Source organism: Neorhizobium sp. BT27B (assembly GCF_050455485.1).
In the GTDB taxonomy this organism is placed as follows: Bacteria; Pseudomonadota; Alphaproteobacteria; order Rhizobiales; family Rhizobiaceae; genus Neorhizobium.
Window position 1 is genome coordinate 226,448 of sequence record NZ_JBCIYT010000008.1, and the last position, 57,390, is coordinate 283,837.

Genomic DNA, 57,390 nt, shown 5'->3' on the forward strand with positions numbered 1-57,390 from the left:
GCCTCATTGAGGCCTGCCTGTGTTTCCGTCTCGTCGGACTGAAAGGTTTCGATTTCAGGCGTGTAGCGGATAGGGGAGGCGGCAGATGACATGTAACAAGCTCCAATGGGCGGGACTATTCAAACTCCATGCCGTCGGGATCGTTCCTGCCTTCGGTTCTCCGTACGGTAAGCGTCGGCATCAATGTAACTTTTTGACTTTTCGAACGTTTGGCAACGCAGCCATAGTCGAGGTCGAGAATGGAAAACCTGGTGCATATGATGATGGAGAAACTCGGCCCCGTGGGGATCGCGCTTCTCATGTTTCTCGAGAATGTCTTCCCGCCCATTCCATCAGAACTGATCATGCCGCTTGCCGGATATCTGGCGACGCGCGGTGACATGAATATTTTTGTCGTCATCGCGGCCGGAACCATAGGGTCGATGCTCGGTATTCTTCCCTGGTATTTTCTGGGGCGCAGGCTCGGTCACGAAGGGGTGCGGAAATTTGCGTCGCGCCACGGCCGCTGGCTGACCATGACGGCGTCCGATGTGGATGCTGCGGCCGATCGCTTCAAGCGCCATGGCGCGGTCTCGGTGCTTGTTGGTAGGCTGATCCCGACAGTCAGGACACTGATATCTGTGCCGGCCGGTGTCGCGAACATGCCCATTGCCCAGTTTCTGGCGCTATCCTTTGTCGGTACGCTTGTATGGACCGCAGCGCTGGCAGTCGCCGGTTATGTGTTGGGGCAGGCCTACAGCACTGTCGCCGATTATGTCGATCCGGTTTCCACTGGTGTGCTCGTCGTTCTGGTTGCCATCTACATCTACCGCGTCGTTACCTACAAGGAGGAACGCGCATGAGTGAGTGGCTGAACGCGCTAGGATTGCAGCTCAATATTATCCCACATCTGGCTGCCCTCTTGTTCGCCTATGTGCTCGCTTTGCCGATCGGCTGGGACAGAGAGAAAAATGAACGCAGCGCCGGTTTGCGGACGTTTCCCCTCGTTGCCATCGCGGCCTGTGGTTTTATCCAGGCTGCGGAGACTGTTACTGCGGGTAATGCTGAAGCGACGGCGCGGGTGGTCGAGGGACTGATCAACGGGGTCGGCTTCATCGGAGGTGGTGCCATTTTGGTCGGCAAGGCCAGCACGCGTGGGACGGCGACGGCTGCGAGCCTGTGGGCGACTGGCGCAGTCGGTGCTGCCGTTGGCCTTGGGGCCTATGACACGGCAATCGTGCTGTCGATCGTGACGTTTGCAACGTTGCGCGTGATGGCAAATTTCAAGTCTTCGCCGATTGAAAGTGATCGTGATCCCTAAGTCATGGTTTGGTCCGGAGGACAATTGGACTCCAAAACAGAAATGGCCCGGAGCGGGATCGCGACCGGGCCATTCTGCTGACTGCTTGATGACTGATCAGTGTTTGTGCTCAGGCATCTGCTTCAACTGATCTTTCGTCCAGCTCGTCACGGCATGGACGTCACCGTCTTCATCGCGCATGAATTCAAGATCGGTCAGCGGCACTGCCACCGGCTTTGCACCGATGCCGAGAAAGCCGCCGACATCAATGATCGCGGCGCTGCCTGCGCCGGCGCCGTGGATATGGTCGACCTTGCCGACCTTGTGGTCATCCGCACCATAGATGGTCGCGCCTTCCAGCGTGCCGGGAATGAGTTCAGCAGTGCTGAGGCGAACGTGATTGGTATGATCCATTGGGGCATCCTCCTTTTCGATTTGTTCTGCAAAACCAACCGGCGGCCTCCGGTTTTGTTCCGAATGTTTTTCACGATCATCTGCGATTTCGATGAGGTTGATTGTACCGACCGGCCGGAACTCAGGGGCATCCGGCGAGTTTTCGAAAAATGGACCGAAAGGATTTTCGATGACCGATCGTTTGAATATGCAGGACCCCAGAACGCAATACCCCGCTCCGCCATTCAAAACTCAGGAACAGGCCATGCCCGGTCTTGCCCGGCACATGTTGCCAAGGCCTGATCATGGCGAACAATCCTACAAGGGATCAGGACGGCTTGTCGGCCGCAAGGCTCTGATAACAGGTGGAGATTCCGGCATCGGTCGTGCCGCGGCGATTGCATTCGCGCGCGAAGGCGCCGACGTCGCCATCTCCTATCTCGCCGAAGAGGGCGAAGATGCGCGCGAAGTGATGGCCCTGATCGCGGCGGAAGGCCGCAAAGGTGTTGCCCTGCCGGGCGACATCAAGCAGGAGGCCTGGTGCCGCGAAATGGTTTCGAGGGCTGTCGATGAACTGGGTGGCCTCGATATTCTGGTCATCAATGCTGCCCGTCAGCAGTATCGCGATGATGTGTCGCAACTGTCGACGGACGATTTCGACGCCACAATGAAAACCAATCTCTATGCTTTGCACTGGATTGCGCAGGCTGCGGTGCCGCACCTGCCGGCTGGTGCCGCCGTGATCACCACGGCCTCGATCCAGGCTTATCAGCCATCTCCCATCCTGCTCGATTATGCCACGACGAAGGCAGGCATCGTTGCCTACACGAAAGCGCTGGCCAAGCAGCTTATCGAGAAGGGCGTGCGCGCCAATGTGGTCGCACCGGGCCCATTCTGGACCGTGCTGCAGCCGAGCGGCGGCCAACCGGACGAGAAGGTCAAAAACTTCGGCAAGGACAGCGATTTCGGCAGGCCGGGTCAACCGGTCGAACTGGCGCCCATCTACGTTCTGCTCGCATCCCAGGAAGGCAGCTACCTGAACGGCGAAGTCTTTGGTGCGACCGGCGGCAAGGGCGTCGATTGACGGTGAGGTGAGCGTATTCCTATGGCCGACGACAAGCTTCGAACCTACAAGCAAAAGCGTGATTTCAAGCGCACCACTGAGCCGGGCGGGGTCGTACAGGTAAAACCGTCGAACCGCCTGCGTTTCGTCATTCAGAAGCACGATGCGACACGCCTGCATTACGATCTGCGGCTTGAACTGGATGGTGTGTTCAAATCATGGGCCGTGACGCGCGGCCCGTCGCTCGATCCCGACGACAAGCGCCTGGCGGTCGAGGTGGAGGATCATCCGCTTGATTACGGCGATTTCGAAGGCACAATCCCTAAAGGCGAATACGGTGGTGGTACCGTCATGCTGTGGGACCGCGGCACCTGGGAACCAGACGGTGATCTCTCCCCGGAGCAGGCTATCGACAAGGGCGATCTGAAATTCGTGCTTCATGGCGCTCGGCTGCACGGCAGCTTTGTTCTGGTGCGCATGAAGAACGACCGTGACGGAGGCAAGCGCACCAACTGGCTTCTGATCAAACATCGCGATGATCACGCGGTCAGTCGCAATGGCGGCGCAATCCTCACCCGCGAGAAGAACTCGGTCGCGTCCGGTCGGGATATGGCGACGATTGCGGACGGCAGGGGAAGGAAGCCGCGACCGTTCATGTTAAGTGAGCCGGTGATTGAAGCGGATGCTGTCTGGGACAGCAGCGAGGGGCTTGCAGCAGAAAACCGCAGGACCCGCGATGAACGAAGCTCTTCGAAAAACAATCGGACCTCCGAAGTGACGATGTCGGAATTCATTGCGCCGCAACTCTGCAAGACACAGGACAGACCACCGCCGGGGTCAGCATGGCTGCATGAAATCAAGTTCGATGGCTACCGCATCCAGATGCGCGTGGAAGCGGGCCAAGTCATCTTGAAAACCCGCAAGGGTCTGGACTGGACGGATCGTTTCCGCCAGATCGCCACTGATGCTGCCGATTTGCCGGACGCAATCATCGATGGTGAGATCTGTGCCCTAGACGATCATGGTGCGCCCGATTTTGCGGCCCTGCAGGTCGCGCTGTCCGAAGGCAACACAAAAAATCTGGTCTATTTCGCCTTTGACCTTTTGTTCGATGCCGATCAAGATTTGCGCGAACAGCCGTTGAACAAGCGCAAGAAGCGCCTTGAAAGCGTTTTGGCCGATGGCAAGGCGGGGCCTCGCATCCGTTATGTCGATCATTTCGAAACCAGTGGCGATGCGGTTCTGCGGTCGGCCTGCAAACTGTCCCTCGAAGGCATCGTCTCGAAAAAGCTGGATGCACCTTATCAATCCGGCCGGAGCGATAGCTGGATTAAATCCAAATGCCGGGCAGGGCATGAAGTGGTCGTCGGTGGTTACGCCACCAATGGCAGCCAGTTCCGGTCGCTGCTGGTGGGTGTCTATCGAGACAAGCATTTTGTCTATGTCGGTCGTGTCGGCACGGGGTTTGGCGCCGGTCGTTCCAGGCTGCTGTTGGATACCCTGAAGCCTCTGGTCGTCTCCCGTTCTCCCTTCACAGGCGTCGGCGCACCGAAAAAGGAAGCCGGCGTCCATTGGGTCAAGCCGGAAAAAGTTGCCGAAATCGAATTCGCCGGATGGGGTGCCAACGGACTTGTGCGTCAGGCGGCATTCAAGGGCCTGAGGGAAGACAAGCTGGCTGACGAGGTCACCACCGAAGAACCGGCTTCGCCAACGCAGGCTGAAATCACGAAGCCGCCTGAACGCAATGCGGCACTTTCGAAAGCCTCATCACGTTCGGCTCGGGCAGAGGTGATGGGCGTTCTGATCTCTCATCCCGCCAAGGCGCTTTGGCCGGACAACCAGAATCCAGTCACCAAACAGGACCTGGCTGAGTATTATGAGGCCGTCGGCGGCTGGCTGATCGACCATGTTCGCGGTCGCCCCTGTTCCGTGATCCGCGCGCCGGATGGAATTGGTGGAGAACAGTTTTTCCAACGTCATGCCATGTCGGGAACATCGAACCTTCTGGAGCTGGTGAAGGTCTCGGGCGACAGGAAACCCTATTTGCAGGTCGATCGTGTCGAAGGGCTGGCGGCCCTGGCGCAGGTGGCGGCTCTCGAGCTGCATCCCTGGAACTGCCAGCCGAATGAGCCGGAAATTCCCGGCCGGCTGGTGTTCGATCTCGATCCCGGCCCGGATGTCGCTTTTTCGACCGTGGTCGAAACGGCCCGGGCCTTGCGTGACCGCCTCGACGCGCTTGGACTTCTCAGCTTCTGCAAGACGACAGGCGGAAAGGGACTGCATGTCGTGACGCCGCTGCAAGCGACAAAAGGAACGTCGCCGAACTGGGATGATGCAAAGAATTTTGCCCGCCGTGTGTGCGAACAGATGGCGCAAGAGCAACCGGAACTTTACCTGACGAAGATGGCGAAGAAGCTGCGGAACGGCCGCATCTTTCTCGACTATCTGCGCAATGACCGGATGGCGACGGCGGTGGCGCCCTTGTCACCGCGGGCCAGGCCCGGCGCCACGGTATCCATGCCTCTGACCTGGGCTCAGGTGAAAACCGATCTCGATCCGACGCGTTTCACGATCCGCACGGTGCCCGCCCTGATCGAAAAGAGCGATGCGTGGAGGGATTATTGCCAATCCGAACGCTCGCTCGCCGAGGCGATCAAGCGGCTCGACAGGATGATCTGAACGATCGCACCCTTCCGTCGCTATTTATTCTTCGAGCTGCGGTTGTCAGCCTCGACCGATTTGCGCAGGGCATCCATGATGTTGATGACATTGCTCGGCTTGTCGGTCTCGGATGTGCTCGCCTTTTTCGGCGCAGGCGCGCGGCGATGTTTCTTTTTCGAATTGATGATGTCGAGGAGATTTTCTTGTACGGGGTCGGAGACCATTTTGGCGTCCCATGGCCGGGTCTGCTTCTCGATGAGCTTGCGGATCAGCGGCAGCATTGCCTTTTCCGGCTTTTCCTTGCCTAACCCTTTGAAATAATCGGCCTCGTCTCTGACCTCGTCGCCATATCTGAGGGTCCAGAGCACGATACCCTTGCCGCGTGGTTCCAGCATCACCGCCCGTTCTCGGCGGCCCAGCACCAGTCGGGAGATGCCGACCATTTTCTGCTTGTCCATTGCGGCGCGAATGACCGCGAAGGCCTCGTCGCTCACCTTGTCGTTCGGTGTCAGGTAATAGGGCTTGTCCAGCCAGATCCAGTCGATCTCGTCGCGTGGCGCAAATGTCGAGATGTCGATGGTCTTTGTGCTCTCCAGCGCCACATTGTCGAGGTCGTCGTCTTCCAGCATGACGTAATCGTCCTCGCTGCGCTGATATCCTTTCACCTCGTCCTTGTCGCGAACCGGCTTGCCCGTGCCCGAATCCACGTACTGGCTGAGCACCCGGTTGCCGGTATCGCGATTGAGGGTGTGGAACTTGACCTTGTCGCTATCAGACGTCGCAGGCGTCATTTCGACCGAACAGGTGACCAGCGAAAGCTTCAGATAGCCTTTCCAATAGGGGCGCAGTGCCATGTAACGATCTCCTGCCTATCCTGCTTTCTGACGTGACGTGTTTTCGGATGATTTGGGCGCCTTTTTGCGTGCGCTGTTGGCGTTCGCAGACTTTGGCTTGCTGGTGGATTTCTTGGAAGCGCCAGCGCTGTCCCTCAAGGCCTGCAGCAGGTCGCTCGGTTTCGACGCCTTGACGGCCTTCGGCTTCTTGAACGGCTTGCCCTCGATCTTGGCCTTGACCATTTCGGCCAAGGCTTCCTCGTATCGATCATCGAATTTGGATGGATCGTAGCCGCCCTTTTTCGTGGCGATAATATGCGACGCAAGATCGAGCAATTCCTTGTCGATTTTTATCTCCGGCATATCATCGAACGCCTCGTCGGCTGAGCGGACCTCGTAATCAAAGTTCAGCGTCGTGCCGATCAATCCATCACCATGGGGGCGAATCAGAACCGTTCGCAGACGACGAAACAGCACGGTACTCGCAATCGCCGCAACCTTGGCTTCCTTCATGCCGTCACGCAACAGGGCAAACGCCTCCTCGCCGGATGTCTGAGGTGCGAGATAATAGGGTTTGTCGAAGTAGACATCATCGATCTCGTCGCATGCGATGAACGCTTCAATGGCAAGTGTCTTGTCGCTGTCGGGAATGGCGGCTGCGATTTCCTCGGGCTCAAGGACGACATATCGGCCATTGCCGGTCTCATATCCCTTTACCTGGTCGTCATGTTCGACTGCATCGCCAGTCTCGCTGTCGACAAATTCCCGGCGCACGCGATTGCCCGTCCTGCGGTTGAGGATGTTGAAGCTGATCCGTTCCGAAGAGGAGGCCGCTGTGTAAAGTGCCACAGGGCAGGAAACCTCACCGAAGGTAATATGTCCTTTCCAGTTCGCACGCGGTGCACTCATCTCGGCCTACTCCTTACACTGTCGTTTCATAGAACCGAATGGCCCACGGAATCGTTCCGCAAGATTGGCTTTGCGGAGTTGATCGATGGCGAGGCCGTTCACATCGGGTGCGTCGGTGGCCGTTGGGTCATTCGCACGCGAACACCCGCATGCCCAACGCGGCGTGTTTCCGATACCTGTGCAGACTGATGTTCGCAGGCGGCTATCTTTAAGGATCTGATTTCCGCGGCAGCCTGCAGAAGCGCTGATGCAATCTCTACGTCGGTGAAGGCCGGGACCGCCCGTGCCATTGTCATCATGTCGATTGCGACATCCTGACCCTGGCCATAGGAGGCAAGACCGACGCATTCGCGCATATCTCGGATCGTTTCATAGGAAATATCGAGGAGGCAGGCCCGTGTAGCCTCTGGCAACCGATCAATACGGTTGGCAGCCTTCACGAGCGCGGCAACAAAGTCTGATGCATTCTGCATCTCATCACCATGACCTTTATATTCTGGTCTGACCTAACACGATCTGGCGTGAATCAGTTCCCTTAGGGCATTGCTTGCAAACCGCCGGAGACCTTGCGACGCGCTAAAATGTTTGACGATTGCCGCAACCTTTTCATTGATCCTGCATTATCGGCGCGCATTGCAGGAGACGAGAAGAATGAAGGTGATCGAGGACTGGCTCGAGGATAAGCTGGCAGCGCGAAAAATGGTGCTGGGATATGTCGAGGATGCCAGCGAGTTCAGCATGCTGGCGGGAGCTTTGCGAGCCGAGGCGCAAGCGGCGGGCTATAGTCCCAACATGTTGGTCAAGGCATGCGGTGGAGACATCTGCTCATACCTGATGCAGGTAACGCAACGTACGGACATGCAGATAGCGGCTGAGTAACGTGTGGCCTTTGGAAGCGCGTTATAGCTCCAGACTGTTTACAGACTTTAAGATAGTAAGATGATGCCAGTTCTTTTTGGGACAAGCCTGTGACAGCAGGCATAATTCATTTTCGGCTCGCTCGAGGCCAGTCAGTTCATCATAAAAAACTGGTCACGTCATTGCATTATGTGCCTTCAGCGCGAATTATCCCGGGCCCGGCTTGCATGCTGGGATCTTTCTGAAGGAGCTTTACGTGACCCGGAATTGTCGCGGCGCCGGTCTCGGTAAGGCATTGATGCGAGAGCTTGCGATCATCGCCCGACAAAGAAATCTAAAGCGCATCGACTGGACTGCCGATGCGGACGATAAGCGTCTCCTGCAATTCTACGATGAGCTGGGCGGCACACGCCGGCCCGAAAAGCTGTTTTACCGTCTGGATGGCAACGCTCTTCTCCGGCTGGGCGAAGGTTAGCCGAAAATGGCTTCCTTCAATGCATCACCGAAAGACCGGTGGCAGACTCTATTGCCGTTGCGTGTTGTGCAGATTTTTGCAGAACGGCAGCCCTGCCGGCGGTTTGATCATTGACGGGTAATGGTGGGTCCGCCGAGCAGTTGCGCCCTGGGTCGGAGAAACGTCTTTATCCCGTTTTTCCAACCTGCAAGTGCAAGCACCGACGACCTGATGGCCCCGTACAAGTCGGTTGTGTCTAGGATCACAATGTCCGCCGGTCCGCCGATTGCCAGCTTATGCTTTACCCCCATGATTGCTGCAGCCTTCGCCCCAACCATGTCAAACACCAGCTCGATGTCTGCATCACGGGAAAGCTGCATGACATTGGCATAGAGATTGGCCATCCTCGACAGCGACGCGTCACCGAACGGGGTGAACGGGTTCAATACGTTGTTGGTGGCAATGGCCGTTCTGACGCCAAGGGCTGCGAGACGGTGCGCCGGCGTGATGCCGCGCGGGATGTTTGACGTATATTGCCGCCCCGTCAGAAAAAGGTCCGTCGCCGGCAGGACGGTCAAAGCGATGCCAGCATCGGCAAGTTTATGGCCGATTTCCGCAAGTGCCGACGGTTCCAGCGCAGAAAGATTGGTAACATGGCCGATCGTGACGCGACCGCCATAATCATTTTGCCGCGTCGCCTCGATCACCGCCGGAAGGTCCGTTTTTGTCGGATCGAGACTGAAGTCGAGATGGAAATCGATATCCACGTCGTATTTTCGCGCGAGCGAAAAAATCCTGCGGACATGTTTGGCCGGATCGATGTCGGTATAGGGGCAGCCGCCGATCAGGTCAGCACCCGAACGGAGCGCCTCGTCGAGCATGGCTTCCGTCTCCGGTTCCTGCGTCAGGCCTTCCTGCACAAAAGCACAGATCTGGATGTCGATCGCAAATGCATAGTCACCCCGCACCCGCTTGATCGCCTCGAACGAGCGCATGCCGGCCCGCGGGTCGATTTCGACAAAGGTCCGCATGCGGTTGGTGCCGTGCTGGATCGCCTTGGCGACGAGCGCCGACGCCCGATCGTAGACATCCTCTTCGGTAAAGCCGGCTTTTGCCTGTGCCGTTTGCCGCACCGCTTCATCGAGCGTGCCGGCGCAGATCGTGCAGCGATCGAGGATGCAGGCCTTGTCGAGATGGATGTGGCTGTCGACGAAACCCGGAAAGGCGAAGGCGCCGTCGAGATCCTCTTCCTCCACCGCTTCGCAACGAAGCCCCGGCGCAATGTTGGCGATAATGCCGTCCTGGATGGCGATATCGACCAGATCGGGATTTTGCGCTGTGCGAACGTTACGCAGCAGAAGGTCGACTTTCATCTTCACTCCTATAGGGCAATCGCACAGCCATCGCTGCGCGGATCATGGGCGCCTTCCATCCAACCGTTTTCGCCGATGCGAATGACGCCGGCCTGTCCGGAAAGCGCGCTCAAGGCCGGGATGGTGATGACCTCGTGGCCGCGGGCGGTGAGCGTGGCAAGAACATCATCGCCGACCGATTGCTCGATCTTCAGGTTGTCGCGACTGTCGGAAAAGGTGCGGCCGAGAAGAAAACGCGGTGCCGAGAGCGCAGCCAGCGGGTCGAAACCGTGGTCGATCAGACGGCTGAGCAGCACGGTCAAGGTCTGGGGCTGACCGTCGGCCCCTTGTGTTCCGTAAAGGAGATGCGGACGCCCGTTCTTCAAGCCTATGCCCGGATTGAGCGTGTAGAAGGGGCGTTTGCCGGGCGCAAGCACATTGGGGCTTTCGGGATCGGTGCTGAACGCGGCCCCGCGGTTCTGCCAGATGATGCCGGTATCGGGTAAAAGGACGCCGCTGCCCCAGTCGTAATAGGTGCTCTGCAAAACGCTCGCGGACCGGCCCTCGCCATCGACGGCGGCAAGATAGACCGTATCGCCGGTCTGGAAACGGTGCGGCCATGGCAGGGCGGCTTTGGGATCGATGGCAGCCGCCTTGTGTGAGAGGGTTTTGGCCGCGATCCATTCGCCACATTGCTGCGCGACAAAATCCGGATCGGCGATCTGGCCCCGGTCGATAAAGGCCTGTTTCACCGCCTCGACGCAGAAATGGTAGAAATCCGGGGATGTCGGATCCACGTCCTGCATCGGAAAACGGGAGAGGATGCCCATGATGGCAAGCGTCGAAATACCCTGGGAAGGGGGTGGCGGTGCCAGAAGTGTTATGCCGCGATAATCGATGGATACCGGATCGGCGAGCGTGGCTGCCGTTTTTATCAGGTCGCCCGCACGGATCGGGCTGCCGGCTTTCTCAAGGGCGACTGCAATCCGGTGCCCGGTGTCACCCTCATAAAATTCGCGGTGCCCGTGCAGCGCGATCGCTTCCAGAACAGTGGCAAGCTGTGGCTGACGCTGCTCTCCTTCTGTCACGAAAGCGCTGGCGACACCCGGCCAGTTTTCGATTTCTCCGTTGCGGAAGGCATGCCAGTGCCGTTGCGACTGGCTGACCGGAAAACCGCCGGCCGCCAGTTCGATCGCATCGGCAAGCAGCGCTCCGAGGGTTTCCTTGCCCTGCCAGTTGTCTGCGGAAAACCGCAGTGCCTCGCCCCAGCTGTCGATCACGGCCGCGGTCGTCAGCGCCGAAAGCGGCCCGCGTGCCGGGATCGTTTCCAGCACCGGCAGTTCGGCTGCGGCCTGGCCGATGCCCATGATCGCCTTCTGCCGTCCCTGCCGGTCGGCGACGATCCAGATCGCATCGCCGCCGAGCCCGCAAAAATGCGGGTAAACGACGGTCAGCGCGGCGCCAGCCGCAATCACCGCCTCGATTGCCGTGCCGCCGCGGCGCAATACCTTGGCGCCGGCCTCGCTGGCGCGCTTGTGCGGGCTCGTCACCATGCCCTGCCGCGACCGTGCCGCTGAATTTGCCGTCTGGTCCATGTTATTCGGACGCCGTCATGTAGCGGTTGAGAATTTCGGCGATATCGGGACCGTCGTCCTTGTCATCGGTCTTGGCGCGGTCTTCGACGGCATGCAGGTGATGGTCCATGATCCGGCTTGCGGTTTCCGGCGCCTGTTCCTTCAATGCCTCGATCAGTTGCACGTGTTCGTCGATGCCGCATTCGGCGGAATGCGGGCGGCCGAAACGGGCAAGGATCAGCGAGGAGCGCGAGACGACCTGGCTGATGAAGTCGATGAGCAGTTTCGATCCGGTGAGTTCGGCAAGCAGAATGTGGAATTCGCCGGCAAGCCTGATCGAGCGGGGCGAGGAAGCCTGAAGCGCTCTTTCTTCCTCCCTGACATGGCTGATCAGTGCGTCGATGCCATCGCGCGGCATGCGTTTGCATAGCCGTTCGATCACTTCGCGTTCGAGGCAGCGCCGCAAGGCGAACACTTCCTCGGCCTCTTCCAGCGTCGGCATGGTGACGGCGGCGCCACGGTTCGGCTTGATCTCGACAAGCCCGTCGGAGGCAAGCCGTAAGAGCGCATTGCGCGCACTCGTACGGCTGACGCCAAACGTATCGCCGATGGAATCCTCCGGCAGTTTCGTGCCCGGCTTCAACGCCTGTTCAAGTATGGCTCGGCGAAGCGACGCATAGATCGCATCGCTTCTGCTGAGATTCGTGGACATCGCTGTCGACCTTTCTCCTGCATGCATTTTCTACGCATATTGCACAAAAAGTGTACGACATCCAGTCGAATAAATTGCATGCAATTTTGTATTGATCTTGTATCCGGTCTGATCTAGCCTCTTCTTAACCCGACAGAGAAAGGGCGAAAAGCCGCCTGCGGGAGCCGGTAACAACGTCATGTGATCCAGCTTCAGGCGCCGCCTTGTGGATATTGCATGCAATCCGAGGGGAATTTATCAATGCAATTATCGAAAATCCTGGTCGCGGGTATTGCCCTGTTCGCCGTGGCGATGCCGGCAAACGCCGCAACCCTGAAATGGGGCGCATCACGCGATATCAGCTCGCTCGATCCCTATTCCTACGGCGACAGTTTTGCGCTCGGTGTTCTCAACCATGCCTATGAGGGGCTGGTCCGTTACGACCGCAATCTCAAGATCGAGCCGGCGCTGGCCACATCCTGGGAAATCGTCTCGCCGACGACCTGGCGCTTCAAGCTGCGCGAAGGTGTGAAATTCCACAATGGCGCGGATTTCACCGCCGATGACGTGCAGGCCTCGCTGCTGCGCGCATCCAATCCGAAATCGCCGCTGCGCGGCAATATCCCGGCCTACAAGGGTTCGCGGATCATAGATGCGCACACGATCGAGATCGATGTCTCCGCCAACTATCCCCTGTTGGCAAACGATCTGACGACGATCTACATTTTCGACGCCGGCTGGCTGAAGGACAACAATGCCGAAGCCCCGACCGATGTCGGTTCTGGCACGGAAGGGTATGCCACCTACAATGAAAACGGCACCGGCCCGTTCAAGGTGGAAAGCCGCCAGCCGGATGCGAAGACCGTTTTTGTCAAGTTTGATGGATGGTGGGACAAGCCCCAGCACAATATCGACCGGATCGAGCTTACGCCGATCGCCTCGCCGGCAACTCGCGTTGCAGCACTTCTGGCCGGAGATATCGACTTTACCGATCAGGCGCCGGTGCAGGATCTGCCGCGGCTTGCGGCTTCGCCCGAGGTCAAGGTGCTGGAAGGCACAGACCTGCGCACCGTGATGATCGGCTTTTCCCAGCGAGACCAGCTTCTGTCGGGTGCGGCAAATCCGATGAAGGATCTGCGCGTGCGCCAGGCGATGCAGCTTGCCATCGATCTCGACCTCATCAACAAGAAGGTCATGCGCGGCAAGTCGCGCAATGCCGGTGCGCTCGTCGCGCCGCAGATCCCCGGTTACGATGCGGCCCTCGATACCCCGGTCAAGGCCGACCCCGACAAGGCCAAGGCGCTTCTGAAGGAAGCCGGCGCAGAAGGGTTCGAATTCGAGTTCAACTGTGCCGACAGCCTCGTCAACGAGGAGCAGATCTGCCAGGCGGTCGCCTCCATGTGGTCGCGTGTCGGGCTGAAGCCCAAGCTCGATCAGGGCACACGCGCGGTGCAGACGCCAAAACGCTCGTCGGGCAAGGTCGATGTCTATACGCTCGGCTGGGCAACGCTGCCGATGCTCGATACCTACAGCCTCACCTCGCAGGTGTTGCATACCAAGGAGGGCTCGTTTGGTATCTTCAACTGGGGCGGCTGGTCCGACAAGGAGTTCGACACGGTGACGGAAGCCTCGGCCGTCGAGCTTGATCAGACAAAACGTCTGGCGATGGAAGCGCAGTCGCTGAAGATCGCCAAGGATCACGCCCTGATGATCCCGTTGCACCAGCAGCCGCTTGCCTGGGCGACAAGTGCGAAGGTTCAGGACTTTCCGCTGTTTTCCGACAACCTTCCCCGCCTGTGGCTGGTGAAGATGTGACCCCGCGCCCCTTGCTGCGGTCCAAACGCGGTGGGGGGATTGCTTCCTGTTGAACGGATCGACCCGGATATCCTGGCCAAGGAGCGCCCATGCTCGCCTTTCTCGTCAAACGTATCGGCAACGCCATCCTCGTGATGCTGACCGTCGCCTTTTTCGCCTTCCTGATCTTTCGTTTCCTTGGCGATCCCGTCGAGATGATGGTGAATGAAAGCGCCACCCAGGTGGAGCGCGATGAACTGCGCGGCCGCCTCGGCCTGAACGACGGTTTTCTCGTTCAATATATGCGTTTTGTCGGCAATGCCGCACAGGGCGAATTCGGCCTGTCCTGGCGCAACCAGCAGAATGTCATCACCCTGATCGGCGAACGCTTTCCGGCGACATTCGAGCTGGTCATCATCGCCACCATCCTGTCGCTGGCGATCGGCATTCCGCTTGGCGTCTTCACCGCCATCGGTCGTGGACGCTGGTGGGCGGAGGGTCTGCAGTTTTCCTCCATCGTCGGCGTGTCGCTGCCGAGTTTTTTTGTCGGCATCATCCTGATCCTTGCCTTTTCCGTCAGCCTCGGCTGGCTGCCGGGTTATGGCCGCGGTGAAGTGGTGCGGCTCGGCTGGTGGTCGACAGGCCTTTTGACATCGTCGGGACGTGCCGCGATCGTGTTGCCGGCCCTGTCGCTGTCGCTGTTCCAGATCACGCTGGTAATGCGGCTGGTGCGCGCCGAAATGCTGGAAATCCTGCGGGCCGATTTCATCAAGTTCGCTCGCGCCCGCGGCATCGGCAGACGGGCGCTGTGGTTCCGCCATGCGCTGAAAAACTGTCTCATGCCGGTCGTCACCCTGACGGCCATGCAGGTCGGTAACCTGATCGCCTTCGCGCTGGTCACCGAAACGGTCTTCCAATGGCCGGGCATGGGCATGCTGTTCATGCAGGCGGTCACTTTCGTCGATATCCCGGTGATGGCAGCCTATCTCTGCATCGTATCCTTCATCTTCGTAACGCTGAACACGTTCGTCGACATCGCCTATGCGGTGATTGACCCGCGCCTGCGCGCCGCGTGACGGGAGGCCATCATGACGATTGTCGAACAGACCACCAACCGGACCGTCCGCACCACACCCTCGAGGCTTTCCCGCATGCGCAGTTCCGACCTGTGGTGGAGTTTCAAACATCATCCCTCCGCCGTAATCGCTGCGATCCTGCTGCTGCTTCTCATCGCCTCGGCATTCTTTGCGCCTTTCATCACCGTCCAGAACCCCTACGATCTTGCCTCGCTCGACCTTCTGAATGCCGAGATCCCGCCGATCTGGATGGAGGATGGCCAATGGCCGTTTCTGCTCGGAACCGATACGCAAGGGCGCGACCTGCTCTCGGCCATCCTTTACGGTTCGCGCGCATCGCTGGTGATCGGCGCGGCGTCGGTGGCCGTGTCGCTCGTCGTCGGCTCGGCGCTCGGACTGGTGGCGGGTTATTACGGCAAATGGGCCGATGGCCTGCTGATGCGGGCCGGCGACGTGCTTTTGTCGATGCCGACCATGCTGATCGCCATTCTGGTCTCCGCATTGGCGCGGCAGGCGCTGCCGCCCTCGCTTCGGGAAGTCGGGGCCTCCGGTGTCATCGTGCTGGCCATCTCGCTGTCGGCCTGGGTGCAATATGCCCGCACCGTCCGGGCACTGACCATGGTCGAGCGCAACAAGGAATATGTGCAGGCCGCGAAACTCATCCGGGTGCCGACATGGCGCATTCTCGTCAAGCATATCCTGCCCAACACCACCACGCCGCTTCTGGTGACGGCGACGCTGAATTTCGGCCTCGGCATCCTGATCGAGGCGACACTTTCCTTCCTTGGTGTCGGCATGCCGCCGGAACAGCCTTCGCTCGGCACGCTGATCCGCATCGGCAACCAGTTTCTATTTTCCGGCCAGTGGTGGATCGTGCTGTTCCCCGGCCTGCAGCTCTGTCTGCTGGTCGTCTCCATCAACGTTCTGGGCGACTGGCTGCGCGACGCCCTCAATCCCAAACTGCAATGAGGTTTTCCATGAGCGACCTTCTGATCAGAAACACCCGACCCATGAGCGGCGATCTGGCCGACATCCTTATCCGTGACGGCCGCGTGGCGGCGATCGGGCCGGACCTTGTTGCCGAAGGTGTTTTGAGCGAAGACGCCGGTGGCCGTATTGCCATTCCGGGCCTGGTCGATGCCCATACCCATCTCGACAAGTCGCTGCTCGGTTACCCGTGGTATGTCAACGAGGTCGGTCCGCGCCTGATCGACAAGATCGACAACGAGCGCAGGGTGAAGAAGGATTTCGGGCTCGACGCCCATGTCCAGTCGATGCGCCAGTCGCTGCAATCGGTCGGTTACGGCACGACCCTGATCCGCACCCATGTGGATATCGACACCGATCAGGGTCTCGTGGCGCTGGAAGGCGTGATGGAAACCCGCCGGCAGCTGGCCGGCGTGGTCGAGATCGAGATCGTCGCCTTTCCGCAATCCGGTCTGATGCGCCGGCTGGGAACGGCGGACCTGCTCGATCAGGCAATGGCCATGGGCGCCGATCTTGTCGGCGGGCTCGACCCCTGCGGCATGGACCGCGATCCCAAGGCGCATCTAGACACGATTTTCGCGCTCGCCGACAAATACGGCAAGGGCATCGATATCCATCTCCATGAACTCGGCGAGCTCGGCGCGTTTTCGATGGAGATGATTTTTGAGCGTATCCGCGCCACGGGCATGCAGGGCAAGGTCGCGGTCAGCCACGCCTTCTGCCTGGCACTGCCCGACTGGAATATCTCGCAAGGGCTGATCGACAGCTGCGCCGAACTCGACGTGCCGATCCTCACCACCGCGCCGCCGTCCCGCGACGTGCCGTCCCTGAAGCGGCTGCATTCGGCCGGTGTACGTTTCGGCGCCGGCGTCGATGGTTTCCGCGATACCTGGGGACCTTACGGAAATGGCGACATGCTGGAGCGCGCCATGTTGCTCGGCATGAAAAACAACCTGCGCCGCGACGACGAATTGCTGATGGCGCTCGACGTCTGCACGACGGGTGGCGCGATGGCGATCGACCGCAAGGACCACAGCCTCACCATCGGCGGACGTGGTGACGTTGTGATCGTCGAGGGCGAGACGGTGGGCGAGGCGCTGGTCACCCATCAGCCGCGAAAGCTGGTGGTGACCGCCGGCAATGTCGTTGCCCGTGAAGGCAAAAGCCTGCGGAAACGGCCATGAGGATGGACGAGAACTGGTCCGCCCTGCCGCTCGGCAAACGGCCACCCGGTCGCTGGGCGCTCGCGTCACGTTTCATCGTGGCCGATCTGCCGGAGGGACGGCGGCTGATCGAACATGGCGAGGTGGTGATCGAAGACGACCGCGTCATCTGGATCGGTCACCGGTTCGAGGGTGAACTTGCGGCGCGGTACCAGATGGGCGAGGCGCTGGTCGGCCCCGGTTTTGTCGATCTCGACGCCCTGTCCGATCTGGATACGACCGTGCTTGGCATGGACAATCAGCCGGGCTGGAAAAAGGGGCGGGTCTGGCCGGCCGACTACGCGGCGCAAGCCCGCGAAATGTACACGCCGGAAGAACTGGCTTTCCAGAAACGCTATGCTTTCGCGCAACTGCTGCTGAATGGCATTACCTCGGCGCTTCCGATCGCTTCGCTGTTTTATCGCGCCTGGGGCGAAACGGTCGCCGAATTCGAAGCCGCGGCCGTGGCAGCCGAAGACCTCGGCCTGCGCGCCTGGCTCGGCCCTGCCTATCGCTCGGGTGGCGTGATCCTCGATGCAGGCGGCACCATGCAGCCGGTTTTCGACGAGGCGCGCGGGCTGGCGGAACTCGAGGCAGCAGCGGCTTTCACCGGACGTATTCACGGCACTGCCGGCGGCCTGATTTCTGGCATGCTCGCGCCGGATCGTGTGGAGACCTGCACCGAAACCTTGCTGCGCCGGACATTTGCCCATGCGGATGCAATGGATCTGCCGGTGCGCCTGCACATGGCACAAGGCGAGATGGAATTGCAGACGGTGCGCCGCCTGCATGGTATGACCGCGCCGGAATGGCTGGCTGGATCGTCTCGGCCTGCTTTCCTCGCGGCTGATTGCGCCGCATGCAACGGTCGCCACCGACGATGATCTTGCCCGTTATGCCGCAAACGGCGTGACCGTTGCGCATTGTCCGCTGGTTTCGACGCGGCATGGATCCGCACTCAGATCCTTTTCTCGACTGAAGGCGATGGGTATCCGCATCGGCATGGGGACCGATACCGCGCCGCCGGACATGGTGCTCAACATGGCCATCGGCCTGATGGCCAACCGTATTGCCGAAGGTCGCGGTGATGCGGCATCGGCGGCCGAATTTTACGATGCCGCGACGATCGCCGGCGCCGATGCCCTGAAACGGCCGGATCTCGGACGACTTGCCATCGGTTCGAAGGCGGATATCGCCGTGTTCGACATGGCCGACCGGATGATCGCGCCGCGCATCGATCCCGTCCAGACGCTGGTCTACGGCGCAACCGGCCGTGTCACGCGCGCCACCATCGTCGATGGCCGTCTTTCGATGCGCGACGGCGAGGTGGCGGGCATCGATCTCAAGGCAGCGCGCGCACGCGCGCAATCGCAGTTCGACGGCCTGGTGGCCCGGTATCCCGAACGCACGCATGACCATCCACCGGTCGAGACGATCTTTCCTTCCAGTTATCCGGCCCATCCTACCAAAAACGAGGTTTTGCCATGAGCATTGCCAGCATGCCTCCCGCCTCCGATCAGCTTGCGCTTGAGGTCAAGGGACTGTCGGTGGAGTTTCCCACGCGAAAGGGTGTTCTCACCGCGCTTTCGGATGTGTCGCTGACGATCCGTCGTGGCGAAATTCTCGGCGTGGTCGGTGAATCGGGTGCCGGCAAATCGATGACGGGCATGGCGGTTCTCGGCCTGTTGGAACCGCCCGGCCGGGTGGCTGGCGGCGAAATCCGCATCGGCGGCAAACGCACCGACAATCTGGGTGAAACCGAGATGGCCTCGATCCGAGGTCGTATGGTTGGGGCCATTTTCCAGGATCCGCTGACCTCGCTCAATCCGCTGTTTTCCATCGGCCAACAGCTCACCGAAACGATCCGGCTGCATGCGGGTGGAAGCAAGGTCGAGGCACGGGCGCAGGCCGTCGCATTGCTGAAACAGGTTGGAATTCCAGGTGCCGACGAGCGGATAGACCATTATCCGCATCAGTTTTCCGGTGGCATGCGTCAGCGTGTCGTTATCGCGCTCGCCCTTGCCGGCAATCCGCAACTGATCATCGCCGACGAACCGACGACGGCGCTGGACGTCTCGATCCAGGCGCAGATCACCTCACTGTTGCGCCGCCTTTGCCGCGAAAACGGCACGGGCGTCATGCTGGTCACGCATGACATGGTGTGATTGCCGAAACCGCAGACCGCGTCGCCGTCATGTATGCCGGCCGCGTCATCGAGATCGGCCCCGTTGAAGACGTGCTGAGCCGGCCAAAACATCCCTATACGCGCGGCCTGATGGGATCGATACCGGCGCTTGGCGCGCGTGTCGAACGGCTTGCCCAGATCGATGGCGCGATGCCGCGCCTTAACGCCATCCCGACCGGCTGCGCCTTCAATCCGCGCTGTATCGAGGCAGGCAGCCGATGCCGTGAGGTTCGCCCGATCATGGTTGCGCAAGGAAAGGGCAGCGTCGCGTGCCTGGTTCATGATGGAGGTGTGCAATGAGAAGCGCCAGAAACGTCCTGGAAATCGATCAGCTCTCCCGCGTCTTCGATGTCTCGGCACCCTGGCTGAGCCGGGTGATCGACCGCAAGCCGAAACGTTATCTGCATGCCGTACAAGACATCACCTTCGTGGTCGAAAAGGGCAAATGCCTGGCGCTGGTCGGTGAATCCGGTTGCGGCAAGTCCACCGTGGCGCGGCTTGTCACCGGGCTTTACGCACCGAGCGAAGGCGCCATCCTGTTTGCGCCGGCCGACAAGGGCAGGGGCCGCGGCAAGCCGATGGAAGCGCAGATGATCTTTCAGGATCCATATGCCAGTCTCAATCCGCGCTGGCGGGTCGGCGACATTATCGCTGAACCGATCCGTGAATTCGGCCTGCGCAGCGGAACCGAAGCGATCGAGGCGCGTGTTGCCGAACTGCTGCGCACCGTCGGCCTGTCGCCGGATGATGCCAGCCGTTATCCGCATGCATTTTCCGGCGGCCAGCGACAGCGCATCTCGATTGCCCGGGCACTGGCCAGCGAGCCGGAATTTCTCGTCTGCGACGAACCCACCTCGGCGCTCGACGTTTCGGTGCAGGCGCAGATCCTCAACCTCATGCGCAGGCTGCAGGATGAGCTTGGGCTGACCTACCTTTTCATCAGCCATAACCTTGCCGTCGTACGGCACATGGCCGATCGCATCGCGGTCATGTATCTCGGCCGGATCGTCGAGGAGGCCGATACAGAAGCGCTGTTTGCCGATCCGCAACATCCCTATACGCGGCTGCTGCTTCAGACGATCCCGGATGTCGCAGCCCCCAATCGCGACCGCGAACTGATGGGCGGGGAACCGCCCAGCCCGCTCGATCCGCCGGCGGGCTGCGCCTTTCATCCGCGCTGTCCTGTAGCCACCGGACTGTGCCGGCAAACCGCTCCGCAGGTTCTGGCTCGCAAGGGCGGCGGCACCGTTGCCTGCCATCACCCGGCCGCCATCTGAACCCGACTGACAGAAAAGACTTTGAGGACATTTCCGATCATGACGTCGACTATTTTCACGAATGCCAAACTTGCTGACGGGCTTTTGCGCGACATCCATGTCGAGAACGGCCGGATAACTGCCATCGTGCCCGTTTCGTCGGTGCCGGCATCCGGCTCCGTCATCGATATCGCCGGCGACCTTGTCGTTCCCGGTTTCGTTGAAGGACATATCCATCTGGATACGAGTTTCTACGGCGGAAAATGGGTGCCGCATCGTCCCTGCACCGATGGTTTCGACGTGCATGAGCGGGTCGCCTTTCAGGCCGGCAACATGGCCAAAGCCGAGCCGATGATGGAGCGCGCCGTCAAACAGCTCGAACTATGCGTCTCGCACGGTACCCTGCAGATGCGCAGCCACGTTATGGTGGATGGTTCGGTCGGCCTGAAATCTCTGGAAACGATCCTCGCCGTGAGGGAGAAATACAAGGATATCATCGATATCCAGCTTGTCGCGTTTCCCCAGAGCGGCATCCTGAAAAGCCCCGGCACAGCCGAACTGCTGGACGAAGCGATCGGTCTCGGCGCCGACCTGATCGGCGGGCTGGATCCGGCCAGTTTCGACCGTGACGTCAGCGCCCATCTCGACGTCGTCTTCGATATCGCCGAAAGATGCGGCGTCGACGTCGATATCCATCTTCACGAAGGCGGCAGCATGGGGGCATTCACCATCGAGGAAATCTGCGCGCGCACGCACGCGCTTGGCATGCAGGGGCATGTGTCTATCAGCCATGCCTATGGTCTCGGCGATCTGGCCCCGGATGCGGCCCGCAGAATTGCAGCAAAAATCGCCGGCAACGGCATCTCGATCATGACCAATGCGCCAGGTCATCATAGTTTTCCGCCTGTCGCGCTGCTGCGCGACGAAGGCGTCAATGTCTTCAGCGGCAGCGATAACATTCGCGATTCCTGGTGGCCCTATGGCGATGGCGATATGCTGCGCCGGGCTGAAATCATCGGTTATCGCTCGGGATTCTTCACCGATACAGAACTTCAAATGGCATTCGACATCGTCACGGCCGCGGGGGCAAAGGCACTCAGACTTGAGGGCTATGGCATCGAGGTCGGTGCGAAAGCGGATTTCGTGGCGATTGCCGCCGAGCATATTGCCGAGGCCGTGGTCGGGTTTCCCGGGAATCGCAAGGTTTTCAAGGGAGGCAGGCTGGTTGCCGAGAACGGCAAAACAAAAACGCCTCGCGCCTGAAAAGGATCGCAACGCCTCGGGAACGTCGGCCATCTTGCTAAGCTCTGAGATAGATGAAATTTGCGAAAACACGGGTGTGATGCGCGCCCGGAAAGCCATAGATCGTTGACGCAATTCAGATTGAAAATAATAGGTTTCGTTGACCGTTCTCAACGGGGCGAAGGTTCAGATGTCATCAAGACCATAAAAGGAGGTCCCCGTTCCTCCCCGCAGCACGACTTGAAGAGTGATGTCATTTTGCTTATATTGATATCGCGGCGAGACGATAGATAGGATAACGTCCATGGCAGCGGTCACCATTCGAAACATCTCTGATGAAACGCATCGAGCGTTACGCGCAAGAGCAGCTCACCACGGCCGTAGCACCGAAGCCGAAATTCGTCACATCCTTGAAGCTGCGGTTCGTCCATCTGGACGCGTGAAACTCGGATCACTGCTCGCGGCCATCGGACGTGATGCCGAATTATCAAACAGTGACGTTGAAGCTCTACACCGCCAGCGCGACAGGACCCCGGTAGAACCGATGACTTTCGAATGATCTTGCTCGACACTAATGTAATATCTGAGCCTTGGAAGCCGGCTCCTGACACTGCCGTGCTGACTTGGCTGGATGCACAGGCAATCGAGACGCTGTTCATTTCCGCGATTTCTATTGCAGAACTTCGTTTCGGGATTGCCTCAATGCCTGTGGGGAAGCGCCAGACCATTCTTCATGATCGCCTTGAAAGTGAAGTTCTCCCGCTCTTTGATGGGCGTATTCTGCCCTTTAATGTCGTTACCTCGCAGTTTTACGCAGCGTTGATGGCCGACGGCCGAAAAGCCGGAAAGGCGATCGCGCAGGCTGATGGATACATCGCTGCTACGGCAGCAGAAAACCATCTCGCGGTCGCAACGCGAGATGCAAACCCGTTCAAGGCCGCCGGATTGAGAGTTATTAATCCTTGGGTCGCCTGAAGCGGCTTGAATTGTGGGGCTCCGGTTCGAATCCCTTCAAGAGCTTAAAAACAGGGCTATCGCTGGCCGTCCTGCGAAACATATTCGGACATGACCTGACCAAGCCGTTCCAGATCCTGTTTGACGACAGTGAAATTTTTAGTTTTGTCCCGCGTTGCTTCATCCATGTAGAGTTTTCTGTTGAGCTCAATCTGGATGGAGTGACGCGCTTTGCCCGGCAAGGAATACGCGGACACGAGTTCCGCCCCTCGAAATGGAATGTTGAGCGAAACCGTGTAACCGAACCCGCGTAAAGTCTCGATAACTAGGTTTACGAAGTCCGGCTCGCATGCCTGCCCGTCATAGTCTCCTATAACGATATCCTTGCGGACTGTACCAGCCGGGTCCGGTGAAAGGGCATGGCCAACCGCCGGCATCGAGTGGCAGTTGATGTGATATACCTTACCGTGGGCTGCATGAGTCTGGTCAAGCAAACTGACGAGCGTGTCATGATAGGGGCGCCAATAGGTGTCGATCCGGTCTGCCATCTCGGAAACGGTCAATTTGCGCGCATACATCGGAGTGTCACCCCAGGCGTAACGCCACACAAGACCCATGCCGCGGCGTGCCGATGCGCTGTCGCGGACGGGATGCGGCCAATGACCTTCGATCATCTCCAGGTCGATATCCATCACCGAACGGTTGAGATCGAGGAAGCTGCGGGGAAAATAGGCGATGAGAAAGGGAGCGCCGATCGAAGGCGCAAAGTCGAACAGTTCGTCCACATGGGTATCCGATGCCACGCGCACGAGTTCATCGGAAACGGCCCGTTCGAAGGGTGGAATGACAAGCCCGCTATGCGGACTATCGAATACCATAGGAATGGACGGCACTGTCGGCGGCATGGCGCGTAAAATACCGTCCATGTCGATGGGCAGGAATACCGGATCAGGCACGTCGATCTCCTTCACGCCGTCGCGGCATAGGCTGCGGGATAGGTGATGTCGGGCATGCCGACAAAAGCCTGCCCTCGGCGTGCGACCATGCCGGGCGCAGCAAAGGGGCGAGGATAGACCACGCCTGCGGCCGGCCGTATTTCGGCGATTGCAGCAAGAGCCTCGATCTGATCCGGCTGCATATCGACATTCACGACGATATGCGGGTGCGGACCGGTAGTCATGCGGGGGGTGTTCATTGCCTCTTCTATATCGAGGCCGGCATGCAGGATCATACCGGTCAATTGGGCAAGAGACGGAACGATCTGGTTGCCGCCGGCTGCGCCATAGGCAGCGAATGGACCATTTCCATCCGTTACGACGACTGGGCACATATTGCTCGGGGCATAGGCATTCGGCGTCAGCGAATTGGCGCGACCGGGTGTCGGATCGAACCAAGACATGCCGTTGTTGAGCAATATCCCCGTTGCAGGTGACAGAGCGCAGGCACCGAAACGATTGAGGAGCGTGAAGGTGATCGCCACCATCCGCCCTTCGGAATCGACGGCGTTGACCTGTGTCGTGCTGGATTTCGCATTGGTTTCGGAAGGATTGAGCCGCCTCCTGTGCGCGCTGAAACTTTCCCAGAGCGCTTGCGCCATGGCGGTGAAGAAGCCGGCATCCACCGGGCCGCTGCCACGCGCTTGGTCGAAATGCTGCAGGGCGTCGAGCAACCGTTGCCCGCCGCTTGTGCCTCCGGCAACGTGCACGGTTTTTCCCTGCAATGCCAGCGTTCGCGAAGGGTAGGAGAGCGGGCGGTAATTCGCCAAATCATCGAGGGTGATCGGGCTGCCGCCGGCCTGAAGGTCGGCAACCAGATTTTCGCCGATCGCTCCACCATAAAGGCTGTCAGGTCCTTCGGCTGCCAGTTGTGAAAGCGTTTTTGCCAGACGATCGAGCGGTAGTGTTGCGCCCGGTTCGGGGGCGCGCCCGCCGGGCAGAAAAACGGATGTGCATCCCGGATCGCGGGCAAGCTCACCTTCGGCAATAGCGATTGCCAGCGTGGTATGCCAGTCGACGGCGATGCCCTTGCGGGCCTGATCGATTGCTGGCTGGAGGGCTCGATCGAAGCCGATCGTTCCGAAGCGCTGCAGGGCTTCTGCAAAACCGCGCACGCAACCGGGCACGACGGCTGCCGTAAAACCGCGGACATTGCGATTGTTGACCGAAGCCGGGTGGCCAATGAAGGTTTTTATGGATGGATCAGGTCGATAGAAATCCGCATCGAAGGATGACGGCACACGGCCGGTGAATTCGATGACTTCAACGGCGCCATCCGGTTGCGCAACAAGCATGTAGCCCGATGCGGCTAGGCTGGTCATCCACGGCTCGACAGTTTGCAATGTGAACGCTGCCGTTACCGCCGCATCAACAGCGTTGCCGCCGGCGGACAGGATCGCGGCGCCGGCCTCCGCTGCGACATAATGCTGTGAGGTGACCACACCGCGACCGCTTACCCCGGCGGCTTTGCGGGAAGATCCGCGCTCCACGCGAAGATGGTCATATTGCGGGTTTACCATCTCACGCCTCCAGAGCCGCATTGACAAGGCGGCTTGCGCCGGAAAGATCACCAAGCTTTTCTCCGGCCGCGATCTTGCCCTTGTTGCGGCCGGCACGCGCCTGGCGGGCTGTCGCTTCTTCCAGAACCTCGGCAGCCTCATCGATGGGTATAACGAGAATGCCGCTGGCATCGGCGATCACGATGTCACCTGGCATGACCGGAACGTTGCCGCAGGAAATCGGCAGGTTCATCGCACCGCCAAGATTGTTGAGCCGGGTGGTTATGCCGGAAACGCCGCGGCTCCAGAGCGGCATGTCGAGTTCGGCAATTTCCTCCACATCGGTGCAAGGACCATCGATCACGACACCGATCGCGCCTGCCGTCTTGATTGCAAAGGCGACCCCGCCGCCGATGCAGGCATGCCGGTCATCGCCGAGCCTGTCGACGAACAGGAAATCACCTGGCCGCAAGGAGCCGACAGCGTGGTGCAGCAGTGTCGAGTCCGTGCCGGGAATGGCGACGGTCGCAGCGGTGCCGACGATTGTTTCGGTCGGTTCGACCACCGGTGCGATCGAATGATGCACAAAGCCACGGTGGCGGAAATGGCCGATGGTCGCAACTTCGACCTTGGTGAAACCTTCGATCAGGGCGATGTCGACCTGCTTGGGCACAGGGCCGATATGGTATTTTTTCATGGTGCGTCCTCGCGAATATCGTCCAGGGCCGTTGCGGCCTCGGCATGGTGCCGCCAGCTTTTGCCCGGCACCGCTGCCAGCAGTTCCTTGGTGTAGTTTTCCTTCGGCGCACCGAAGAGAGTGGCCGGGTCGCCGCGCTCCACGATCCTGCCGCCTTTCATGACGGCGATGTTGTCGCAGATCTGGCTGGCGACACGCAGGTCGTGGGTGATGAAGAGAATGCCGAAACCGAGTCTGGCCTGCATGTCGGCCAGCAGTTTCAGCACCTGCGCCTGAACGGAAACATCGAGCGCGGACACGCTCTCGTCGGCGATCAGCAATTCAGGCTCAACGGCAAGCGCTCTTGCGATGCAGATGCGCTGTCGCTGGCCGCCCGAGAATTCGTGGGGGAAGCGGTCGCCGGCCGAACGGTCAAGGCCGCAAGCCTCCAGAAGGTCGAGTGCGCGCGCCATGGAGGCCTTCTTGCCGAGGCCGTGGATCATCGGGCCCTCGGCAATCGCATCGCCGATCTTCTGGCGCGGGTCGAGCGCGGTATATGGGTCCTGGAAGACGATCTGCACCTTGCGTCGGGCTTCACGCAATGCCTTGCCCGACAGACTGGAAAAGTCGCCGCCTGAAATGGTGATGTCGCCGCTTTCGGGCTGAACCAGACGGATGACGCATTGCGCCAGTGTCGATTTGCCGGAGCCGGATTCTCCAACAAGCCCGAGTGTTTCGCCGCGTCGGATCGTGAGGTCGATATTGTCGACTGCCTTCACCGTGCGTGTGCCACCGAGGCCGCCGGCACGCGTGAAGGTCTTGACGATATTGCGCGCCAGAAGAACCGGATTGCCGAGACCCTGACGTTCCTGTCTTCTCGCAAGGGTGGGAACGGCCGCCAGCAGACTGCGTGTATAATCCTCCCTGGGGTGATTGAGGATCTCGTCACGCGGGCCGATTTCGATAAGCTTGCCCATTTTCATGACAGCGACGCGGTCGGCGATCTCCGCCACCACGCCGAAATCGTGGGTGATGAAGATGATGCCGGTGTCGTGCTTTGCCCGCAGGTCCAGCATCAGCTTGAGGATCTGCGCCTGTGTGGTGACATCAAGCGCCGTCGTCGGCTCGTCCGCGATCAGCACCGACGGGTCAAGCGCCAACGCTGTTGCGATCATCACACGCTGGCACTGGCCGCCCGAAAGCTGATGCGGATAGGAGTGATAGATCTGTTCGGGGTCCGGGAGGTTGACCTCACCAAACAGTTCGATGACCTTGCGGCGAATGTCTGATCGAGGCAGGTCGGTATGAATGCGAAACGTCTCGGCAACCTGCTCGCCTACCCGAAAAATCGGGTTGAGCGCTGCCATGGGTTCCTGGAAGATCATGGCTATCCGCCGCCCGGTAATGCTTCGTCGGGTCGCGTGATCAATCGTCAGTAGGTCTTGTCCCTCGAACATCACCCGCCCTTGGGGCTTGCCGAGATTGCTCGGCAAAAGCCCCATCGTAGCGAGTGCCGTCAGTGATTTGCCCGAGCCGGACTCCCCGACAATGCAGAGGATCTCACCCTTGGCGACACTGAGTGACAGTCCCTCGACAGCAAATGTCCTGTCGGCGCCAGTGGGCAGTTGCACATCGAGATTTTCGATCGATAATCGTTCGTTGCTCATCATGTGTCCTTGTCCGCCGGAAAAAGGGTGGGCGCCCGCATGTCGCACCTGCGCATATGCTCGACGAAGCGGCTGCAGAACCCGACGAGATGATCGACCATGCGCTTTCCGTTCTCGGCACTGGCGAGAAGCGGATCTCCGCCCAGCATGCCATCGGCGTTCACCTCGTGGCAGTTCAAAGGAACGTTGACCCCCATTCCTTCGAAGCGGATGTTGTTGACGCCGCCGGTCGGCAGGCCGAACGCTTCCGAACGGGCCGAGGGACGCGCCAGGTCCATCCGCATCAAGTCGGGGAAGAGATGCAGGTAGATCGAGGTCAGCGGTTCGCCCCCATGGCCGCGTGCGGTCGCCACCAGATCGCCGTGCAGTTCCTTCCACAAAGGGTCTGGGATGGATTGCCAGAGGTTTATCAGCGGAACGGTGACACCACGCTCGGCCCGGATACGTCGCAGTGTCTGGTCGAAAAGGGGCGTATTGCTGGTATGCCCGTTGAGCACGAGGATGTGCTCGATGCCGTGTTCCAGAAAGGCGACGACCACATCTTCCACAACCGCGGCAAATGTCGACGGTCGCAACTGGATGCCGCCGGGAATGGTGCGAAAGAAATCGCCCCAGCCAAATGGGATGGTGGGTGCGACAATGGCGCCGGAAGCTTCGGCCACTTTCGCAGCGACGGCTTCCGTCAGCATGTAGTCGCCCATCGGGGCGTGTGGACCCTGTTCTTCCTGGCTGCCGAAAGGCAGAAGAATGACGGGTTTTTCAGGCAGACGTTCGCGGAACTCCGCGAACGTCATGTCCTTCAATGCGTGTTTTTGATGTGTTGGCATCAGACGAACTTGAAGTAATCGCCGTAGAAGCGCATCTCGCCATTCGGCTTGTATTTGAAATCGATGCCGGCGCGATGGGCGCAGTTGTAGACGCTCTTCCAGAGATAGAAGCCAGGTGTGATCCGCTGCCATTCCTCCGAGAGGGCGAGATAGGCCTTCTTGCGTTCCTCGAAATCAAGCGTCGCATCGAACTTCTTGCCAAGTTCGACGAATTCCGGCGATGGATCCCACGTCTTCCAGGTGGCTGTCGAGCGCGAGGCGGTTGGGCCCCAGTCCAGCCACAGCGGCTGATAGGGATCGCCGGGAATGAAGTCGGAGCTCATGGACATGTTCATGAGGTGGTACGGACGCCGGTAGACGAGTTCGAAATTGTCGAGCACGACGGCATCGACATTGATCCCGACTTCGCGCCACTGCTCGACCATGATCTCGGCGGCTGCTTCGTAATTGGGGTAGAACTGCCGGGTAATGTGCCAGCGCAGCCGTTCACCCTTGTATTTGGTTTTCGCAACCAGCGCCTTGGCCGCTTCCGGATCATAGGGCAGCTTGACCGGCAGGTTCGGATCGTAGAACTGCCCATATTCCTTAAAGTTGAACGGAACTGCGGGATGTTCCGTCGCGCCGTTGAACAAGGCCTGGACAATGGTGTTCATATCCAGAGCCTGCACCATGGCGTAACGCAGGTTGGGGTCGACCAGCGGATTGTCCTCGGGGTCAGGCCGTGTGTTGAAGGCCAGGGCCGGGTAGTTGTCGGCGAGAACCCGCTTCAGGGTAACATCCTGATAGCCTTCGAGACTGGCTTCCTGATCTGTCGGTATGTTGACGATGAAGTCGAATTCCTTGGAAACGAGGCCGGCCATCCGGGCTGCGAATTCTGGCACGATCTTCCACGAGATCTGCTTGACCGGCGGCGGGCCACCCCAGTAGTCGTCAAACGCTTCCAGCACCATGATCTCACCGGAGCGGAAGGTCGTGACCTTGTAGGGGCCGGTGCCGATCGGCTTTTGCCCGAAAGCGTCAACGCCGACTTCCATGTAGTATTTTTTGGGCACGACGAAGCCGATATAGCCGGTAAGCTTTCGCGGCAGGCTCGGATCGGGCCGCTCGGTCTCGACTTCGAACGTATATTTTCCGGTCGCTTCAACGCGCTTGAAGCCGGCAGTGAAAGTCTTGCCGCGCGGTTCGAATGGTTTCGGTCCCCATAAGCGCTCTGGCGACAGGGTGAAGACGGCATCTTCGGATGTCATTTCCGTGCCGTCATGGAATTTCACGCCTTCGCGCAGAGTGAATGTCCAGACATTGCCGTTCTGCTCCCATTTGGTGGCGAGCTTGGGCGCGAAGATGAGGCCGTTTTCATCGTTGATGTAATCGCGGTCGACGAGATTGTCATAGAAGTTCGGGAAGATGCGGCGCGATGTGGTCGAGATGCCGTTGATCGTGGCCATGTTGGCCCAGAGATTGTCGACGGCGATCGTCAAGGAAGGGCGATCTTGCGCCGAGGCTGTTATCGGCAGGCTTCCAACCATGGAAAGGGCGCCGGCCCCCAATATCAGATTTCCAACTTCACGCCTTGTAAACATCGTCCCAAACCTTCCCTACGTTGATTTTCAAGCGAAATTTAAGTTGTCCGTATTCAAGTGGTCCTTTCACGCAGCATCGGGTCGAGACGATCGCGCAGCCAGTCGCCGACAATGCTCATCGACAGCGTGACGAGAAAGATGACGGCGCCCGGCCAGACGGAGATCCACCATGCGGTCGACAGATAATCGCGGCCGTCGCCGAGGATCTGGCCAAGGCTGGTCTGCGGCGCCTGAATGCCAAGCCCGAGGAAGCTGAGCGATGTTTCCAGCAAAATAATTTGCGGAAAGGTCAGAGTGACCTGAACGATCAGGGCGCTGGCGATGTTGGGCAGAATGTGCCGGATATAGAGACGTCCATTGCCGGCGCCGAGCGCGACAATGGCTTTCGCATAAGGCTGGTTGACCGCCGACAGGACAACACCGCGTGACAGACGCGCATATTTCTCCCAGCCGAATAGGCCCATCAGCAAAACGAAAAGCGTCATGCTGTTGCCGAAGAAGGCGAGCAGGGTGAGGGTGATGAGGATAAACGGCAGCGATGCCTGAAAATCCACCAGCATCATCAGCGCTTCATCCACCCAGCCACGGAAATGTGCAGCCATGAAGCCGACAAGCGACCCAAGTACGGCCCCGATGATCGTTCCGGCAATGGCCACAGACAGTGACATCTGCAGCCCGGCAATGAGGCGGGCAACCATATCGCGGCCGATACGGTCCGTACCCAGCGGAAAATTCGGATTGCTGCCGGTCATGAATGCCGGCGGCTTCAGACGTGCGAGCAGGTTCTGTTGCGAGGCGCCATGAGGAGTGAATATGTTGCCGACGATCGCGACGAAGAAGGCAAAAAACAGAACGGCCAATGCAAAGACGAGAATTGGGGAGGTACGTTTCATCGTTCTTCCTCAGTTCTTCACACGGATACGCGGATCAAGCAGACCGTACATCAGGTCGACAAGCAGGTTCGCCAGAACCATCGTGATTGCCATCACCAGAACAAGGCCCTGAACAACCGCCAGATCGCGTGACGATACTGCAGTCACCAGAAGCCGGCCTATGCCCGGCCAGGCAAACACGGTTTCGACAACGATGGCGCCGCCGATCAACTCACCCAGATTAAGGCCGATAATCGTCACCAGCGGAATGCTGGCATTGGGGAGGGCGTGCAGGATGATACGCTTCCAATATCCGACCCCTTTTGCTGCCGCAGCACGGATATAGAGCTTGTCGAGCACCTCAAGCATGGCCGATCGCGTGAACCGGGCAAGCGTGCCTGCCGTGAACGTGGCAAGGGTGAGTGCCGGCATGACCAGATGCCAGATCGTGCCCGTTCCAGAACTCGGCAACCATTGTAGCGACAGCGAAAACAGCAGGATCAACAGAATGCCGAGAAAGAAGTTCGGCAAGGCAAAACCGAAGACGGCCGTCGCCATGATCAGGTTGTCGAATGTGGATCCGCGCTTGATCGCCGCGATGATACCGGCTGGAATGCCGATCAGAATTGCGCCAATATAGGCAAACACCCCCAGCATCAGCGTCCAGGGTATGCGTTCGGCGATAATATCGAACACCTCCCGGCCGTCGCGATAGGAAATGCCGAACTGGCCGGTTGCCATCTGCATGATGTAACGGAAATACTGGATCCATAGGGGATCGTCGAGGCGCCAGAGGGCGCGGAACTGTTCGACTTCTTCGGTCGTCGCGTCAGCGCCGACAAGGGCGATAACGGGATCGCCGGATGTCCTGAGCACAACGAATGTGAATGTTACGACGAACCAGAGGGTAAGCACGGTTCGAAGAATCCTGAGCAACCAGAAACGCGTCATGCACGCTCCGTTCTTGGGGCATTAACGCCCTGCTGTTCCACCATTAATGTCGTTTTTTTTTAAAACTAATCACGAGAATAAGTTATTATCTATTACAAAATGACGTTGGCATTGATATGTTTTCGATATGAAATATGGCATTGAGCTGCGTCACCTTCATTACTTCGTCTGCGTGGCGGAGGAGCTTCACTTCAGCCGTGCGGCTGACAGGCTCGGCATGGCCCAGGCGCCTCTCAGTCAGCAGATTCGCCTGCTGGAAGAACGGCTTGGCACCAAGCTCTTCCGCAGGACAACCCGCCGTGTCGAGCTCACCCCGGCCGGAGAAATTTTCCTTCGTCATTCGCAGGAGATGTTAGGCGGGCTGGACCGTGCCGTAACGCACACACGTTCTATTTCCGGAGAGAAAAGCGGAACAATTTCCGTCAGCGGGGTGCATCTGGCGCTATCACATGTGCTGCCGCCGATCATTCGAGATTTCAAGAAGAGTTATCCGGCCGTTACGGTGGATGTGCAGGTTCTCGGGACTGCCCAGCAATTGCAGCTGCTGCAAGCCAACAAGATCCAAATAGCCTTCATCCGCTCGACCAACCCGGCCGGTTTTTTCAAGACGGAGCGTGTTCTACAGGAAGGCTTTGTTGCCGTCGTCCCGATAGATCATCCGCTGGCGAAAAAAGAGAGCCTTCTGATAAAGGACTTCGCCGGTGAACCGATCATAACCTACGCGCCGACAGTCGGGGCGAGCTATTATCATGCGATCATGGATGCGCTTCGTCGTGGTGGCATTCATCCCGTCATCGTGCAGGAAGTCTCGCACACACTGGCAATCAGCACCTTGGTCGCTGCTGGCGTCGGCATCGCTATCGCCCCCTCTTGGCTCGCCTATAATCCAAGCCCGTATCTGGTTTACAAGCCGCTTCCCGAAATACCGCAGGAGGTCGAGCTTCTTGTGGCGTGGCACGCGGAAGAACAATCGCAGGCTGTACTGGATTTTCTGGATTTGGCGCGTGGTTCGAGGCAATGACAAATCCGGTCCGTGCGACACGAAGTAAGGTCACGGTTTTTTGTGAGGCGTAGGTCTGGCCCCGCTCGGATGCGCCGGCTCGGCTACCTTACCCATTGCATGCCGTCGATTTGAATGTCCTGGCCGGTCATGAAGTTCGGTTCGGATGTTGCGAGGAACGTCACGACGCTTGCGACGTCCTGTGGCGTGCCTACTCTCTTCAGCGAAATGCCGGCGGCAAGCTGTTCCTCGCGGGCATTGATCATCGCGTTTGACAGCTCGGTCTTGATGACGCCCGGGCAAACCGCATTGACGACGATCTCCGGCGCCAGTTCCTTGGCCAGAGCCTTGGTCATGCCCAGGATGCCGGCCTTGGCTGCGGTGTAGGAGAATCGGCTGACGGCGCTGGTGACGCCGCCGGTGTGGGCGTTCATCGACGACATGTTGATGATCCGGCCGCCGCCATTGCGGCGCATTACCGGCACGACCGGCTGGATATAGTTGAAGGCGCTCTTGAGGTTGATGTCGATGGTCGTGTCGAATTCCTCCTCCGAGATTTCCTCTATCCCCTTGGGCATCGGGCGGCCGGCATTGTTGAATAGCACGTCTATCCGCCCCCATTGCGCATCGATGTCGGCAACGATCTCGGCCGCACGTCCGTGCTCACGCACATCGGCAATGAACGTCAGCGCGGCACGGCCCAGCGCACGCAGTTCGCCGGCCGTGCGGCCAAGATCGTCCTCGATCAGATCGACAAGGGCGATATCGAAACCGTTTTTTGCCAGATCCAGCGCACAGGCGCGGCCGATGCCACGCCCGCCGCCGGTCACAAGTGCCACTTTGCGCGTCACGTCAGACATCGGCATTGTCCTTGGCGAAACGGGCGATATCGGCATGGGTGCCGAACCAGACATCGTCATGGCTCTTGATGTGCTGGATCAGTTCCTCGAGGATGAAGATGCGCGAGCGGTAACCGGACACATGCGGGTGCATGGTCAGCAGAAACAGGCCGCCTTCCTTGTAGGCGCGGTCGAATTCGCGCTTGAAAATGTCGAGCACGGCAGGCGGCGCCGTATACGGGCGCAGATCGGTAAACCGGTTCATGTTGAAATAAACCGCATCGTCACGGATCCATTCGACGGGTAGCTCGACCATTCCTGTCGGCTTGCCGTCCTCGACAAGCTCGTAAGGGTCGTCATCGGCCATCAGCGATGAATCGTAGAGCAGGCCGAGCTCGCGTTCTATCTCCAGTGTCACGGCCGAAAAATCCCAGGACGGGGTGCGCATGCCGACGGCGCGTACACCGGTGATCTTTTCGAGCGTATCGGCGGCGCGCAGATGCAGTTCGCGCTCCTTCTCCGGCGGAACCCTGGTGTTCACCTCATGGATCCAGCCATGCAGGCCGATCTCGTGGCCTTCAGCGATGACACGTTTCTGTTCGTCCGGATGGAGAAGGGCGGCCACCGCCGGCACGAAGAAGGTGGCCGGAACGTCGGCGGCCTTCAGGGTTTCAAGGATACGCGGCACACCCACGCGGGTGCCGTATTGGCCCCACGACAGGCGCCCGATGGATTCACCGCCGTCGCGCAACTCATTGGTCTCATGGTCGGCATCGAAGGAGAGTGCGACGGCGCAACGGGCACCGTTCTTCCAGGTCTTCGGTTTCAGCGAACGCCCCGCCCGCACCTTTTCGACCTTGCCGCGCCAGGTGGCCTCGTCCCATTCCCACGGTTCCATGTCTCGTTCTCCGTTATGTTATTCAGCGGCCTGCGGCAGCACCGGCACGGCCGCCAGCAGCCGTTTCGTGTAGGCATGTTGCGGATCGGCGTAGATGGCGCCGGCCTCGCCTTCCTCGACAAGCCGGCCCTGATACATGATGGCGACGCGGTCGCAGAGGTGACGGACCACGGACAGATCGTGGCTGATGAAGATCAGCGACAGGTCGAGTTCCGCCCTCAAGCGGATCAGGAGATTGATGATCTGTGCCTGGATCGACACGTCGAGCGAGGCAACCGGCTCGTCGCAGACGATCACGTCCGGCTGCATGGCGAGCGCCCGGGCAATTGCGATACGCTGTCGCTGACCACCGGAAAACTGGTGTGGAAACCGGTTGGCGAATGTCGGGTCCAGCCCCACCGCCGCCAGCCACTGTTTTACGTATTCCGGGGCTTCGGCACGGCTGACCAGCCGGTGGGCCAGCGGTCCTTCGGCGATGATATCGCCGATCCGCATGCGGCCGTTGAGCGAGGCGAACGGGTCCTGAAAGATCGTCTGGATGCGTGTGGTGATCTTTTTCGGGCTGCGGCCAGCACTCATAACCGGCTGGCCGTTGAGGCGGATCGTGCCCGCTGTCGGCACGGTGATGCCGGCCGCGATGCGTCCCAGAGTCGATTTTCCGGAGCCGGATTCGCCGACAAGGCCCAGCACTTCACCGCGCTTGAGGCTGATGCTGACGCCGTCGACGGCCTGCACCACCGTCACCGGCTGCGACAGGCCGGACTTGATTGCCAGCCCATGCAGGAGGCCCACCGGCTTCTCGAACCGTTTCACGGCATGGTCGATCACGAGATAGGGGCCGCCGAGCGGCGGCAGATTGGCGGTCGCCGATTTTCGTGGTGGCGGTGCGGCATCCGTGATGCCGCTGCCGCGCAAAAGCAGTTCGCCGGGCTTGGCGCGCGACGGCAGGGCGTCCAGCAAGGCCTTTGTGTAGTCGTGCTGCGGTTTCGTCAGTACACCGAGCGCCGGGCCGATCTCGACGATATTGCCGGATTTCATCACCGCGACGCGGTCAGCGATCGAGGAGACGATGGCAAGGTCGTGGCTGATCCAGATGAGCGCCGTGCCGAGTTCGGAGACCAGTTCCTTCATCTCGGCCAGAATTTCCGCCTGGATCGACACGTCGAGCGCCGTCGTCGGTTCGTCGCAGATAATCAGCTTTGGCCGGTGAAGAAGCGCGATGGCGATTGCCACACGCTGCCGCATGCCGCCGGAAAACTGGTGCGGAAAAAAATCCACCTTGGTTTCCGGATCGCTGATCCGCACCTGCGCCAAAGCCTTGACCGCCCGCTGGCGGGCTTCTGTCGCGCTGATGTTTTCATGGGCTTCCAGCGCCAGCTTGATCTGCGTGCCGATGCTGAGCACCGGGTTGAGCGTCATCATCGGATCCTGAAAAACCATGGAAATGGTTTTGCCGCGGATGGCGCGTAGCCCATGAGAAGGCAGGCCGACCAGTTCGCGCCCCTCGAGCCTGATCGAACCCTCGACGATGCGGCCCGGTTCATCGATCAGGCCGATGATCGAAAAACCGGTGATCGACTTGCCCGAACCGGATTCGCCGACAAGGCCCAGCACTTCGCCGGTGGCGATCGAAAACGACACGCCATCGACGGCCTTCAGTTCGCCGCGTCCGCTCGCGAACCACGTTTTCAGGTTGGTGACTTCGAGAAGCGGTGTCGCGACCATGTTGCTTGTCGTTTCTGTCATCGGCGGAGCCTCGGATTGAGCTGGTCGCGTATCTGGTCACCGACAAGATTGAGCGAGACGATGAAGAGGATCAGCGCCAGGCCTGGATAGATCGAGATCCAGTAACGGCCCGACAGCAGGTACTGAAAACCGTTAGCGATCAGCATGCCGAGCGACGGTTCGGTCGGCGGCAGTCCGACGCCGAGGAAGGAAAGCGTCGCCTCCAGCGAAATCGCGCTCGCTACCTGCACCGTCGCCACGACGATCAGCGGCGGCATCGAATTGGGCAGGATGTGCCGCAATACCACCCGCCAGGAGGAGAGCGGAATGGAGAGCGCCGCCTCGACATAATCCTTCTGCCGTTCGGCGGCGGCAGCGCCGTGGGCGGTGCGGGCAAAATAGGCGTATTGCGCAAAGATCAGCGCGAGGATCAGCTGGTAACGGCCCTGGCCGAGAATGGCGGCGATCACGAAGGCAAGCAGGATAGCCGGAAACGACAGCTGCAGGTCGACGATGCGCATGGTCAGGCTTTCGAACCGACCACCGATATAGGCAGCTGCACAGCCGACCACAGCGCCGATCACGAAAGCGATGCCGCTGGCGATGATGCCCATCTGAAGGGAGATACGCAGGCCGTAGATGATCGCCGAGAGCAGGTCACGCCCCTGCGAATCCGTGCCGAGCCAGTGGGTATAACCGCCGGTGCCGACATAACCCGGCGGACGGCGTGCATCGCGCAGCACCAGATGCGCCAGGTCATACGGATCCTGCGGTGTCACCAGCGGTGCGATCAGGGCAATCAGCACGATGACGAAGACGAACAATGCAGCGCCGACGGCGACCTTGTTGCGGCGGAATTCCTCGAGGAAACGGGAGAGTGGAGTATCGCGCATCAGGCGCGCCCCTTTCTCAAACGCGGGTCGAGCAACGCATAGGCGAGATCCACCACGAGATTGATGACGATGAACAACAGGGCGACGAACATCAGGTAGGCGACCATGACGGGCCTATCCAGCGAGGTGATGCTGTCGATGATCAGCTTGCCGAGGCCCGGCCAGGAAAAGATCGTCTCGGTGACGACGGCAAAGGCGAGCGTCGAGCCGAGTTCCAGTCCGAAGACGGTGACCAGCGGAATGGAGATCAGCCGCAGCACGTGCCGGCTCAGCACCGTGAACTCCGACAGGCCCGCAGCGCGGGCAAATTTCACCGTATCGCTCAGCATCAGTTCACGGGTGCCGGCGCGCGCCAGCCGGATCATCAGCGAGAACTTGAACAGCGCAAGATTGAGCGCCGGCAGGATCATATGGGACAGTCCGTCGCCGGTCAGAAAGCTGAAATCGACGCCGAACAGGCTGACGGTCTCGCCGCGTCCGCCGGCCGGCATGCAACCACATTGCACGGCAAACACCATGATCAGCATCAGCCCGAACCAGAAGGTCGGCACCGAAAAACCGAGGATCGACAGCGCCATGATGGCGCGCGAGACCGGGCTGTGCGGCTTGTAGCCGGCATACATGCCGATCGGGATGCCGACGAGGCTGGCAAACAGCACGGCCGCCAGCGTCAGTTCCAGTGTCGCGGGCAGGCGCGACAGGATGAGTTCGCTGACCGGCATGTTGTAAACGAAGGAGCGTCCGAAATCGCCGTGCAGGATACGGCCGACAAAGGTGAAATATTGTTGCCAGAGCGGCTGGTCGAGCCCGTATTGGGCAATCACCGCGGCGCGGATATCCTGTGTCGCGTCGGGTGAGATCAGTACGTCGATCGGGTTGCCGACGGCATAGACGCCACAAAACACCAGCGCCGACATCGCGATCACCACGACCAGCGCCTGCCATAGTCGTTGCAGGATGAAACCCAGCATGCGTTCCCTTCACCCTGCTTTGCGCAGGTTGTTCTGGTGCCTTTGTTCCGTTCACCGCCGGCCGATGGGGCGTGTGCGGTGATCGGTGCGGTTCAGTGCCAGTCGTCTTCCAGAAGCGCCCGTGTTTCGGCCACCGCCACGTCCCAGATCGCCAGCATGTCCTCGTCCGGTCGCTGGTAGAGGCCGTGATAATTGCCGTCGCCCAGCAGCTCGCGTTTCTGTGCCGCGCCGACACGTGCCAGCGCCGCGAAATCGATCCTTGGCTTGGAGGCCGCCGGCTGACGCGGATCGGTGGTGCGCGTCCAAGGAAAGTTTTCCATCCACGAAGCGTGGGAGGCGGCCGGATCGATCTCCATCACCTTGGCCAGCGTTTTGGGCGCCCGCCACCAATCGTGGAATTTGACCGATGCGTCCGGGTGGTCGTTCAGCCATTCCGAAATCACCACCGTCGCCGGCATGTTGCCGCCATGCCCGTTGACCACGAGGATACGGCGGAAGCCGGAGCGGTAGATGCTGTCGAGCAGATCGCGGATGACACCGATATAGGTGGAAAGCGATAGTGTCAGCGTGCCGGGATAGGCAGCGAAGGACGAGGCGAGGCCGTAAGACACGACGGGGAAAACCGGAATGCCGAGCGGTTGCGCGGCATCGGCAGACACCTTTTCGGCAAGGATCATGTCGGTCGCGAGGCTCAGATAGGCATGTTGTTCGACGCTGCCGATGGGCAAAATGCAGCGATCATCCTGCGCCACCCGCTCTTCCACCTGCATCCAGTTCATGTCGGCGATCTTCAATTCGCTCTCCTCATTCTCAGTCTTCGTCGCATTGCGCAAAGATTGTTCCGTTTCCCGTCTCAGCGCACAATATTTGTGCTTTTTGACCGTTTGCGTTGCATGTGGCAAAGTTCCATACGGGACTAAAAAAAGAAATTGACAGCCAATTCATGGCGCGTCAAGTTCCATACGGGACTAAATATCGAGGCGATATAGGGCGAATTTGAAGTGCGGCAGACACGTGGACCGATATTGGAGACACTCTTGCGGGAGGGCGGAAAAGCCGCCGCCGGCAAACATGGCGTCGAGGATCTGGTTGCCGTCAAGCTGTGGCAAAACCCGTGCTGGCTTTCTTTCCGCTTCAATTTTCTGGCGCTGCAGTTCAACGAGCCGATCTATCGGCTGATCGAGAAAGAGCACGGAATTCCGCGTCCGGAATTTGTGGTGCTTTATTCGCTCGGACTGTCGGACGGGCTGACGGCGAGTGCCATCTGCAGTTCCTCGGGTTTTCCGAAAAACACGATCAGCCGGGCGATCCAGAAGCTGGTCGACAAGAACATCATCCGCCGCGAGGTCGACCAGGCGGACCTGAGAAGTTTTGTCCTCTACATCACCGATGAGGGCAGACGCATCGTCGATCAGGCCATGCAGCCGATGGTAGAACGCGAGAAGGCCATGGCCTCGTCGCTGACGCCGGCCGAACAGCTGATGCTGTCGGAACTGCTGGCCAAGGTCGTCGTGGATTCCCCCAACTGGCCCCCAATGATAAACATCGAGGAGAACGAAGAATGACGACTTCCAGGACATTCCGCATCGCCGTGCTTGCGACCCTGCTGCTCGGTGGCGTATCGACGGCGGCACTTGCCGCCGACCTCACCATCGGGGTGCGTGCCGGTCCGCTGTCGATCGATCCCGATTTCACCGCTGCCGGCACCCATGCCGAGGCGATGAAACATATCTACGATTCGCTGGTGAAGTCCGGCAACAATCTCGAACTCGAGCCCGGTCTCGCCACCAGCTGGACGGCGGTCGATGATACGACGTGGGAATTCAAGCTGCGCCCCGGCGTCAAATTCCATGACGGCTCCGATTTCACCGCCGAGGACGTGAAATTCTCTATCGAGCGCATTCCGAAAGTCGCCGGCCCCAACCCCACCACCATCTATGTCCGCCGCGTCAAGGGTATCGAGATCGTCGATCCGCTGACCATCCGCATCCAGACCGACGGCCCGGCGCCGAACCTGCCGAATGATTTTATCCGCCTGTTCGTCGTCTCGCACACCGCCGCCAAGGATTATTCCGACAGTGCGGAGAAAGCGTCTGAAGGTTTTAACTCCGGCAAGGCGGCGATCGGCACCGGCCCCTATAAATTCGTCTCGTGGACGCCGAAGGAACAGCTCGTTCTTGAGCGCTTCGACGGCTACTGGGGCGGCAAGGAGCCGTGGGACAAGGTGATCCGCAAGGAAATCCCCAACGATGCTGCCCGCGTCGCCCAGCTGAAAGCCGGCCAGGTCGATCTGATCGCCCGCATCCCCGCGTCAGACGTGCCGACGCTGGAGACGGATGCGAAGCTCACCATCGTGCGCCAGGACAGCGTCTACCTGTTCAACATGGCTTTCGATTTCCGCGAGAAGTCGCCGCAGGTCAGCGCCAAGGACGGCTCGCCACTGCCCAAAAACCCCTTCATCGATCCGCGGGTGCGCGAAGCCTTCGATCTCGCCATCGATCGCGAAACGATCACCGAGATCGCCATGGAAGGCATGGGCACTGTCCAGTCGCAGCTCGTGACGCCGAACATCTTTGGGTACAATCCGGATGTGAAATCGACGATATCGGATGTCGAGAAGGCCAAAAAACTCTTGGCAGAAGCCGGTTATCCCAACGGTTTCAAGGTCACGTTCTCCTTTACCAACGACCGACTGCCGGGCGACAAGGATACCGGCACGACGATCGCCCAGATGCTGACCGCAATCGGCATTCAGGTGGAAGCCAATGCCCAGCCCGGCGCCGTCTATTTCCCGGCCAATACACGCGGCGATTATTCGCTGACCATGTCCGGCTGGGGCACGCTGACGGGTGAATCCAACTACACCCTCTCGTCACTGGTGCACAGCAACGATCCGGCCAAGAAGCTCGGCGCCTTCAACATCCGTGGTTATTCCAACCCGGAAATGGACAAGCTGATCGAGGCCGCCGGTGTCGAGATGGATGCGGGCAAACGCGAACAGTATCTGAAAGATGCCAATGCGCTGGTCGCATCCGATCGTCCCAACCTGTCGATCGCCTCGATCGTTTCGGCATGGGGCATGAAGAAGGCGATCACAATCGTGCCGCGCTCGGATGAAGACACGCTCGCCATGAACATCCGGCCTTCGAAATAAGCCTCCACGCCAACCGGAGGTAACCTGGCCGGGCATTTTTGCGCCCGGCCTTTTTTATTCAGGACAATGGAGAGGCGCTTGCGGACCGACGGCCGCTCTTTGCGCTAGCGGCGGTTAATCGCTAGCGCCTTTGACGTCCAACCTGCCAAAATGCGACCTATTGAACGAGGCTGCGCTGAGCCTGCGTCGGCACCATGTCCGGGGTTGCGATTTCGTGGGAAGCCGATCCCTGCTCTGCCGTCGGCAATGAGATGGTGTTGGAGGCGTCATGGGAAGCATTGAGGCGACGGGCCACGACGTCATGGTTTAGCCACTGCACAGGTCCAACCGGCGATGATGACGCGCCGAAGATCAACTCCCCCGTCGCTTCGACGACAAATGTGCTGAGCAGATCGCTGATGAGCAGCTTGCCGCTGCGGTGCATCGCCGTGATTTCGATGGAGGTTCCGATGGTCAGATCGGCCTGCGGCTGACTGTTGGGCATGGGCCATGCGGAGAAGTCATAAAATGGCACCATGGCTTCGTTCGCCTGCAGATCGCCGATTTTGCGGATAACGTCTTCCAGCGTAAAGCCGTCCTGCAGCAGGGCCTTGCAGGCGCGCCACTGCTCGTCTGCCCATTGGCCGCCGTTTTCTTTTTTCAAGGCGAGCAGGAGAGGGATAAGCGGCAGCTCGATGCCGGTGAACACATCCGAGGAATTGGTCCGGATCTCGGGACAGTTATAGACGGTCGCCTTTATGCCCTTTGCCCAGGCATTTTCCGCAATGCCTTCCAGACGCATCTTGGCATAGCCCTGCGTGTAGTTCGTATAGGTCTGCCAGCGATATTCGCCACCGATCAAGATGCCCGTTCCGTGGTAGCCGTATGCCGTATAGCGAACCTGGCCACCCGAGGCTTCGGTACGCTGGCGGATGGCAGCGCTGGCGTCGATGAGATGCTGGAAGGTGATCGCGGACACTTCGTCGAAATTGCGCAGAATGAGCTTGCCCATATCGCTGTCGAGCAGTGCCTGCGACGACATGTGCCGCGCGCCGGTTCCCTTGTAGATACGGTTGGCGACGACGAGAAAAACCTTCGCTTTGGGTATGCCTCCGGCCATGGTATGGGCGAAAAATACATTGCGGCCTTCAGGGATCATGCCGTCAAGCACACTCATCACCTGCGCCAGCGCATCCTTGAACCGCGTCGTTGCGACAGCCTGGCACTGTTCGATATATGCCCAGTCCAGTTTCTCCCGTTCCCAGCTTTCCAGCGTCATGCCAGCCAGAAGGTCTGTCGGGGTTGGGCCACCCTCGGGGGCATCGAGATCGAAACCGGCCATCAGCGGGATATTGATGATCTCGCCGCCCAGCCGCTGCTCGGCTTCGGAAAGCTCTTCGGCCGTCAGCGGGCGCAGGCAATTGTTCTCGTCGCGCCGTCCAACGGTAATTCCCACGATCCGCAAACCGGCTTTGCGTGCCTGCTCGACAAGCCCGGTCGCATAACCACGGCCAAACAGCTCTCCGAAAAGAACGAAGACGTCGCCTTTGCGAAACACGGTATTTTCGGTGATGGTCTTGAGCGGGATCGGATTTTTCATAGCTTCAGTTCTCAAACATCTCGGTCGTCGCGCGGTCGGCACGACAATCGCTGCAGCCTAATTGGAGATAGAAGGGCGCGATGGAAAGTCATTTAAAGTGACCGAACATATCGAAACGTGAACTGACGCACCGGTTTATCCGCCTGCCGACCACAGCGCGCTCATCGCAATCCATACCCCCGAGCCAGTCTTCGCAGCACTTCGCGACGCCTGAAACCGGATTTTCTCAAATGAAATCGGCATGATTTCGGATTGTTGGCGCCGTCTTGGCGAAGGAAAAGCGTTTCCTTTCATCGCCCAATGAAAAGAAAAATCTACCTTTTTTATAGAATATTGAGCGCCTAGCCTTGCATTGATCAATTCCGGTCAAGGCAAGGAAACCGGCTCTTCATGTCACTGACATCCGCATTCGAAACATCCCGACCGCTGTCCGCCCGAAGCCAGAATGCGGGGAGATTCGCATCGCCACAATGGGCGCTCTTCAGTTGGTTGCGGGCCGGTCAATTCGCGCTTGCTGCCGTGATCCTGCTGGTGATCCAGTATGCCGTCGACAGTGGATCGGTCAAACAGATCTATCTCGCATCACCGACCCAGATCGTCGCCGCATTTCCGAGATTGCTTTTCGAAAACAACCTTCTCTACCATCTCTATATCACGCTGTCGGAAGCGCTGCTGGGGTTCGCTCTGGCGCTGACGCTCGGTGTCGCGACAGGCGTCGCGATGGGCCTGTTCGCCAAAGCCAACACATTCTTCGGGCCTTTCCTTGTCGCCATGATGGCCATTCCCAAGGTGACGATCATCCCGCTTCTGACGCTCTATCTGGGCATCGGTTTTTCCCACAAGGTCTTCATCGTTTTTCTGTTCGGCTATTTCATCTTCGTCTTCAACACGATTGCCGGCATTCGCCAGGTCGATGAAAAACACCTGAAGGTGGCGCGCGCCTTCGGCGCCAGCCGCCTGCAGATCGTCACCAAGATCATCCTGCCATCGGCGGTTCCATCCATCATGGCGGCCGTTCGGCTGGAGGCGGCCATGTGCCTGGTGGCGGCGCTGTTTGCTGAAATCGTCGCCTCCAAGGCCGGGCTCGGCAACATGCTCAACCGCGCCGTCGGCGTCTACGACACGGCCAGCGTTTTTGCTCTTGTCGCCACCATCACGGCAATCGCGCTGGTCACCGTTTCCCTCATCAACCTTCTGGAGAAGCGTGTGTTTCTCCGTTGGAAATACGTCTGATTTCGTCAAACCACAGGACAATTTTCATGAATTTCTTCAAGCCGATCGCCCTATTCGCCGGGTTGGTTTTTGCCAGCGGCGCCACGGCTCAAACACAGCCTGAAAAAAAGACACTGACGCTTGCGGAAAGCACCGCCTATACGCAGCAGCCGATCCGCTTCGGCGTGGAAAAGGGCTTTTTCGCGGAAGAAGGCCTGGATGTGCAATTCACCGACGTCTCGGATATTCCAACCGGTGTCGCCACCGGTGAACTGACCTTCGCCTTCGGGCCGACCAGCCAGTATCTGCGGGCTGCGGCGCTGGGCTCACCGATCAAGATCGTGTCGTCCGCCTTTCGCAGCAAGGGGCCGTTCTTCCTGCTGGCCGGCAAGAATGTAAAGGATTTCGCCGACCTGAAAGGCAAGACGATCGGCAATGCCACCGAGGGATCGAACATGGACGCCTATCTGAAGGTGATCCTGCGTGAGAACGGCATTGACCCTGCCAAGGATGTTACGCTGTTTGCCGCCGGGACCTATCAGCAGGCTTATGGCGCGCTGATTTCGGGCCAGGTCGATGCAACGATCATCCACCAGCCTTTCCCGGCCATGGCCGAGCTGGAAGGCGAAGGCAAGACGCTGGCGAGGGGCTGGGATTACCTGCCCACCTATCACACCGGCGTGCTGATCGCCGGCAACGATGTCATTGCCAACGATCCGGACCTGCTGCAGCGCGGTCTACGCGCCTATTTCCGTTCCTATACCTACGCCAAGGCCAATTACGGCGAATACATTCCCTGGCTGCAGAAACAGCTGCATCTGAACCCGCAGGCCGTCGCCAACGCGATCCGCCAAGAAGACGATATCTGGGACAGCAATCCGGCCATCGACCGCAAGGCGATCGCCGATACGCAGGCTGTCGAGATCGCGCTGGGCAACCAGAAAGAACCCTATGACGCGGAAAAGTTCATCGACGAACGTTTCATCCCCAAGGAATACGTAAAGCCGTTTTCTTATCCGGCGCGGTCGGGCGGCACTTCGAACTGAGGCTGATACCGATGACGCTGTTTCAGATCTCTTCCGTCGACAAGGTCTATCCCGGCAGCCCGCCTGTCGTGGCGCTGCAGGATATCTCGCTGAGCATCGAACAAGGCGAATTCATCGTCTTCCTCGGCCCGAGTGGCTGCGGCAAAAGCACGTTGCTGGAGCTGCTGTCCGGTTTGCAGCAGCCCAGTGACGGGCAGGTCTCCTTCCACGGCCGGCCCATCGAGGGGCCGCATCACTCGCTGGGCGTCGTGTTTCAGGATGCATCGCTACTGCCCTGGTGCACCATCGAGGACAATGTCGCGTTCGGGCTGGAACTGTCCGGGATCGGCAAGGCGGAACGGGGCAATACGGCGCGGCATTATCTCGACAAGGTGGGCCTGACCGGCTTTGGCGAAAAATATCCGCATCAGCTTTCCGGCGGCATGCGTCAGAGGGCCGGTATCGCACGTGCCCTTTCGACAGAACCGGAAGTGCTGCTGATGGACGAGCCGTTCGGCGCCGTCGATCACATCACCCGCATCAAGCTGCAGGAAGAACTGACAGGCCTCTGGCAGGAAAACCGGCGCACCATCGTGTTCGTGACGCATGATGTCGGCGAGGCGGCGTTTCTGGCCGATCGTATCGTGCTGTTTTCGCCGCGGCCCGGTCGGGTGCACACGATCTTCGACGTCGATCTGCCGCGCCCGCGCCGGCGCGGCGATCTCGACCTGCTCAAACTGGAATCGAAAATTTACGACACGCTGCATGCGGTCGAGAACCAGAGCCGTGCCGCGAACGCGCCGGTTTGATGGAGAGATGACCATGGCCCTTGAGGCACAGAACCAAACGACCAGTGACGGCAAACACCGGCAGTTGCACCTCGGCTACATGTATTGGGCCAATGGCACGCATCCGGCAGGTTGGCGTTATCCGGGCGCGGCGCATGAAGGCGCATTCGAGCCGGACCACATCGTCCGGCTGGCCAAAACTGCCGAAGCGGCAAAGTTCGACTTCTTCTTTTTCGGCGACCGGTTGGCGACCGGGCTGAATTACGAACTCACCAATACATCCGTGCTGGCGCGTTTCGAGCCGTTTACGGCTGCCTCCTATCTGGCGACCAAAACGAGCGAGATCGGCATCGTCGTCACCGCCAACCCCACCTATTACGAACCCTTCAATCTCGCGCGTCTGGTTTCCTCCCTCGATCATGTCACGCATGGCCGGGCTTCGTGGAACATCGTCACCGGCGCGGATGGGCGCGCAGCGCAGAACTACAGCCGCAGCGAACACGGCGATCCCGACTACCGTTACGATCGCGCCGACGAATTCATCGGCATCGTGCGAAAGCTGTGGGACAGTTGGGAAGACGATGCGTTTATCCGCGACAAGCATACGGGCGATTTTGTCGATGGGGAAAAGATCCATCCGCTCAACCATGTCGGCAAGACATTCAGCGTAAAGGGGCCGCTCAACGTCGCGCGTGCGCCGCAGGGGCATCCGGTCATTCTTCATGCGGGCACGTCGGAACGGTCGAGGAATTTTGGCGCGGGCGAGGCCGATGTGATCTTTGCCGCTTCAGCGACACTGGAGGACGGTGTCGCCTACGCCAACGATATGCGCCGCCGCGCCCGGGAAAGAGGGCGGCCGGACGGCCAGATCAAGATCCTGCCGGGGATCACGCCGCTCGTCGGCAGAACACGCCAGGCGGCGCGGCAGATTTATGACCAGTTGAACGCGCTGATCATCCTCGACGAGGATATACGGTTCGGCGGACGTGAACCGTCCTATTGGAGCCTTGATGCCAAGGTGGCCGAGATCCGCGGCGAGGCCGTTGGTGCCGGTCACCGCAATCTCGGTGCCCTGTCGCAGCGGGTCGGCGTGTCTCTGTTGCATGTCGGCCTCGACGATCTGGTCGATCTGGAGCGTGCGAGCGCATTCAAACACGCCGGTGCAAGGCTTCTCACCGAAACCGAGCGCCGAACCGGCCGCGGGATCGGTCAGGTCAGCTGGCGCGACCTTCTGCACAGCTACATCGTCGGCGGCCATGTCGTCGTCGGCAGTGCGCAGGATATCGCCGATTATTTCGAAAGCTGGTTCAAGGCCGGGGCCTGCGACGGGTTCAACGTGCAGTCCGCCTATGTCTACGAGCAACTGGATCTTTTCGTCGAGCTGGTCGTGCCGGAGCTGCAAAAGCGCGGCCTCTTCCGCACCGAATACGAGGGCGCAACGCTGCGCGATCGTTTCGGTCTCGAGCGTCCAGTCAATCAATTCGCTGCATGAAACGGGGTTCTTCACGATGACCAAAACACCGAAAAAGCAGAGAGAACTGCATTTTGGCCTGATGTTCTGGGCCGGCGGCACCCATCCGGCCGGTTGGCGCATGCCGTCTTCGAGGGCCGATGCCGCCTTCGATATCGAGTTCCTGCAATATGTGACGCAACTGGCGGAAAAAGCGAAATTCGATTTTCTTTTCCTTGGCGACCGGCTTGCCACCGATCCGCAGTTGCAGACGACCAATCCGGCGCAGATGTCGCGTCTCGAACCTTTCGTCTCGGGAGCGAGCCTTGCGGCAGCAACCTCCCATATCGGCATCGTGGTGACGGCCAATCCCACCTATTACGACCCGTTCACCGTCGCCCGGATGTTCGCCTCGCTCGATCATCTGAGCAAGGGACGCGCATCCTGGAACATCGTCACCGGCGCCGACGCCATCGCGGCAGCCAATTTCAGCCGCGATACCCATTGGGAAACCGAAAAACGCTATGACTGGGCCGATGAATTCGTCGATGTGGTCAAGGGATTGTGGGATACGTTCGAGGATGACGCCTTCGTGCGCGATCCGCTCAAGGGAACCTATGTGGACCCGGCCAAGGTCCATAAGCTCAGTCACAAGGGCCAGAACTTTGCGGTCGAAGGCCCGTTGAATGTCGCACGTCCCGTGCAGGGGCATCCGGTCATTCTACATGCCGGCACATCGGAGCGTTCGCGGCAGCTCGGCGCGCGCGATGCCGATGTTATTTTCGCCGGCCAGGGCACGATCGAGGCCGCCAAGGGCTATTATGCCGACATGAAGGCGAGGGCGGTGGCATACGGCCGCGACGAACTCGATTTCTCCATCCTGCCCGGCCTGACGCCGATCGTGGCACCGACGACAGAAGAGGCCGTGGCCATTTACGACAGGCTCAACGGCTTTCTGGTGCTCGACAAGGAGGACAATGACGGTGAGGAAGTGCGATTCGGTGGACTGGGACGCAACGCGCTTCGCAACCTGACGCGCGTCTCCGGCATACTCGGCGTCGACGTGCGGGGCAGCGATCATGACGCCGCCGTGCCGCGGCAGGTGGCCGAGCAGGCCTCGCCGGAAGGGCAGGCGCTGATCGCCGAGGCGACACGCCGGACACGCCGCACGCCGGAAGGGCCATCGCCGCTTCTGTTCAAGGACCTGATCTACACGACCATCTTGTCGGGCGCCGTCGTGGTTGGAAATCCGACGGAGGTCGCCGATTTCATCGAGTTATGGTTCCGTGAAAAGGCGGCCGACGGTTTTAACATCTTTCCGCCCTATGTGCCGGAATCCGTTGAGGCCTTCGTGGAACTCGTTGTGCCGGAACTGCAAAAGCGCGGGTTCTATCGCAGTGATTATTCCGGCAGCACGTTCCGCGATCATCTTGGCCTGACACGGCCGGAAAACAGGTTTGTCTCGAAAAATGCGGCAACCAGCAGCAAGGTGGCATGAAGAGCCGATATGACCGAGCTTAAGGGCGCAAACCCGTTTATCAGTGCAGAAGACCTCGCATCCCTGCAGCAGGCCGATCGGCCGGTCGTCATCCTCGCCGTCGTCAGCGATGCGCAGGACGACAAGCCACTGCGGATTGAGGGCGCGATCGATGTCGTTCTGGCCAGTGAGCTGGCGGGGCCGGGTGGCGGCACGCAGGGTGCGCGCCCACTTCCGGCCGTGGCGGACCTGCAGCAGGCGGCGCGGCGCTGGGGCCTGAACGACGACACGATCGTGGTTACTTACGACAACGGCAGCGGGTTTGCGGCGGCACGCGCGTGGTGGACGCTCACATGGGCGGGTGCCCGGCATGTCCACATCCTTGACGGCGGTCTGGCGGCGTGGACGCTGCTTGGCCTGCCTGTCAGCCGGCAACATCCCGCGCCGCCGGCGCAAGGCGACATTGTTCTGACGACCGGCCATCTCCCGGTTCTCGACGCCGACGGCGCCTTCCGTCTGGCGGGCAAGAACAAGCTCTTTGATGCCCGAACAGAAGACGTGTTTGCGCGTGGCCATATTCCCGGCGCTATCAACGCCTCCGCGTCGAGAAGTCGAGCAACTGATGGACGGCTTTTGCCGCACGACGATCTACGGGCAACACTGAGTGACGATTTTGGTGATCGGGCGGAAATCGGTGTCTATTGCGGCAGTGGTGTCTCCGCTGCGTACCAAATTGCCGCCCTCGCTGCCCTGGGCCGTCCCGCCGCCCTGTATCCTGGCTCATGGTCGGCATGGTCGGCGGATCCGCATCGTCCCGTTCAGATCGGAACGTTTCAAAAGCGCGCCGGCTGACCGGCCGTTCTGTCTGCTTGAATGCTAGGCATCGTCTGGTTCAACGCAGCAAGGTCAGCGTGTTCAGCGGAAAACTGGTCTCCTGAGCCGTGGCGAACGGCTCATCCCTTCGTGCAGTCGGAGAAAATGTTCGAACCCAGTCCGGTAATTGAGGCGCTGAAGGTGAAGGTAAGGCATTCTCAGTATATCAACATTCAATAATGCGGGTCGCAGGTTCATATCCGCTCAAGAGCTTAAATGCGAACTTTGATTCAGCCGTGCAGGTTTCTCGCATATTGATTATCTCGGTATGTGGTCATTGTTCTGGAGGTCAGATGTCAAGCATCAGTGTTGCCGAGGCAAAAGCCAGATTCGCTGGCCTCGTGGATGAAGCGGCGAAGGGTGAATTTGTTACGATCACGAGGCACGGAAAACCCGCTGCTGTGATCGTGAGTGTGGAAGCCGCAGAGCTCGCGAAGAAAGCACTGAAGAGGCCCCGTGCAAACTTTGGTGATTTCTTGTTGACCTTTCCGGGTGGAGCAGATCTCGAACGTGATCATTCCAAAATGCGCGATGTAGATCTGTGAACGGTTATCTGCTCGATACGAACATCATAAGCAAATTTGCGCCTGATAAGGTTTCTCCCTCAGCTGATGTCCGCCATTGGTTTCACCAACAAGGCATGGCGGACGCGCTGTTCTTGTCCGCAATGACAGTAACTGAGATTGAGAGGGGTCTTCGATCACTTCATCGCCGTGGTGGTTTTGAAAGGGCGAGGAGGCTTTCACTCTGGCTGGATTTTATTACTGGCACCTTTGATGATCGTATCTTGCCGATGGATACTGTTGTCGCTCGCATCGCTGGATCTATGGAAGATGAAGCCAAAGGGAAAGGGCAGAACCCGGGCCTTCGCGATATCATAATTGCTGCGACAGCTCGAGCATACGATCTGACGGTAATTACCGAGAATATGCGGCATTTCGAACCTTTGAACGTCCCGGTAGATCTCCCAGTTTTCTTCAAGACTGATCAATCGAGCTAGAGAAACCTCTGAGACTGCGGGTCGGAGGTTCGAGTCCACTCAAGACCTGCAAGCGGTTGATGTCATACCAGTTGGCTGTACGATCTCTGCCCTTATGATGAACTGCCATTCGACGGGATGATCCTGGTTCGCTTGCGATCTGAGACGCTGGCATACATGCCTGTCGTTCTGAAGTCGCTGGGATTAATGTCGTAGAGTCGTCTGAACACTTTTGAAAAATAGTTGGGGTCCTCAAATCCGCACAGCGCCGCAACCTCCTTGATTGGCATGTCGGCGGCTTTTGTCAGGAGTTTAGCGGCGCGGCGCAGGCGTCGCTGAAGTACGAATTCGGCAGGCGGCAAGCCCTCGTTGGCGGCAAATATACGGGAAAAATGGGCTCGGCTGAGGCCGGCAACCTGCGCCAGATCGCTCACCGAAAGCCGTTCGTCGAGATGGCTTTCGATATGGCTGAGCACATGCTGCATGGTCCGGTATTCCTGGCCGAAATTCGGATGCGAGCCAAAGACGTCGTCGTAAAGCGTCATCGCCGCCTCGTAGGCAATGGCTGAGGCGAGGCCCGGCGTCTCGCCGCCATTGACCAGACGGTGGCAGCAATGGGCAAGATGATCGATCGTCTGCGACTGCAGATGCAGGATCGGCCCGGTGATCGACAGGATCGAGCGGTGGATGCGCAGCGCCTCCTCGCCGTTCATGGAGATCCAGAAAAACTCCCACTCGTCGCCCGGCTCCAGCCAGTAGCGATGATTGTGCGGAATCATCAGCAGCAACGTTTCGCCGGGTTTGACCTGCATGCTGCGGTTTTCATAACGCAGATTGCCGCGTCCGCTAATGCAGTGCTGCAACACGGTGAAGGGCGCCTGGCCACGGCGGCGCCCGTCCCAGTCATAGGCGATGTCGCGCCTTACCTCGTAACCGCTGCTGGTCGGCATCGTGTGCAATGTTTGGCGTCCGCGTGGCAGCGTGACGGAGCGACTGGCCGGGCCGCGGTCTATCAAATTTTTGAGCACAAAATTACCCACGATAGCATAATCCTTCTCTGGCCTGGTTCTTGATTATACGCATAATCGCAATCCGAGGAGAAGTTGGAGGGAGAGGCGCGGAAGCGATTTCGGCGAAATACAGCTACTTACCTGTATTTTATCCGTCGAAATCAGACGACGTTATTTCGTCGTGCTTGCGTCACCTGAGCCCTTGACGTCACAAGGAGGAATGGACTCGTGGGTTTCAAAATAGCTATCATTGGCGCGGGAAGTGTTGGTTTCACCAAAAAGCTGTTCACCGACATTCTCTGCGTGCCGGAATTTCAGGACGTGGAATTTTCGCTGACCGATCTCAGCGAACGCAATCTGGGCATGATCCGCGAGATCCTCGAAACCATCATCGAGGCGAACAAGCTTCCCGCCAGAGTGACGGCGACGACCGACCGTCGGCGCGCACTGGAAGGCGCGCGCTACATCATCAGCTGCGTGCGGGTCGGCGGGCTGGAAGCCTATGCCGACGACATCGCCATTCCGCTGAAATACGGCATCGATCAGTGCGTGGGTGACACGATCTGCGCCGGCGGCATTCTCTATGGTCAGCGCAACATCCCGGTCATTCTCGATTTCTGCAAAGATATCCGCGAGGTCGCCGAGCCGGGTGCAAAATTCCTGAACTATGCCAACCCGATGGCCATGAACACCTGGGCGGCGATCGAATACGGCAAGGTTGATACGGTCGGTCTCTGCCACGGCGTGCAGCATGGCGCCGAACAGATCGCCGAGGTGCTGGGCGCCAAATCGCTCGATGAACTCGACTACATCTGCTCCGGTATCAACCACCAGACATGGTTCACCGAACTGAAGCTGAATGGCCGCAAGATCGGCAAGGACGAACTGGTTGCCGCCTTCGAGGCGCATCCGGTGTTCTCGCAGCAGGAAAAGCTGCGCATCGATGTGCTGAAACGCTTTGGCGTCTATTCGACGGAGAGCAACGGTCACCTGTCGGAATACCTGCCCTGGTATCGCAAGCGGCCGGAGGAAATTTCCCGCTGGATCGACATGTCGGACTGGATTCACGGCGAGACCGGCGGTTACCTGCGCCACTCGACGGAAACGCGCAACTGGTTCGAAACCGAGTTTCCGCAGTTCCTCGAACAGGCGAAAAAGCCGATCGATCCCGCAAAACGGTCCAACGAACATGCAAGCCATATTCTCGAGGCGCTGGAAACGGGACGTGTCTATCGCGGCCATTTCAACGTCAAGAACAATGGCGTCATCACCAATCTTCCGTCCGACGCCATCATCGAATCCCCCGGTTTTGTTGATCGTTTCGGCATCAACATGGTCTCGGGTATCACAATCCCCGAAGCCTGTGCTGCCACCTGCATGGCGTCGATCAACGTCCAGCGCATGTCCGTGCATGCCGCCATCAGCGGCGACATTGATCTGTTGAAGCTGGCCGTGCTGCACGATCCGCTGGTCGGCGCCGTCGCCACGCCGGAAGAGGTCTGGCAGATGGTGGACGAAATGGTGGTGGCGCAGGCGCGCTGGCTGCCGCAATATGCCGATGCCATACCGGCAGCCAAGGAACGGCTGGCGCATTCCAAGGTCAAGACACGCGACTGGCAGGGCGCGGCGCGCCGCAATGTCCGCTCCATCGAAGAGCTTCGTGCAGAAAAGGCTGCAATGAAAAAAGCAGGCTAGGTTTTCTAAAGGCCGTGACCCGGAGGAGCGGGGCACGGCCTCATCGCCATGAAGGCAAGGCAGGCCGACTGCCGTCAGGGAGGAATGACGATGCCGTTTCAGACCAGAATTTCGACCATTGCCGTGCTCAGCCTCGGCGTTTCTTTGATTGCCGTGAGCGCCAACGCGTACGAACCGACCACGCCGCCGGAACCGCCGAAATTTCCGGCGGAAGGCAAGGTTACCTATGTGCCGCGCGATTCCATTCTCGAATTCAAGGCGCTGCCGCAATACAGCCAGCCGGATTGGGTGGCGGAAAAGTTCGAAAAGACCGGCAAGCTGCCGCCGCTGAAGGACCGCCTTCCGGAAGAGCCGCTGGTCTACAAGACCGGCAACATGCCGGATGGCGTCGGCGTCTATGGCGATACGATGCGCCATGTGGTCGGCGGACGCCCTGAGGGCTGGAACTATATTGCCGGCCAGAGCCAGGGCTGGGGCGGCATCGACATCGCACTGTCCGAATGCCTGACCCGCACCGCGCCGCTGTTTCAGGTCAACGCCGCCGATACAGAACCGCTGCCCAATCTCGCCAAGAGCTGGGATTGGTCTGAAGACGGGCACAAGCTCACCATGCATCTGGTCAAGGGCGCCAAATGGTCTGATGGCGAAGCCTTCAACGCCGATGACGTGATGTTTTATTGGGAAGATGCGGTCATCGATCCGCAGGTTTCGCCGCTCGGCGGTGGTGCGTCACCTGAAGCATTTGGCGAAGGCACGACACTAAAGAAGATCGACGACTACACCGTGGAGTGGACGTTCAAGGCGGCCTTTCCAAAGCAGTATCTCTACACGATGGCCTATCCGACCTTCTGCCCGGGACCGTCGCATCTCCTGAAACCAAAACATCCGAAATATTCGTCCAACACCTACAACCAGTTCAAGAATGCCTTCCCGCCGGAATATATGAACATGCCGGTCATGGGCGCCTGGGTGCCGGTCAGCTATCGGTCCGACGATATCATCGTGCTGCGCCGCAACCCCTATTACTGGAAGGTCGATGAGAAGGGGCAGCAGCTGCCTTACATCAACGAGCTTCACTACAAACTTTCGACCTGGGCTGACCGTGACGTGCAGGCCGTTGCCGGCTCCGGCGACCTTTCCAATCTCGAGCAGCCGGAGAACTTTGTCGCTTCGCTGAAGCGCGCGGCCGATGAAAACGCTCCGGCGCGCCTTGCCTTCGGCCCGCGCCTCACCGGCTACAATCTGCTGATGAATTTCTCCGCCAATGGCTGGGGTAACCCGGATGAACGCGGCCAGGCGATCCGCGAACTCAACCGCAACCCGGAATTCCGCAAGGCGATCACCTCCGCGATTGATCGCAAGGCGGTCGGCGACTCTCTGGTCAAGGGACCGTTCACGGCCATCTATCCGGGCGGGCTTTCCTCCGGCACGAGTTTTTATGACCGCGCATCTACCGTCTATTACCCCTTCAATCTGGAGGAGGCCAAGGCGGCGCTGAAGACGATCGGGTTGGTCGATACCGACAATGACGGTTTCGTCAATTTCCCGGCCGGCACGGCGGGCGGCAAGAATGTCGAGATCGTCGTGCTCGTCAACAATGGATACGCGACCGACAAGAGCCTTGCCGAAGGGCTGGTGGGCCAGATGGCCAAGCTCGGCATCCGCATCGTTTTGAACGCACTCGATTCCAACCAGCGTGACGCCAAACATTACGGCGGACAGTTCGACTGGGCGGTTCGCCGCAACAGCACCGAACTGTTTTCGGTGGTGCAGAATACAGAGCAACTGGCGCCGGTTGGCCCGCGCACCAGCTGGAACCACCGCGCGCCGGAAGGAAAGCCGGTCGACATGATGCCTTTCGAGGCTGAAATGGTCGAGGTCGTGAACAAGTTCACCGCGTCGCAGGACAATGCCGAAAAGGCGGAACTGATGAAGCGGTACCAGAAACTTTATACCGAAAATCTCTACACGATCGGTTTGACGGAATATCCGGGTGCCTTGATCATCAACAAGCGCTTCTCCAACGTTCCGGCCGGCACGCCGATCAACATGTTCAACTGGGCCGAAGACGCCATCATCCGCGAACGCATGTGGGTGGCGACGGACAAACAGGGCAAATACGAACTGTTTGCCGAGCAGCTGCCCGGCAGGCCGGGCGACAAGGGCCCAACCCAGTAATCTCCCTCCCAGAAGAAGTCCCGGTCGCGCGTGAAGCGCGGCCGGAGAGGACGATAATCCGGGCGCTTATTGCGCGCCCGCTGAAAGGAGAGAGACGGAAATGCTGAGATTTCTGTTGACCCGCATAGGCTCCGCCATCCCGGTGCTGCTCATCCTGAGCGTGGTGACTTTTGCCATCATCCAGGCCCCACCCGGTGATTATGCCGATTACATCCGCTCGCAGCTGATGAACCAGGGCGGCGCATCCTTCGAGCAGGCGCAAGCGCAGGCACAGGCCTATCGTATCGAGCATGGTCTCGATCAGCCGATGGTGGTGCAGTATTTCAACTGGATCAGCGGGATCGTGACGCGCGGCGATTTCGGCTACAGCTTCTATTACAACAAGCCGGTCGCAGAAGTGGTGGGTGAACGCCTGCCGCGCACTCTGGCCCTGGCTGTCGTCTGCCATATTCTCGCATCGCTGTTCGGCATCGGTTTCGGCATCTGGGCGGCAACCCGCCAATATTCCTGGATCGACAATGTCCTGTCGGTCGTCTCCTTTCTTGGCATGACCATCCCGCGCTTCCTGATGGCGCTGGTGCTCGTCTATTTCATGGTTTTCCATTACGATGTGTCGGAGATCGGCAGTTTCTTCTCGCCGCAATATGGCGGTGCGCCGTGGTCCTGGGCCAAGTTCGTGGATCTCGTCAGCCATGTCTGGCCGGTCGTGGCCATCGCCGTGTTCGGCGGGCTGGCCTACAATATGCGCGTCATGCGCGGCAATCTGCTCGACACGCTGAACGCCCAGTATGTCGAGACGGCGCGTGCCAAGGGACTGTCGGAAGGCGCTGTCATCATGCGCCATGCGGTGCCCAATGCCGTGCATCCGCTCGTCATGTATCAGGGCGTGGTTCTTCCCTACATGCTGTCGGGTGAAATCGAGACTGCCATCATCTTCTCGCTGCCGACTGTCGGTCCCGCCATCGTCGGTTCCATGGCGGTGGGTGACGTTTATGTCACCGCAACCTTCATGATGGTGCTCGCGGCAACGCTGATCATCGGCAATATCATCGCCGACATGCTGCTCGCCTTGCTCGACCCACGCGTTCGCGAATTCGGGAGGGCGTGAGATGACCGCCATCGATCAAACCACCACCAAGATGATCACACCCGTCGCCGAGCCGCAGCAGGCGAATGAAAGTTATGTCGCGCTGGTCTGGCGACGTTTCCGCCGCTCCGTCACCGGCATGATCGGGCTGGCGCTTGTCGCCCTACTGTTCCTCACCGCCATCTTCGCCAACTTTTTTGCGCCGATGGACCCGATGGAAACCCATGCGAGTTTTTCGCCGCCGCAGGCCATCAGTTTCGCGGACAAGGAAGGTGCCTTCAGCATTTTTCCGCGGGTTTATGCCACGGCTGAAACGGAGGAGCTCGATCCCGTCACCTTCCAGCCGATCGTCGGGCCGGATTATGACAACCCGCTTTATCTCGGCTTCTTCGTCAAGGGCGCGGAATACAATCTGTTTGGCCTGATCCCGATGGACCGCCATTTCTTCGGCGCCACCGATGGCCAGCCGGTGCATTTTCTTGGCACCGACAAGTTTGGTCGCGATGTACTGTCGCGGGCCATCCATGGTTCACGCATTTCCCTCGCCATCGCGCTGAGTGTGGTTTTCATCGTCACGGTGATCGGCACGACGGTCGGGCTTGTCTCCGGTTATTTCGGCGGTGTCGCCGATACCTGGATCCAGCGTTTCGTCGAGGTCGTGCTGGCCTTTCCGCAATTGCCGCTTTACCTGGCGCTCACCTCGCTGATCCCGGTCACGGCGCCAACC

At 59.5% G+C, this 57,390-nt stretch carries 52 protein-coding genes and 2 pseudogenes (2 of these 54 only partly in view); 31 read left to right on the forward strand and 23 right to left on the reverse strand.

Annotated features, from left to right (window positions below; translation table 11 throughout):
• On the reverse strand, window positions 1-92 hold the 5' end (the start) of the coding sequence (locus AAIH70_RS21680) for a catalase family protein (protein ID WP_430035562.1). Its footprint begins 988 nt before the window's first position; the window shows 92 of its 1,080 coding nt (coding positions 1-92); the start codon lies at window positions 90-92; its stop codon lies off the left edge, out of view.
• Window positions 93-239: 147 nt separating this feature from the next.
• On the opposite strand from AAIH70_RS21680, the gene AAIH70_RS21685 reads away from it, so the two are divergent.
• Entirely contained in the window at window positions 240-842 is a 603-nt protein-coding gene (locus tag AAIH70_RS21685; protein ID WP_430035565.1) for a DedA family protein, read from the forward strand.
• A complete protein-coding gene (locus AAIH70_RS21690) occupies window positions 839-1,300 on the forward strand; it encodes an MgtC/SapB family protein (protein WP_132277926.1) in 462 nt (153 codons plus the stop codon). Before AAIH70_RS21685 ends, AAIH70_RS21690 begins: the two co-directional genes overlap by 4 nt.
• Window positions 1,301-1,396: 96 nt before the next feature.
• Here AAIH70_RS21690 and AAIH70_RS21695 read toward each other — a convergent pair whose 3' ends face one another.
• Window positions 1,397-1,693, reverse strand: a complete 297-nt coding sequence (locus AAIH70_RS21695) for a PRC-barrel domain-containing protein (protein ID WP_132277928.1) — start codon at window positions 1,691-1,693, stop codon at window positions 1,397-1,399.
• Window positions 1,694-1,862: 169 nt separating this feature from the next.
• Between AAIH70_RS21695 and AAIH70_RS21700 the strand changes: the two genes are divergently transcribed.
• Together AAIH70_RS21700 and ligD are read left to right on the forward strand one after the other, a co-directional pair.
• Window positions 1,863-2,756, forward strand: coding sequence for an SDR family oxidoreductase (locus AAIH70_RS21700; protein ID WP_430035567.1), 894 nt, complete (start codon window positions 1,863-1,865; stop codon window positions 2,754-2,756).
• 21 nt (window positions 2,757-2,777) lie between these two features.
• Entirely contained in the window at window positions 2,778-5,414 is a 2,637-nt protein-coding gene (ligD, locus tag AAIH70_RS21705) for a DNA ligase D (protein ID WP_430035570.1), read from the forward strand.
• A gap of 20 nt (window positions 5,415-5,434) precedes the next feature.
• Here the strand turns inward: ligD and AAIH70_RS21710 are convergent, their stop codons facing one another.
• Together AAIH70_RS21710 and AAIH70_RS21715 are read right to left on the reverse strand one after the other, a co-directional pair.
• A complete protein-coding gene (locus AAIH70_RS21710) occupies window positions 5,435-6,250 on the reverse strand; it encodes a Ku protein (RefSeq protein ID WP_430035572.1) in 816 nt (271 codons plus the stop codon).
• A gap of 15 nt (window positions 6,251-6,265) precedes the next feature.
• Window positions 6,266-7,138, reverse strand: a complete 873-nt coding sequence (locus AAIH70_RS21715; protein WP_430035574.1) for a Ku protein — start codon at window positions 7,136-7,138, stop codon at window positions 6,266-6,268.
• Between the two features lie 651 nt (window positions 7,139-7,789).
• Here AAIH70_RS21715 and AAIH70_RS21720 point away from each other — a divergent pair.
• A complete protein-coding gene (locus AAIH70_RS21720) occupies window positions 7,790-8,017 on the forward strand; it encodes a hypothetical protein (RefSeq protein ID WP_132277938.1) in 228 nt (75 codons plus the stop codon).
• A gap of 160 nt (window positions 8,018-8,177) precedes the next feature.
• Window positions 8,178-8,471 carry a GNAT family N-acetyltransferase gene (locus AAIH70_RS21725; RefSeq protein ID WP_430035695.1) on the forward strand — a complete coding sequence of 98 codons (294 nt, stop codon included), beginning with the start codon at window positions 8,178-8,180 and terminating at the stop codon, window positions 8,469-8,471.
• A 107-nt stretch (window positions 8,472-8,578) separates the two neighbouring features.
• Here the strand turns inward: AAIH70_RS21725 and AAIH70_RS21730 are convergent, their stop codons facing one another.
• From AAIH70_RS21730 to AAIH70_RS21740, 3 genes are read right to left on the reverse strand one after another with little or no spacing between them, the layout of a single operon-like run.
• Entirely contained in the window at window positions 8,579-9,823 is a 1,245-nt protein-coding gene (locus AAIH70_RS21730) for an amidohydrolase family protein (RefSeq protein WP_430035576.1), read from the reverse strand.
• 8 nt (window positions 9,824-9,831) lie between these two features.
• The gene (locus tag AAIH70_RS21735; RefSeq protein WP_430035579.1) at window positions 9,832-11,397 is read right to left on the reverse strand and encodes a gamma-glutamyltransferase family protein; all 1,566 of its coding nucleotides are present in this window, start codon (window positions 11,395-11,397) and stop codon (window positions 9,832-9,834) included.
• Between the two features lies 1 nt (window position 11,398).
• Window positions 11,399-12,088 carry a GntR family transcriptional regulator gene (locus AAIH70_RS21740; protein ID WP_430035581.1) on the reverse strand — a complete coding sequence of 230 codons (690 nt, stop codon included), beginning with the start codon at window positions 12,086-12,088 and terminating at the stop codon, window positions 11,399-11,401.
• 240 nt (window positions 12,089-12,328) lie between these two features.
• Here AAIH70_RS21740 and AAIH70_RS21745 point away from each other — a divergent pair, with 240 nt between their 5' ends.
• The 10 genes and pseudogenes from AAIH70_RS21745 (at window position 12,329) to AAIH70_RS21790 (ending at window position 22,784) form a co-directional block, all read left to right on the forward strand.
• Entirely contained in the window at window positions 12,329-13,882 is a 1,554-nt protein-coding gene (locus AAIH70_RS21745) for an ABC transporter substrate-binding protein (protein WP_430035584.1), read from the forward strand.
• Window positions 13,883-13,971: 89 nt separating this feature from the next.
• Window positions 13,972-14,937, forward strand: coding sequence for an ABC transporter permease (locus AAIH70_RS21750; RefSeq protein WP_132277948.1), 966 nt, complete (start codon window positions 13,972-13,974; stop codon window positions 14,935-14,937).
• Window positions 14,938-14,949: 12 nt separating this feature from the next.
• Window positions 14,950-15,906 (forward strand): ABC transporter permease, encoded by a 957-nt coding sequence (locus AAIH70_RS21755; RefSeq protein ID WP_430035587.1) that lies wholly within the window; start codon window positions 14,950-14,952, stop codon window positions 15,904-15,906.
• A gap of 8 nt (window positions 15,907-15,914) precedes the next feature.
• Complete coding sequence (locus AAIH70_RS21760; RefSeq protein WP_430035589.1) at window positions 15,915-17,108, forward strand: amidohydrolase family protein; 1,194 nt, start codon at window positions 15,915-15,917, stop codon at window positions 17,106-17,108.
• 2 nt (window positions 17,109-17,110) lie between these two features.
• Window positions 17,111-18,614 (forward strand): annotated as a pseudogene (locus tag AAIH70_RS21765) (amidohydrolase family protein).
• An 11-nt stretch (window positions 18,615-18,625) separates the two neighbouring features.
• Window positions 18,626-19,611: pseudogene (locus AAIH70_RS21770) on the forward strand (ABC transporter ATP-binding protein).
• Entirely contained in the window at window positions 19,608-20,588 is a 981-nt protein-coding gene (locus AAIH70_RS21775) for an ABC transporter ATP-binding protein (protein ID WP_430035591.1), read from the forward strand. The pseudogene AAIH70_RS21770 and the gene AAIH70_RS21775 overlap by 4 nt, the downstream one beginning before the upstream one ends.
• A gap of 39 nt (window positions 20,589-20,627) precedes the next feature.
• Window positions 20,628-21,830: an amidohydrolase family protein gene (locus AAIH70_RS21780; RefSeq protein WP_430035593.1), complete on the forward strand. Its 1,203-nt coding sequence runs from the start codon at window positions 20,628-20,630 to the stop codon at window positions 21,828-21,830.
• Between the two features lie 283 nt (window positions 21,831-22,113).
• A complete protein-coding gene (locus AAIH70_RS21785; RefSeq protein ID WP_132277958.1) occupies window positions 22,114-22,368 on the forward strand; it encodes a FitA-like ribbon-helix-helix domain-containing protein in 255 nt (84 codons plus the stop codon).
• A complete protein-coding gene (locus AAIH70_RS21790) occupies window positions 22,365-22,784 on the forward strand; it encodes a type II toxin-antitoxin system VapC family toxin (RefSeq protein ID WP_430035595.1) in 420 nt (139 codons plus the stop codon). The genes AAIH70_RS21785 and AAIH70_RS21790 overlap by 4 nt, the downstream gene beginning before the upstream one ends.
• A 56-nt stretch (window positions 22,785-22,840) precedes the next feature.
• Here AAIH70_RS21790 and AAIH70_RS21795 read toward each other — a convergent pair whose 3' ends face one another.
• The 8 genes from AAIH70_RS21795 to AAIH70_RS21830 all read right to left on the reverse strand — a co-directional run bounded on the left by AAIH70_RS21795 (window position 22,841) and on the right by AAIH70_RS21830 (window position 31,830).
• Window positions 22,841-23,719, reverse strand: coding sequence for an N-formylglutamate amidohydrolase (locus AAIH70_RS21795; protein ID WP_430035597.1), 879 nt, complete (start codon window positions 23,717-23,719; stop codon window positions 22,841-22,843).
• Window positions 23,720-23,730: 11 nt separating this feature from the next.
• Window positions 23,731-25,278 carry a gamma-glutamyltransferase gene (locus tag AAIH70_RS21800; protein ID WP_430035599.1) on the reverse strand — a complete coding sequence of 516 codons (1,548 nt, stop codon included), beginning with the start codon at window positions 25,276-25,278 and terminating at the stop codon, window positions 23,731-23,733.
• A gap of 1 nt (window position 25,279) precedes the next feature.
• The gene (locus AAIH70_RS21805; protein WP_430035601.1) at window positions 25,280-25,954 is read right to left on the reverse strand and encodes an RraA family protein; all 675 of its coding nucleotides are present in this window, start codon (window positions 25,952-25,954) and stop codon (window positions 25,280-25,282) included.
• A complete protein-coding gene (locus AAIH70_RS21810; RefSeq protein ID WP_430035603.1) occupies window positions 25,951-27,600 on the reverse strand; it encodes an ABC transporter ATP-binding protein in 1,650 nt (549 codons plus the stop codon). The genes AAIH70_RS21805 and AAIH70_RS21810 overlap by 4 nt, the downstream gene beginning before the upstream one ends.
• Window positions 27,600-28,427: a creatininase family protein gene (locus AAIH70_RS21815; protein ID WP_430035604.1), complete on the reverse strand. Its 828-nt coding sequence runs from the start codon at window positions 28,425-28,427 to the stop codon at window positions 27,600-27,602. Before AAIH70_RS21815 ends, AAIH70_RS21810 begins: the two co-directional genes overlap by 1 nt.
• Window positions 28,427-29,905, reverse strand: a complete 1,479-nt coding sequence (locus AAIH70_RS21820) for an ABC transporter substrate-binding protein (RefSeq protein WP_430035606.1) — start codon at window positions 29,903-29,905, stop codon at window positions 28,427-28,429. Before AAIH70_RS21820 ends, AAIH70_RS21815 begins: the two co-directional genes overlap by 1 nt.
• A 155-nt stretch (window positions 29,906-30,060) precedes the next feature.
• Window positions 30,061-30,900, reverse strand: coding sequence for an ABC transporter permease (locus AAIH70_RS21825; RefSeq protein ID WP_430035607.1), 840 nt, complete (start codon window positions 30,898-30,900; stop codon window positions 30,061-30,063).
• Window positions 30,901-30,909: 9 nt separating this feature from the next.
• Complete coding sequence (locus AAIH70_RS21830) at window positions 30,910-31,830, reverse strand: ABC transporter permease (protein ID WP_430035609.1); 921 nt, start codon at window positions 31,828-31,830, stop codon at window positions 30,910-30,912.
• Window positions 31,831-31,957: 127 nt separating this feature from the next.
• Here AAIH70_RS21830 and AAIH70_RS21835 point away from each other — a divergent pair, with 127 nt between their 5' ends.
• Window positions 31,958-32,851 (forward strand): LysR family transcriptional regulator, encoded by an 894-nt coding sequence (locus tag AAIH70_RS21835; protein WP_430035611.1) that lies wholly within the window; start codon window positions 31,958-31,960, stop codon window positions 32,849-32,851.
• An 83-nt stretch (window positions 32,852-32,934) separates the two neighbouring features.
• Here the strand turns inward: AAIH70_RS21835 and AAIH70_RS21840 are convergent, their stop codons facing one another.
• The 6 genes from AAIH70_RS21840 to AAIH70_RS21865 all read right to left on the reverse strand — a co-directional run bounded on the left by AAIH70_RS21840 (window position 32,935) and on the right by AAIH70_RS21865 (window position 38,950).
• Window positions 32,935-33,690 (reverse strand): SDR family NAD(P)-dependent oxidoreductase, encoded by a 756-nt coding sequence (locus tag AAIH70_RS21840; RefSeq protein WP_430035613.1) that lies wholly within the window; start codon window positions 33,688-33,690, stop codon window positions 32,935-32,937.
• On the reverse strand, window positions 33,683-34,567 hold the full coding sequence (locus AAIH70_RS21845; protein WP_430035615.1) for a polysaccharide deacetylase family protein: 885 nt from the start codon (window positions 34,565-34,567) through the stop codon (window positions 33,683-33,685). Before AAIH70_RS21845 ends, AAIH70_RS21840 begins: the two co-directional genes overlap by 8 nt.
• Before the next feature lie 18 nt (window positions 34,568-34,585).
• Entirely contained in the window at window positions 34,586-36,313 is a 1,728-nt protein-coding gene (locus AAIH70_RS21850) for a dipeptide ABC transporter ATP-binding protein (protein WP_430035617.1), read from the reverse strand.
• Complete coding sequence (locus AAIH70_RS21855) at window positions 36,310-37,185, reverse strand: ABC transporter permease (RefSeq protein ID WP_132277984.1); 876 nt, start codon at window positions 37,183-37,185, stop codon at window positions 36,310-36,312. The genes AAIH70_RS21850 and AAIH70_RS21855 overlap by 4 nt, the downstream gene beginning before the upstream one ends.
• The gene (locus AAIH70_RS21860) at window positions 37,185-38,156 is read right to left on the reverse strand and encodes an ABC transporter permease (RefSeq protein WP_132277987.1); all 972 of its coding nucleotides are present in this window, start codon (window positions 38,154-38,156) and stop codon (window positions 37,185-37,187) included. Before AAIH70_RS21860 ends, AAIH70_RS21855 begins: the two co-directional genes overlap by 1 nt.
• A gap of 92 nt (window positions 38,157-38,248) precedes the next feature.
• On the reverse strand, window positions 38,249-38,950 hold the full coding sequence (locus AAIH70_RS21865; protein ID WP_430035619.1) for a creatininase family protein: 702 nt from the start codon (window positions 38,948-38,950) through the stop codon (window positions 38,249-38,251).
• 243 nt (window positions 38,951-39,193) lie between these two features.
• On the opposite strand from AAIH70_RS21865, the gene AAIH70_RS21870 reads away from it, so the two are divergent.
• Entirely contained in the window at window positions 39,194-39,721 is a 528-nt protein-coding gene (locus AAIH70_RS21870) for a MarR family winged helix-turn-helix transcriptional regulator (RefSeq protein ID WP_430035621.1), read from the forward strand.
• On the forward strand, window positions 39,718-41,310 hold the full coding sequence (locus AAIH70_RS21875; RefSeq protein WP_430035624.1) for an ABC transporter substrate-binding protein: 1,593 nt from the start codon (window positions 39,718-39,720) through the stop codon (window positions 41,308-41,310). Before AAIH70_RS21870 ends, AAIH70_RS21875 begins: the two co-directional genes overlap by 4 nt.
• 157 nt (window positions 41,311-41,467) lie before the next feature.
• Here the strand turns inward: AAIH70_RS21875 and AAIH70_RS21880 are convergent, their stop codons facing one another.
• On the reverse strand, window positions 41,468-42,889 hold the full coding sequence (locus tag AAIH70_RS21880; RefSeq protein WP_430035626.1) for an enoyl ACP reductase FabMG family protein: 1,422 nt from the start codon (window positions 42,887-42,889) through the stop codon (window positions 41,468-41,470).
• Window positions 42,890-43,279: 390 nt separating this feature from the next.
• Between AAIH70_RS21880 and AAIH70_RS21885 the strand changes: the two genes are divergently transcribed.
• From AAIH70_RS21885 to AAIH70_RS21920, 8 genes are all read left to right on the forward strand, one after another.
• On the forward strand, window positions 43,280-44,122 hold the full coding sequence (locus AAIH70_RS21885) for an ABC transporter permease (protein ID WP_132277995.1): 843 nt from the start codon (window positions 43,280-43,282) through the stop codon (window positions 44,120-44,122).
• Between the two features lie 26 nt (window positions 44,123-44,148).
• Window positions 44,149-45,147, forward strand: coding sequence for an ABC transporter substrate-binding protein (locus AAIH70_RS21890; RefSeq protein WP_132277997.1), 999 nt, complete (start codon window positions 44,149-44,151; stop codon window positions 45,145-45,147).
• A gap of 11 nt (window positions 45,148-45,158) precedes the next feature.
• Complete coding sequence (locus tag AAIH70_RS21895; protein WP_430035628.1) at window positions 45,159-45,935, forward strand: ABC transporter ATP-binding protein; 777 nt, start codon at window positions 45,159-45,161, stop codon at window positions 45,933-45,935.
• 13 nt (window positions 45,936-45,948) lie between these two features.
• Window positions 45,949-47,406: an NtaA/DmoA family FMN-dependent monooxygenase gene (locus tag AAIH70_RS21900; protein WP_132278001.1), complete on the forward strand. Its 1,458-nt coding sequence runs from the start codon at window positions 45,949-45,951 to the stop codon at window positions 47,404-47,406.
• 16 nt (window positions 47,407-47,422) lie between these two features.
• The gene (locus AAIH70_RS21905; protein ID WP_430035630.1) at window positions 47,423-48,862 is read left to right on the forward strand and encodes an NtaA/DmoA family FMN-dependent monooxygenase; all 1,440 of its coding nucleotides are present in this window, start codon (window positions 47,423-47,425) and stop codon (window positions 48,860-48,862) included.
• A gap of 9 nt (window positions 48,863-48,871) precedes the next feature.
• Window positions 48,872-49,693: a sulfurtransferase gene (locus AAIH70_RS21910; RefSeq protein ID WP_430035632.1), complete on the forward strand. Its 822-nt coding sequence runs from the start codon at window positions 48,872-48,874 to the stop codon at window positions 49,691-49,693.
• 314 nt (window positions 49,694-50,007) lie between these two features.
• Window positions 50,008-50,259, forward strand: a complete 252-nt coding sequence (locus tag AAIH70_RS21915; protein WP_132278005.1) for a type II toxin-antitoxin system Phd/YefM family antitoxin — start codon at window positions 50,008-50,010, stop codon at window positions 50,257-50,259.
• Window positions 50,256-50,714: a type II toxin-antitoxin system VapC family toxin gene (locus tag AAIH70_RS21920; RefSeq protein ID WP_430035634.1), complete on the forward strand. Its 459-nt coding sequence runs from the start codon at window positions 50,256-50,258 to the stop codon at window positions 50,712-50,714. Before AAIH70_RS21915 ends, AAIH70_RS21920 begins: the two co-directional genes overlap by 4 nt.
• Before the next feature lie 92 nt (window positions 50,715-50,806).
• On the opposite strand, the gene AAIH70_RS21925 is transcribed toward AAIH70_RS21920, so the two are convergent.
• Window positions 50,807-51,733 (reverse strand): helix-turn-helix domain-containing protein, encoded by a 927-nt coding sequence (locus AAIH70_RS21925; protein WP_430035636.1) that lies wholly within the window; start codon window positions 51,731-51,733, stop codon window positions 50,807-50,809.
• Window positions 51,734-51,931: 198 nt separating this feature from the next.
• Between AAIH70_RS21925 and AAIH70_RS21930 the strand changes: the two genes are divergently transcribed.
• From AAIH70_RS21930 to AAIH70_RS21945, 4 genes are all read left to right on the forward strand, one after another.
• Window positions 51,932-53,398, forward strand: a complete 1,467-nt coding sequence (locus AAIH70_RS21930) for an alpha-glucosidase/alpha-galactosidase (RefSeq protein WP_132278009.1) — start codon at window positions 51,932-51,934, stop codon at window positions 53,396-53,398.
• Between the two features lie 90 nt (window positions 53,399-53,488).
• On the forward strand, window positions 53,489-55,576 hold the full coding sequence (locus AAIH70_RS21935) for an ABC transporter substrate-binding protein (protein WP_132278011.1): 2,088 nt from the start codon (window positions 53,489-53,491) through the stop codon (window positions 55,574-55,576).
• A 100-nt stretch (window positions 55,577-55,676) separates the two neighbouring features.
• The gene (locus tag AAIH70_RS21940) at window positions 55,677-56,684 is read left to right on the forward strand and encodes an ABC transporter permease (protein WP_132278013.1); all 1,008 of its coding nucleotides are present in this window, start codon (window positions 55,677-55,679) and stop codon (window positions 56,682-56,684) included.
• Window position 56,685: 1 nt separating this feature from the next.
• On the forward strand, window positions 56,686-57,390 hold the 5' portion of the coding sequence (locus tag AAIH70_RS21945) for an ABC transporter permease (protein ID WP_132278015.1). Its footprint extends 426 nt past the window's final position; 705 of the gene's 1,131 nt are visible here — the first part of the coding sequence; it begins with the start codon at window positions 56,686-56,688; its stop codon lies off the right edge, out of view.

Excerpts from the sequence above, each read along its gene's own strand:
- AAIH70_RS21685 (WP_430035565.1), top strand. The coding sequence starts at position 240 with ATGGAAAACCTGGTGCATATGATGATGGAGAAACTCGGCCCCGTGGGG.
- AAIH70_RS21690 (WP_132277926.1), top strand. The coding sequence starts at position 839 with ATGAGTGAGTGGCTGAACGCGCTAGGATTGCAGCTCAATATTATCCCA.
- AAIH70_RS21695 (WP_132277928.1), bottom strand. The coding sequence starts at position 1,693 with ATGGATCATACCAATCACGTTCGCCTCAGCACTGCTGAACTCATTCCC.
- AAIH70_RS21700 (WP_430035567.1), top strand. The coding sequence starts at position 1,863 with ATGACCGATCGTTTGAATATGCAGGACCCCAGAACGCAATACCCCGCT.
- ligD (WP_430035570.1), top strand. The coding sequence starts at position 2,778 with ATGGCCGACGACAAGCTTCGAACCTACAAGCAAAAGCGTGATTTCAAG.
- AAIH70_RS21710 (WP_430035572.1), bottom strand. The coding sequence starts at position 6,250 with ATGGCACTGCGCCCCTATTGGAAAGGCTATCTGAAGCTTTCGCTGGTC.
- AAIH70_RS21715 (WP_430035574.1), bottom strand. The coding sequence starts at position 7,138 with ATGAGTGCACCGCGTGCGAACTGGAAAGGACATATTACCTTCGGTGAG.
- AAIH70_RS21720 (WP_132277938.1), top strand. The coding sequence starts at position 7,790 with ATGAAGGTGATCGAGGACTGGCTCGAGGATAAGCTGGCAGCGCGAAAA.
- AAIH70_RS21730 (WP_430035576.1), bottom strand. The coding sequence starts at position 9,823 with ATGAAAGTCGACCTTCTGCTGCGTAACGTTCGCACAGCGCAAAATCCC.
- AAIH70_RS21735 (WP_430035579.1), bottom strand. The coding sequence starts at position 11,397 with ATGGACCAGACGGCAAATTCAGCGGCACGGTCGCGGCAGGGCATGGTG.
- AAIH70_RS21740 (WP_430035581.1), bottom strand. The coding sequence starts at position 12,088 with ATGTCCACGAATCTCAGCAGAAGCGATGCGATCTATGCGTCGCTTCGC.
- AAIH70_RS21745 (WP_430035584.1), top strand. The coding sequence starts at position 12,329 with ATGCAATTATCGAAAATCCTGGTCGCGGGTATTGCCCTGTTCGCCGTG.
- AAIH70_RS21750 (WP_132277948.1), top strand. The coding sequence starts at position 13,972 with ATGCTCGCCTTTCTCGTCAAACGTATCGGCAACGCCATCCTCGTGATG.
- AAIH70_RS21755 (WP_430035587.1), top strand. The coding sequence starts at position 14,950 with ATGACGATTGTCGAACAGACCACCAACCGGACCGTCCGCACCACACCC.
- AAIH70_RS21760 (WP_430035589.1), top strand. The coding sequence starts at position 15,915 with ATGAGCGACCTTCTGATCAGAAACACCCGACCCATGAGCGGCGATCTG.
- AAIH70_RS21775 (WP_430035591.1), top strand. The coding sequence starts at position 19,608 with ATGAGAAGCGCCAGAAACGTCCTGGAAATCGATCAGCTCTCCCGCGTC.
- AAIH70_RS21780 (WP_430035593.1), top strand. The coding sequence starts at position 20,628 with ATGACGTCGACTATTTTCACGAATGCCAAACTTGCTGACGGGCTTTTG.
- AAIH70_RS21785 (WP_132277958.1), top strand. The coding sequence starts at position 22,114 with ATGGCAGCGGTCACCATTCGAAACATCTCTGATGAAACGCATCGAGCG.
- AAIH70_RS21790 (WP_430035595.1), top strand. The coding sequence starts at position 22,365 with ATGATCTTGCTCGACACTAATGTAATATCTGAGCCTTGGAAGCCGGCT.
- AAIH70_RS21800 (WP_430035599.1), bottom strand. The coding sequence starts at position 25,278 with ATGGTAAACCCGCAATATGACCATCTTCGCGTGGAGCGCGGATCTTCC.
- AAIH70_RS21805 (WP_430035601.1), bottom strand. The coding sequence starts at position 25,954 with ATGAAAAAATACCATATCGGCCCTGTGCCCAAGCAGGTCGACATCGCC.
- AAIH70_RS21810 (WP_430035603.1), bottom strand. The coding sequence starts at position 27,600 with ATGAGCAACGAACGATTATCGATCGAAAATCTCGATGTGCAACTGCCC.
- AAIH70_RS21815 (WP_430035604.1), bottom strand. The coding sequence starts at position 28,427 with ATGCCAACACATCAAAAACACGCATTGAAGGACATGACGTTCGCGGAG.
- AAIH70_RS21825 (WP_430035607.1), bottom strand. The coding sequence starts at position 30,900 with ATGAAACGTACCTCCCCAATTCTCGTCTTTGCATTGGCCGTTCTGTTT.
- AAIH70_RS21830 (WP_430035609.1), bottom strand. The coding sequence starts at position 31,830 with ATGACGCGTTTCTGGTTGCTCAGGATTCTTCGAACCGTGCTTACCCTC.
- AAIH70_RS21835 (WP_430035611.1), top strand. The coding sequence starts at position 31,958 with ATGAAATATGGCATTGAGCTGCGTCACCTTCATTACTTCGTCTGCGTG.
- AAIH70_RS21840 (WP_430035613.1), bottom strand. The coding sequence starts at position 33,690 with ATGTCTGACGTGACGCGCAAAGTGGCACTTGTGACCGGCGGCGGGCGT.
- AAIH70_RS21845 (WP_430035615.1), bottom strand. The coding sequence starts at position 34,567 with ATGGAACCGTGGGAATGGGACGAGGCCACCTGGCGCGGCAAGGTCGAA.
- AAIH70_RS21850 (WP_430035617.1), bottom strand. The coding sequence starts at position 36,313 with ATGACAGAAACGACAAGCAACATGGTCGCGACACCGCTTCTCGAAGTC.
- AAIH70_RS21855 (WP_132277984.1), bottom strand. The coding sequence starts at position 37,185 with ATGCGCGATACTCCACTCTCCCGTTTCCTCGAGGAATTCCGCCGCAAC.
- AAIH70_RS21860 (WP_132277987.1), bottom strand. The coding sequence starts at position 38,156 with ATGCTGGGTTTCATCCTGCAACGACTATGGCAGGCGCTGGTCGTGGTG.
- AAIH70_RS21875 (WP_430035624.1), top strand. The coding sequence starts at position 39,718 with ATGACGACTTCCAGGACATTCCGCATCGCCGTGCTTGCGACCCTGCTG.
- AAIH70_RS21880 (WP_430035626.1), bottom strand. The coding sequence starts at position 42,889 with ATGAAAAATCCGATCCCGCTCAAGACCATCACCGAAAATACCGTGTTT.
- AAIH70_RS21885 (WP_132277995.1), top strand. The coding sequence starts at position 43,280 with ATGTCACTGACATCCGCATTCGAAACATCCCGACCGCTGTCCGCCCGA.
- AAIH70_RS21890 (WP_132277997.1), top strand. The coding sequence starts at position 44,149 with ATGAATTTCTTCAAGCCGATCGCCCTATTCGCCGGGTTGGTTTTTGCC.
- AAIH70_RS21895 (WP_430035628.1), top strand. The coding sequence starts at position 45,159 with ATGACGCTGTTTCAGATCTCTTCCGTCGACAAGGTCTATCCCGGCAGC.
- AAIH70_RS21900 (WP_132278001.1), top strand. The coding sequence starts at position 45,949 with ATGGCCCTTGAGGCACAGAACCAAACGACCAGTGACGGCAAACACCGG.
- AAIH70_RS21905 (WP_430035630.1), top strand. The coding sequence starts at position 47,423 with ATGACCAAAACACCGAAAAAGCAGAGAGAACTGCATTTTGGCCTGATG.
- AAIH70_RS21910 (WP_430035632.1), top strand. The coding sequence starts at position 48,872 with ATGACCGAGCTTAAGGGCGCAAACCCGTTTATCAGTGCAGAAGACCTC.
- AAIH70_RS21915 (WP_132278005.1), top strand. The coding sequence starts at position 50,008 with ATGTCAAGCATCAGTGTTGCCGAGGCAAAAGCCAGATTCGCTGGCCTC.
- AAIH70_RS21935 (WP_132278011.1), top strand. The coding sequence starts at position 53,489 with ATGCCGTTTCAGACCAGAATTTCGACCATTGCCGTGCTCAGCCTCGGC.
- AAIH70_RS21940 (WP_132278013.1), top strand. The coding sequence starts at position 55,677 with ATGCTGAGATTTCTGTTGACCCGCATAGGCTCCGCCATCCCGGTGCTG.